The 54342-nt window shown below is 70.9% G+C and carries 57 protein-coding genes, 1 tRNA gene, 2 pseudogenes and 1 riboswitch (1 of these 61 only partly in view); of the genes and pseudogenes, 35 read left to right on the top strand and 25 right to left on the bottom strand.

Going from position 1 to position 54342, the window contains the following annotated elements:
* Nucleotides 1–1365 carry the 3' portion of a serine/threonine-protein kinase gene (locus IF88_RS0129160; protein WP_030718938.1) on the top strand. Its footprint begins 276 nt before the window's first position, so 1365 of the gene's 1641 nt are visible here — the last part of the coding sequence; its start codon lies off the left edge, out of view; its stop codon occupies nt 1363–1365.
* A 417-nt stretch (nt 1366–1782) separates the two neighbouring features.
* Here IF88_RS0129160 and IF88_RS0129155 read toward each other — a convergent pair whose 3' ends face one another.
* The 3 genes from IF88_RS0129155 to IF88_RS0129145 form a co-directional block, all read right to left on the bottom strand.
* Nucleotides 1783–2526, bottom strand: a complete 744-nt coding sequence (locus tag IF88_RS0129155) for an SDR family oxidoreductase (RefSeq protein WP_030718935.1) — start codon at nt 2524–2526, stop codon at nt 1783–1785.
* Between the two features lie 79 nt (nt 2527–2605).
* Nucleotides 2606–3205 (bottom strand): phosphoribosylanthranilate isomerase, encoded by a 600-nt coding sequence (locus IF88_RS0129150; RefSeq protein ID WP_030718927.1) that lies wholly within the window; start codon nt 3203–3205, stop codon nt 2606–2608.
* A 31-nt stretch (nt 3206–3236) separates the two neighbouring features.
* Nucleotides 3237–3797: a hypothetical protein gene (locus IF88_RS0129145; RefSeq protein ID WP_030718925.1), complete on the bottom strand. Its 561-nt coding sequence runs from the start codon at nt 3795–3797 to the stop codon at nt 3237–3239.
* A 352-nt stretch (nt 3798–4149) separates the two neighbouring features.
* On the opposite strand from IF88_RS0129145, the gene IF88_RS0129135 reads away from it, so the two are divergent.
* Nucleotides 4150–4815, top strand: coding sequence for a TetR family transcriptional regulator (locus tag IF88_RS0129135; RefSeq protein WP_324617213.1), 666 nt, complete (start codon nt 4150–4152; stop codon nt 4813–4815).
* Between the two features lie 143 nt (nt 4816–4958).
* Here IF88_RS0129135 and IF88_RS0129130 read toward each other — a convergent pair whose 3' ends face one another.
* Entirely contained in the window at nt 4959–5555 is a 597-nt protein-coding gene (locus IF88_RS0129130) for a hypothetical protein (protein WP_158754629.1), read from the bottom strand.
* Between the two features lie 216 nt (nt 5556–5771).
* Between IF88_RS0129130 and IF88_RS0129120 the strand changes: the two genes are divergently transcribed.
* The 6 genes from IF88_RS0129120 (at nt 5772) to IF88_RS0129095 (ending at nt 11362) form a co-directional block, all read left to right on the top strand.
* Nucleotides 5772–7286 (top strand): DHA2 family efflux MFS transporter permease subunit, encoded by a 1515-nt coding sequence (locus IF88_RS0129120; RefSeq protein ID WP_030718916.1) that lies wholly within the window; start codon nt 5772–5774, stop codon nt 7284–7286.
* Nucleotides 7287–7323: 37 nt separating this feature from the next.
* The gene (locus IF88_RS42420) at nt 7324–7977 is read left to right on the top strand and encodes a TcmI family type II polyketide cyclase (RefSeq protein WP_158754627.1); all 654 of its coding nucleotides are present in this window, start codon (nt 7324–7326) and stop codon (nt 7975–7977) included.
* A 581-nt stretch (nt 7978–8558) separates the two neighbouring features.
* Entirely contained in the window at nt 8559–8987 is a 429-nt protein-coding gene (locus IF88_RS0129110) for a nuclear transport factor 2 family protein (RefSeq protein WP_030718911.1), read from the top strand.
* A 32-nt stretch (nt 8988–9019) separates the two neighbouring features.
* Nucleotides 9020–9832, top strand: coding sequence for a response regulator transcription factor (locus tag IF88_RS0129105; protein ID WP_078893212.1), 813 nt, complete (start codon nt 9020–9022; stop codon nt 9830–9832).
* A gap of 103 nt (nt 9833–9935) precedes the next feature.
* Nucleotides 9936–11156: a cytochrome P450 gene (locus IF88_RS0129100; RefSeq protein WP_051837739.1), complete on the top strand. Its 1221-nt coding sequence runs from the start codon at nt 9936–9938 to the stop codon at nt 11154–11156.
* 11 nt (nt 11157–11167) lie between these two features.
* Nucleotides 11168–11362: a ferredoxin gene (locus IF88_RS0129095; protein ID WP_030718902.1), complete on the top strand. Its 195-nt coding sequence runs from the start codon at nt 11168–11170 to the stop codon at nt 11360–11362.
* Nucleotides 11363–11424: 62 nt separating this feature from the next.
* Here the strand turns inward: IF88_RS0129095 and IF88_RS42415 are convergent, their stop codons facing one another.
* Nucleotides 11425–11883 carry a nuclear transport factor 2 family protein gene (locus IF88_RS42415; RefSeq protein ID WP_078893211.1) on the bottom strand — a complete coding sequence of 153 codons (459 nt, stop codon included), beginning with the start codon at nt 11881–11883 and terminating at the stop codon, nt 11425–11427.
* A gap of 239 nt (nt 11884–12122) precedes the next feature.
* Here IF88_RS42415 and IF88_RS48370 point away from each other — a divergent pair.
* From IF88_RS48370 to IF88_RS42410, 10 genes and pseudogenes are all read left to right on the top strand, one after another.
* Nucleotides 12123–12293 (top strand): annotated as a pseudogene (locus IF88_RS48370) (TcmI family type II polyketide cyclase); the annotation flags it as partial.
* A 90-nt stretch (nt 12294–12383) separates the two neighbouring features.
* On the top strand, nt 12384–12716 hold the full coding sequence (locus tag IF88_RS48365) for a TcmI family type II polyketide cyclase (protein WP_030718896.1): 333 nt from the start codon (nt 12384–12386) through the stop codon (nt 12714–12716).
* The gene (locus IF88_RS0129080; RefSeq protein WP_030718891.1) at nt 12713–13984 is read left to right on the top strand and encodes a beta-ketoacyl-[acyl-carrier-protein] synthase family protein; all 1272 of its coding nucleotides are present in this window, start codon (nt 12713–12715) and stop codon (nt 13982–13984) included. The genes IF88_RS48365 and IF88_RS0129080 overlap by 4 nt, the downstream gene beginning before the upstream one ends.
* On the top strand, nt 13981–15174 hold the full coding sequence (locus tag IF88_RS0129075) for a ketosynthase chain-length factor (RefSeq protein WP_030718888.1): 1194 nt from the start codon (nt 13981–13983) through the stop codon (nt 15172–15174). The genes IF88_RS0129080 and IF88_RS0129075 overlap by 4 nt, the downstream gene beginning before the upstream one ends.
* A 40-nt stretch (nt 15175–15214) precedes the next feature.
* A complete protein-coding gene (locus IF88_RS0129070; RefSeq protein WP_030718886.1) occupies nt 15215–15481 on the top strand; it encodes an acyl carrier protein in 267 nt (88 codons plus the stop codon).
* A 35-nt stretch (nt 15482–15516) separates the two neighbouring features.
* Nucleotides 15517–16302 (top strand): 3-oxoacyl-ACP reductase FabG, encoded by a 786-nt coding sequence (gene fabG, locus IF88_RS0129065; RefSeq protein ID WP_030718884.1) that lies wholly within the window; start codon nt 15517–15519, stop codon nt 16300–16302.
* A gap of 33 nt (nt 16303–16335) precedes the next feature.
* Nucleotides 16336–17289, top strand: coding sequence for an aromatase/cyclase (locus IF88_RS0129060; protein WP_030718882.1), 954 nt, complete (start codon nt 16336–16338; stop codon nt 17287–17289).
* On the top strand, nt 17286–18185 hold the full coding sequence (locus tag IF88_RS0129055) for an alpha/beta fold hydrolase (protein WP_051837735.1): 900 nt from the start codon (nt 17286–17288) through the stop codon (nt 18183–18185). The genes IF88_RS0129060 and IF88_RS0129055 overlap by 4 nt, the downstream gene beginning before the upstream one ends.
* 35 nt (nt 18186–18220) lie before the next feature.
* A complete protein-coding gene (locus tag IF88_RS0129050; RefSeq protein ID WP_158754625.1) occupies nt 18221–18400 on the top strand; it encodes a hypothetical protein in 180 nt (59 codons plus the stop codon).
* The gene (locus tag IF88_RS42410) at nt 18397–19257 is read left to right on the top strand and encodes a 4'-phosphopantetheinyl transferase family protein (RefSeq protein ID WP_030718877.1); all 861 of its coding nucleotides are present in this window, start codon (nt 18397–18399) and stop codon (nt 19255–19257) included. The genes IF88_RS0129050 and IF88_RS42410 overlap by 4 nt, the downstream gene beginning before the upstream one ends.
* A 379-nt stretch (nt 19258–19636) precedes the next feature.
* On the opposite strand, the gene groL is transcribed toward IF88_RS42410, so the two are convergent.
* The 4 genes from groL to thrC all read right to left on the bottom strand — a co-directional run bounded on the left by groL (nt 19637) and on the right by thrC (nt 23809).
* Entirely contained in the window at nt 19637–21259 is a 1623-nt protein-coding gene (gene groL, locus IF88_RS0129040; protein ID WP_030718875.1) for a chaperonin GroEL, read from the bottom strand.
* 327 nt (nt 21260–21586) lie between these two features.
* A complete protein-coding gene (locus IF88_RS0129035) occupies nt 21587–21793 on the bottom strand; it encodes a cold-shock protein (RefSeq protein ID WP_030009783.1) in 207 nt (68 codons plus the stop codon).
* A gap of 425 nt (nt 21794–22218) precedes the next feature.
* Nucleotides 22219–22497 carry a MoaD/ThiS family protein gene (locus IF88_RS0129030; RefSeq protein ID WP_030718872.1) on the bottom strand — a complete coding sequence of 93 codons (279 nt, stop codon included), beginning with the start codon at nt 22495–22497 and terminating at the stop codon, nt 22219–22221.
* 37 nt (nt 22498–22534) lie between these two features.
* Nucleotides 22535–23809 (bottom strand): threonine synthase, encoded by a 1275-nt coding sequence (thrC, locus tag IF88_RS0129025; protein ID WP_037807409.1) that lies wholly within the window; start codon nt 23807–23809, stop codon nt 22535–22537.
* Nucleotides 23810–23826: 17 nt separating this feature from the next.
* A riboswitch (SAM riboswitch) is annotated at nt 23827–23985 on the bottom strand.
* A 184-nt stretch (nt 23986–24169) separates the two neighbouring features.
* On the opposite strand from thrC, the gene IF88_RS0129020 reads away from it, so the two are divergent.
* Entirely contained in the window at nt 24170–25147 is a 978-nt protein-coding gene (locus tag IF88_RS0129020; RefSeq protein ID WP_030718867.1) for a glucosyl-3-phosphoglycerate synthase, read from the top strand.
* A 49-nt stretch (nt 25148–25196) separates the two neighbouring features.
* Nucleotides 25197–26660: an alpha,alpha-trehalose-phosphate synthase (UDP-forming) gene (locus IF88_RS0129015; RefSeq protein WP_030718864.1), complete on the top strand. Its 1464-nt coding sequence runs from the start codon at nt 25197–25199 to the stop codon at nt 26658–26660.
* Between the two features lie 156 nt (nt 26661–26816).
* On the opposite strand, the gene otsB is transcribed toward IF88_RS0129015, so the two are convergent.
* From otsB to IF88_RS0129000, 3 genes are all read right to left on the bottom strand, one after another.
* Nucleotides 26817–27665 (bottom strand): trehalose-phosphatase, encoded by an 849-nt coding sequence (gene otsB, locus IF88_RS0129010; protein ID WP_030718860.1) that lies wholly within the window; start codon nt 27663–27665, stop codon nt 26817–26819.
* 147 nt (nt 27666–27812) lie between these two features.
* A complete protein-coding gene (locus IF88_RS0129005; RefSeq protein ID WP_030031449.1) occupies nt 27813–28049 on the bottom strand; it encodes a DUF3263 domain-containing protein in 237 nt (78 codons plus the stop codon).
* 47 nt (nt 28050–28096) lie between these two features.
* Nucleotides 28097–29383 (bottom strand): extracellular solute-binding protein, encoded by a 1287-nt coding sequence (locus IF88_RS0129000; protein ID WP_030718856.1) that lies wholly within the window; start codon nt 29381–29383, stop codon nt 28097–28099.
* A 191-nt stretch (nt 29384–29574) separates the two neighbouring features.
* On the opposite strand from IF88_RS0129000, the gene IF88_RS0128995 reads away from it, so the two are divergent.
* The 3 genes from IF88_RS0128995 (at nt 29575) to IF88_RS0128985 (ending at nt 32690) form a co-directional block, all read left to right on the top strand.
* Nucleotides 29575–30507, top strand: a complete 933-nt coding sequence (locus tag IF88_RS0128995) for an ROK family protein (protein ID WP_030718852.1) — start codon at nt 29575–29577, stop codon at nt 30505–30507.
* Nucleotides 30507–31670: an N-acetylglucosamine-6-phosphate deacetylase gene (gene nagA, locus IF88_RS0128990; protein ID WP_030718850.1), complete on the top strand. Its 1164-nt coding sequence runs from the start codon at nt 30507–30509 to the stop codon at nt 31668–31670. Before IF88_RS0128995 ends, nagA begins: the two co-directional genes overlap by 1 nt.
* A gap of 99 nt (nt 31671–31769) precedes the next feature.
* Entirely contained in the window at nt 31770–32690 is a 921-nt protein-coding gene (locus tag IF88_RS0128985; protein WP_030718847.1) for a 1-phosphofructokinase family hexose kinase, read from the top strand.
* A gap of 15 nt (nt 32691–32705) precedes the next feature.
* Here IF88_RS0128985 and IF88_RS0128980 read toward each other — a convergent pair whose 3' ends face one another.
* Both IF88_RS0128980 and cdgB read right to left on the bottom strand, forming a co-directional pair.
* A complete protein-coding gene (locus IF88_RS0128980) occupies nt 32706–33722 on the bottom strand; it encodes a CBM35 domain-containing protein (RefSeq protein ID WP_030718846.1) in 1017 nt (338 codons plus the stop codon).
* Between the two features lie 68 nt (nt 33723–33790).
* Nucleotides 33791–35533, bottom strand: a complete 1743-nt coding sequence (cdgB, locus tag IF88_RS0128975) for a diguanylate cyclase CdgB (protein ID WP_030718843.1) — start codon at nt 35531–35533, stop codon at nt 33791–33793.
* Between the two features lie 302 nt (nt 35534–35835).
* Between cdgB and IF88_RS0128970 the strand changes: the two genes are divergently transcribed.
* Nucleotides 35836–36408, top strand: coding sequence for a flavin reductase family protein (locus IF88_RS0128970; protein ID WP_078893208.1), 573 nt, complete (start codon nt 35836–35838; stop codon nt 36406–36408).
* 134 nt (nt 36409–36542) lie between these two features.
* Here IF88_RS0128970 and arfB read toward each other — a convergent pair whose 3' ends face one another.
* Nucleotides 36543–36968 carry an alternative ribosome rescue aminoacyl-tRNA hydrolase ArfB gene (arfB, locus tag IF88_RS0128965; protein ID WP_030718838.1) on the bottom strand — a complete coding sequence of 142 codons (426 nt, stop codon included), beginning with the start codon at nt 36966–36968 and terminating at the stop codon, nt 36543–36545.
* A 142-nt stretch (nt 36969–37110) separates the two neighbouring features.
* On the opposite strand from arfB, the gene IF88_RS0128960 reads away from it, so the two are divergent.
* Together IF88_RS0128960 and IF88_RS0128955 are read left to right on the top strand one after the other, a co-directional pair.
* The gene (locus tag IF88_RS0128960; protein ID WP_030718836.1) at nt 37111–37686 is read left to right on the top strand and encodes a TerD family protein; all 576 of its coding nucleotides are present in this window, start codon (nt 37111–37113) and stop codon (nt 37684–37686) included.
* Between the two features lie 147 nt (nt 37687–37833).
* A complete protein-coding gene (locus tag IF88_RS0128955; RefSeq protein WP_030718834.1) occupies nt 37834–38358 on the top strand; it encodes a GNAT family N-acetyltransferase in 525 nt (174 codons plus the stop codon).
* A gap of 12 nt (nt 38359–38370) precedes the next feature.
* Here IF88_RS0128955 and IF88_RS0128950 read toward each other — a convergent pair whose 3' ends face one another.
* On the bottom strand, nt 38371–39819 hold the full coding sequence (locus tag IF88_RS0128950; RefSeq protein ID WP_030718832.1) for a M1 family metallopeptidase: 1449 nt from the start codon (nt 39817–39819) through the stop codon (nt 38371–38373).
* 32 nt (nt 39820–39851) lie between these two features.
* Complete coding sequence (locus IF88_RS0128945; RefSeq protein ID WP_030718831.1) at nt 39852–40421, bottom strand: GlcG/HbpS family heme-binding protein; 570 nt, start codon at nt 40419–40421, stop codon at nt 39852–39854.
* A 444-nt stretch (nt 40422–40865) separates the two neighbouring features.
* Here IF88_RS0128945 and IF88_RS0128940 point away from each other — a divergent pair, with 444 nt between their 5' ends.
* The 3 genes from IF88_RS0128940 to IF88_RS0128930 are packed head-to-tail and all read left to right on the top strand — an operon-like array spanning nt 40866 to nt 43297.
* Nucleotides 40866–42131, top strand: a complete 1266-nt coding sequence (locus IF88_RS0128940) for a sensor histidine kinase (RefSeq protein ID WP_037807397.1) — start codon at nt 40866–40868, stop codon at nt 42129–42131.
* Nucleotides 42128–42748 (top strand): response regulator, encoded by a 621-nt coding sequence (locus IF88_RS0128935; RefSeq protein WP_030718826.1) that lies wholly within the window; start codon nt 42128–42130, stop codon nt 42746–42748. Before IF88_RS0128940 ends, IF88_RS0128935 begins: the two co-directional genes overlap by 4 nt.
* A gap of 45 nt (nt 42749–42793) precedes the next feature.
* The gene (locus tag IF88_RS0128930) at nt 42794–43297 is read left to right on the top strand and encodes a hypothetical protein (protein ID WP_030718823.1); all 504 of its coding nucleotides are present in this window, start codon (nt 42794–42796) and stop codon (nt 43295–43297) included.
* 348 nt (nt 43298–43645) lie between these two features.
* On the opposite strand, the gene IF88_RS0128925 is transcribed toward IF88_RS0128930, so the two are convergent.
* On the bottom strand, nt 43646–44320 hold the full coding sequence (locus tag IF88_RS0128925) for a pentapeptide repeat-containing protein (RefSeq protein ID WP_051837727.1): 675 nt from the start codon (nt 44318–44320) through the stop codon (nt 43646–43648).
* Nucleotides 44321–44435: 115 nt separating this feature from the next.
* On the opposite strand from IF88_RS0128925, the gene IF88_RS0128920 reads away from it, so the two are divergent.
* Nucleotides 44436–45428: a zinc-binding dehydrogenase gene (locus IF88_RS0128920; protein ID WP_030718820.1), complete on the top strand. Its 993-nt coding sequence runs from the start codon at nt 44436–44438 to the stop codon at nt 45426–45428.
* 26 nt (nt 45429–45454) lie between these two features.
* Here IF88_RS0128920 and IF88_RS46785 read toward each other — a convergent pair whose 3' ends face one another.
* The gene (locus IF88_RS46785) at nt 45455–45601 is read right to left on the bottom strand and encodes a hypothetical protein (protein WP_158754624.1); all 147 of its coding nucleotides are present in this window, start codon (nt 45599–45601) and stop codon (nt 45455–45457) included.
* 271 nt (nt 45602–45872) lie between these two features.
* On the opposite strand from IF88_RS46785, the gene IF88_RS0128910 reads away from it, so the two are divergent.
* The 4 genes from IF88_RS0128910 to IF88_RS0128895 all read left to right on the top strand — a co-directional run bounded on the left by IF88_RS0128910 (nt 45873) and on the right by IF88_RS0128895 (nt 48978).
* Nucleotides 45873–46625, top strand: a complete 753-nt coding sequence (locus IF88_RS0128910) for a DUF6879 family protein (RefSeq protein WP_030718815.1) — start codon at nt 45873–45875, stop codon at nt 46623–46625.
* A complete protein-coding gene (locus IF88_RS0128905; protein WP_030718812.1) occupies nt 46622–47464 on the top strand; it encodes a helix-turn-helix domain-containing protein in 843 nt (280 codons plus the stop codon). Before IF88_RS0128910 ends, IF88_RS0128905 begins: the two co-directional genes overlap by 4 nt.
* A gap of 189 nt (nt 47465–47653) precedes the next feature.
* Nucleotides 47654–47800, top strand: a complete 147-nt coding sequence (locus IF88_RS47415) for a hypothetical protein (protein WP_190344470.1) — start codon at nt 47654–47656, stop codon at nt 47798–47800.
* A complete protein-coding gene (locus IF88_RS0128895) occupies nt 47797–48978 on the top strand; it encodes a methyltransferase domain-containing protein (protein ID WP_234323736.1) in 1182 nt (393 codons plus the stop codon). The genes IF88_RS47415 and IF88_RS0128895 overlap by 4 nt, the downstream gene beginning before the upstream one ends.
* 142 nt (nt 48979–49120) lie before the next feature.
* Here IF88_RS0128895 and IF88_RS0128890 read toward each other — a convergent pair whose 3' ends face one another.
* Together IF88_RS0128890 and IF88_RS0128885 are read right to left on the bottom strand one after the other, a co-directional pair.
* Entirely contained in the window at nt 49121–49606 is a 486-nt protein-coding gene (locus tag IF88_RS0128890) for a GNAT family N-acetyltransferase (RefSeq protein WP_030718807.1), read from the bottom strand.
* A 43-nt stretch (nt 49607–49649) separates the two neighbouring features.
* Entirely contained in the window at nt 49650–50567 is a 918-nt protein-coding gene (locus IF88_RS0128885; RefSeq protein WP_063754856.1) for an aminoglycoside phosphotransferase family protein, read from the bottom strand.
* A 175-nt stretch (nt 50568–50742) separates the two neighbouring features.
* Here IF88_RS0128885 and IF88_RS0128880 point away from each other — a divergent pair, with 175 nt between their 5' ends.
* Nucleotides 50743–52125: an NAD(P)/FAD-dependent oxidoreductase gene (locus tag IF88_RS0128880; protein ID WP_030718805.1), complete on the top strand. Its 1383-nt coding sequence runs from the start codon at nt 50743–50745 to the stop codon at nt 52123–52125.
* Nucleotides 52126–52239: 114 nt separating this feature from the next.
* Here IF88_RS0128880 and IF88_RS0128875 read toward each other — a convergent pair.
* From IF88_RS0128875 to IF88_RS0128860, 4 genes and pseudogenes are all read right to left on the bottom strand, one after another.
* A tRNA-Thr gene (locus tag IF88_RS0128875) sits at nt 52240–52313 on the bottom strand.
* Nucleotides 52314–52387: 74 nt separating this feature from the next.
* Nucleotides 52388–53176: an ABC transporter permease gene (locus IF88_RS0128870; protein ID WP_030718804.1), complete on the bottom strand. Its 789-nt coding sequence runs from the start codon at nt 53174–53176 to the stop codon at nt 52388–52390.
* Nucleotides 53173–54132: a daunorubicin resistance protein DrrA family ABC transporter ATP-binding protein gene (locus IF88_RS0128865; protein WP_030718801.1), complete on the bottom strand. Its 960-nt coding sequence runs from the start codon at nt 54130–54132 to the stop codon at nt 53173–53175. The genes IF88_RS0128870 and IF88_RS0128865 overlap by 4 nt, the downstream gene beginning before the upstream one ends.
* A 26-nt stretch (nt 54133–54158) precedes the next feature.
* Nucleotides 54159–54342 (bottom strand): annotated as a pseudogene (locus tag IF88_RS0128860) (hypothetical protein); the annotation flags it as partial.

Raw genomic sequence — 54342 nt, 5'->3', positions numbered from 1 at the left:
CCGCCGTGGCTGGCGACCCTCTACGTACCCGGGCCCTCGCTGTCGGAAGCCGTCGCCCAGCGCGGACCGCTGCCGGTGCCCGCGGTGCTGTGGCTGATGGCGGGCGTGGCCGAGGCCCTGCAGGCCATCCACGCCGAGGGCATCGTGCACCGGGACCTCAAGCCGTCGAACGTGCTGCTGGCCTCCGACGGGCCCCGCGTCATCGACTTCGGCATATCGACGGCGTCCGACACCACCGCGCCCACGGCCACCGGCAGCACCATCGGCACCCCCCAGTACATGGCCCCCGAACAGGCGTTGGCGGGCGAGACCACCGCCGCCACCGACGTCTTCGCCCTGGGGCAGACGGCGGCGTTCGCCGCGCTGGGCGAGCCCCTGTACGGCACCGGCCCCTCCATGACCGTGCTGTTCCGGATCGTGCACTCCAGCCCCGACCTGTCGCGGCTGCCGGAAGAGCTGCAGCCGCTGCTCGCCCGGTGCCTGGCCGCCGACCCGGAGGAACGGGCCACCCCGACGGAGATCGTGGAGTGGTGCCGCAAGCAGCTGGGCGAGGACGCCGACGACACGAGCGGCGGCGGCCCGGCGATCTGGCGGGAGGTGCTGGGGCCGGAGGTGGTGGTCCCCGATCCGGCTCCGACCCCGGTGGCAGGCCCGGCCCCGTACCCTGCCTCGGCGCACGTGACGCCGATCGACTGGGGGCCGAAGCCGGTCACCCCGGAGGAACGGCGCAGGCGCGGCCGGCGCGCAGCGGTGATCATCACCACGCTGACGGTGATCGGAACGCTGATGGTGGGCAGCCTGGTCTGGCTCCTGGTGGACGCGGCGCAGAAGGTACGCCGGGACGAGGCGGCCGCGGCCGCCTCGTCCAGGTCACCCAGCCCGGCGGCGTCGGGAGCGTCCGGCTCGCCCACCGGCGGCAAGGCGGCCGCCGGACCCGCATCGGGCGCGCCCAAGTCCCCCGAGCCGTCCAAGCCGCCCACGCCGGTCCCCTACCCGGGGGTGCGCCTGGGCGAGGAGAACTCGATCGACATCAAGGAACCGGTCGAGCGCAAGGACGGCGACCGCGGCGGGGACATCCGCCTGGAGTGCGACAGACTGGACTGCGACCTGACGAGCGACACCAGCGTGATGACCACGATGTACGGCAAGGCGGGCTCCGCCAATTACGACACGTGCCGCCGCTACGGAGAGGTCGCCAAGCCACACGCGATCCCGCTCGCCGCGGTTGCCTCCGGCACGGAGATCTGCGTCAGGCGTTCCTCGGGGGAGGTCGCGATGTTCGTGGTCCAGATCGAGTCGAACACGCGGTTGGCGGGCCTGCCGAGCTGGCTCACCATGGACATGACCGTCTGGCGCACCCCCTAGCCCCCTCCCGGGGCTCCGCCCCGCACCCCGCGCCTCAAACGCCGGCGAGGCTGAATTGTGCGGCGGGTGGTGCGCCCAGGCTGGAAGGTGCGGCTCAAAGATCGGGGCTCCGCCCCGCACCCCGCTCCTCAAACGCCGGAGGGGCTGAATGCGCGGCGAGGCTGGATTGGTGCGGCGAGGCCGAGGGATCGGGGCAGCCGGGCCGGTTGGGACGGGGGTGGGTGTGTGCCGGGGTGATCCCCGCAGGGTGCCGAACACAACGAGGCTGCGCTCTCCGACCCCCCGACACGTTCGGCGCCCGAGGAGACACCCCGGCGCGCGCCCACCCCCGGCACAACCGGCCCCCTCGTGCCCCGCCCAAGCGGCGCAGCCAACCCGCAGCCGACCCCCACCCGACCCCGCCCGGCCCACGCAGTGTCAGAGGCCCGCGCCGCCCGTCGCGTCGACGACCCGGCCCGTTACCCAGCGCGCGTCGTCGGAGGCGAGGAAGCCGACGACGTCCGCGATGTCCTCGGGGCGGCCGACCCGGCCGAGCGCGGCGAGCGAGGCGGCGTGCGCCTCGGCCTCGGCGTTGCCGCGCAGCCAGCCCGCGTTGACGTCGGTGTCGACGATGCCGGGGGCGACCGAGTTCACGGTGATCCCGCGCGGGCCGAGCGCCTTCGCCAGGTTCAGGGTCAGGGTGTCGAGCGCGCCCTTGGTCGCCCCGTAGGCGAGGATCTCGGGCATCGCGATCCTCGCGGCGCCGCTGGAGATGTTGACGACCCGGCCCCCGTCGCGCAGCCGCCCGAGGGCCTCCTGCACGACGAAGAACGGTGCCCGTACGTTCACGGCGAAGACCCTGTCGAAGTCCTCCTCGGCGACCTGGCCGAGCGGAACAGGCAGTCCTATGCCGGCGTTGTTGACGATGATGTCGACCCCGTCGAGCCCCAGCGCGTCGTACGCGGCCCAGAGCGCGGCGGCGTCGCCGTGCCGCCCGAGCTCCGCGTGGAGCGCGTGGGCCCGGCCGCCGTCCTTGGTGATCCGCTCCACGGTCTCGCGGGCGGCCGCCTCGTCGTTCGCGTACGTCAGCACGACGGTCGCCCCGTCGGCGGCGAGCCGCTCGGCGATGGCCCGGCCGATGCCCCTGCTGCCGCCCGTGACCAGCGCGTTCTTGTTCCGCATGGGTCCCTCCCCGATTTAGTAACGATCACTACAGAAAGACCGTAACACGATTTCCTTAACGCTCGCTACGTAAATCCGACTAGCTCCGGGCCGCCTCGATGAAGGCGCGGATCAACTCCGGCGACTTCACCCCGCGTTCGCGCTCCACCCCGCTGGACACGTCCACGCCCCAGGCGCCGGTCACCTCGACCGCCTCGCGCACGTTGCCCGGGTTCAGCCCGCCGGCCAGCAGCCAGCGCCCCTCGGGCGCGGCGAAGTCCGCCGAGCCCCAGTTCCACGGCTTGCCGGAGCCGGGGTCGGGGGCGTCGAGCAGGAGCAGGTCCTCGCCGTACTCCCCGCAGCGCTTCACGTGCTCGGCGGTGGCCCGTAGCAGCGTCCGGCCCTCGGCGCGCAGCGCCGCGAAGTCCTCGGGCCCCTCTTCGCCGTGCAGCTGCACCCCCCTTACGCCGCTCTCCTCGGCGAAGCGGCGCACCTCCGCGACCGTCTGCCCCCGGAACACGCCGACGGTGAGCACGCCGTCCGGCACCCGCGCGGCGAGCTCCCGCGCGGTGGCGGCATCGACGGTGCGCGGGCTGCCGGGCGCGAACACGAACCCCACGGCATCGGCCCCGGCCGCCACGGCGGCGTCGAGGTCCCGCGCGGTCTTCAGCCCACAGATCTTGACGAAGAGATCAGCCATGAGCCCAGCGTATGCGGCCGGGGCGACGGCCTCAGCGGCCCAGCTGCCCGGGGCCCAGCACCGAGCCGCCGATCGCGGCCGCCAGATGGGCCGCCCCCACCTCGTCGGCGTACGCGAAGTGCACGTAGACCGTGTGCCGGCCGTCCGGATGGTCCTCGTTGACGTCGAGTTCCACCCGCTGGTTGGTCGTGTGCGGCGACGCGGACGGGATCTCGGGGACGCACGGCCAGTCCCCGTACCAGAGCATCGTGGCCGCTCCGCCGCCCAGCGCGCGCAGGAAGCCCCGTTCGACGGGGCCCGGGGCCGCGTACGCGTCGCCGGTCAGCGGCAGTTCGGCCGCCAGTTCCCGGTCGTCGCCGGGCAGTTCGGCGCCCGCGAACCAGACGTCCCGGGCCCAGTCGTACGACGGCTCGAACAGGCCCGTCGGCAGCAGTCCCGCCAGCCCCCGGGCCTCCTCCACGGTGTGCGCCTGCGCGCACAGCCACATCTGCGCGTCGAGCGGCTTCATCCGCGCGCACAGCAGTCGGGCCCGCCGGTAGGCCTCGGCGAGGTCGTCGGGCCGGAACACGGGGTAGGCCTGCGAACTTCCCATCGCCTCAGCAGCCCCGCTCCGGCTCGCCCAGCAGCCGCGCCTTGGCGTACGCCTCGGCGGGATCGCCGGTGCGGTGGACCGGGTACGCGACGGAATTGCCCATGGCCGTACCGTCACACGCCCACACCCGCCCCGGCCAGCGGTTTTACCAGGCCCCGGCAGCACCGCCCCGATACGCGCGACCAGCCCCTTCCCGTCCGCCGTCGCAGACAGACCGAGGCCCCACCCTGTAAGATCGCCCCCTGAAAGGTGACCTGATTTCGGCGCCCGGATACAATCTCAGCACTCGCATCCTTGCTAGCCTGCGGCACCTTTCTGCCGCCAGGGCGTCAATTCGCCCAATTCCGCTCACGTGGCAGGGCCAAATAGGGGCGACGGACAACGATTTAAGACGTCCCTAGTGCAAGGGGTTGCCGGAGTGGCGGGACTGCGAGAACGGAAGAAGGCGCAGACGCGAAAGCGCCTGGCGGACGCCGCATTCACCCTGTTCCGCGAGCGCGGATTCGAGAATGTGACCGTTGCGGAGATTTCCGACGCCGCGGAAGTGGCCGTGAGCACACTGTTCGCCTATTTCCCCTGCAAGGAAGCGCTGGTCTTCGACGCCGAGGACGAGTACGACCGCGCATTGACGGCCGCGGTCCGTGACCGCGACACCGGCGTCTCGATCCTGGACGCGCTCGAGGCGCACCTGGCGCCGGTGGCGCAGCCCGCGCCGGGCGGCCCGTCCGGCGAAGACTTCGTCGAACTCGTCAAATCCACACCGGCGCTGCTGGATTACGCCGGCCGGGTGCGGCACCGCTGGGAGGCCAGCCTCGCCGCCACCCTGGCGCAGGAGGCCGGGGTCCCGGAGGGCGACCTGCTCGCGACGGCCCTCGCCCGCTTCATCCTGGACGCCATCTTCCTCGTCACCTACGGGGATCACTCCCCGGCGGATCTGGCGTCCGTGTTCCAGCGACTGCGGTACGGCTGGGCGGACTTCGGTACCGCGGCCGCCCGGAAGCCCGACACCGCGGAGTAGGGCCGCCGGCGCCGCGGACCAGGACCGTGCGCTCGGTGTCCAGCGGCCCCGCGAGCCCGGCCTGACCGGCAAGACGCCCCCCTAGGGGCGATGCCACTCCCCGCGGCACCGAGCGGTCCCGTCAGGGCGTTCGAGTGCGGGGATCACATACGGGGATCACGTGCGGAGCCGGTCTCGATCCGCACCGACACCGATGCCTCGTGCGCATGGAGGACAGCGGGCAGGCCGCGCACCACGCGCCGCAGCTCCCGGCTCGCCGGCACATCGGCCGCGGGGCCACCGCCGTACTGTGCGGCGCCCGGGCAGGGCAGCTCCGTACGGCGGGCGCTTCGGTCACCCCCGTAGACAAGGGTGAGATCCCGCTCCCACTCCCCCAGGGCGCGTACGCCGGCGGCGTCCAGATGGAAGACGATCCGTCCGTGTCCGTCCCGGGGCCGCAGTTCGAGGCGGTCCGGCCGGCCGCGTACGACGGTGCATCGCCCTTCGGGCCCCAAGTCGGCGGCGGAGAGCCGGTGGACGAGGTACCCGAGGAGGGACGGGTCGGCGTCCAGATGAAGACAGCACGGTCCCGTCGCGGCCCCGCGCAGCCCGAAGGCGCCGCCGCCCAGCGACTCGACGTCCGTCGCATACTCGATCAGCGCCGCCAACACATGGCGTTCCAGGCGTAGTTGCCCCGGACAAACGGTTGCAGCGGCTCGGCATGCGGTGACCACCCGCCGCTCGAACGGCGTGAGCCTCATGGCACCAACTCCCCGTAGCGCTTCAAGGCGGTCAGCGGCTCGAGCGGTACGTCCATCGGCCCCTCCTCGGCGAGCACCCCCGTCCGGATCGGACCTGGGGTGAGGCCAACCATGCCCCGAACCGAGCCCGGAAGGCAAGTGGATCCGTATTGACATGCACTTCAAATTCAGATCTACTCTGAACTCGTAGTGACTTCGCCATTTTGAGGAGGACTCATGAAAGTGACGGCTACGCGCCGCTGGCTGGCCCTCGGTGCGCTCGCTCTCGCGATGCTGACCGTCGGGCTCGACATGACGGTGCTGAACATCGCCCTGCCGACACTCGCCCGCGACATGCACGCCGGCACCGCGGCCCTGCAGTGGTTCAGCACCGCCTACACCCTGACGCTGGCGGGGGTGATGCTGCCCGCCGGTGCGCTCGGCGACCGGTTAGGGCGGAAGAAGGTCGTGTTCGGCGCCCTGATGCTGTTCGGCGCGGCCTCGGTCTGGTGCGCGCTCGCCTCGTCGTCCGGCGAGCTGATCTCGGCCCGCGTGCTTCTCGGTGTCGCGGCGGCAGCGCTGATGTCCCTGTCGATGGGGATGATCCCGGTGCTGTTCCCCGACCCGGCGGAACGCGGCCGGGCCACCACCGTGTGGATCACGGCGGTGACACTCGGAATGCCGTTGGGCCCCATCGTCGGCGGCCTGCTGCTCAACCACTTCTGGTGGGGCTCGGTGTTCCTGGTAAACATCCCGACCGTCATCATCGGCGCGCTCGCGGTGGGCCTGTGGATGCCGGAATCCCGCAGCCGGGTCCGCCGGCCGATCGACCCGGTCAGCGTGGTGCTCTCGGGCGCCGGACTGGTCGGTCTCACCTACGGGTTGATCCGGTTCGGCGACGAAGGCTGGGGTGACGGCACGGCCTGGGGAACCTTCGCGGCGGGCCTCGCCCTGATCGCGGGCTTCGTCGCCTGGGAGCGGACCCGGGAACACGCCCTCGCGGATCTCAGCCTCTTCGGGGACCGCGGATTCAGCATGGGCACCATCTACCAGCTGATCAACGCCTTCGCGATGTTCGGCCTGTTCTTCACCATCCCGCTGTACTTCCAGTCGGTACTCGGCGTCGATTCGCTCGGCAGCGGTCTGCGCATGCTCCCGATGATCGGCGGCCTGCTGGTGGCCTCGAACTTCCTGGAGGGCCTGCGCGACAAGATCGGTCTCAAGGCGACCCTGATGATCGGCTTCGCCGTCCTCGCGGTCGGGATGGGACTTGGCTCGCTGACCGACATCGGCACCTCGTACGGGTTCGTCGCCGCCTGGATGGCCATCGTCGGCCTCGGCATCGGCCTGGTACTGCCCACCTCCATGGCCCTGGCCGTGGGCGCGCTCACCCCCGAGCGGGCGGGCGCCGGATCGGCCCTGCTGTCGGCCCTGCGCCAGGCGGCCGGCACCACCGGTGTCGCGGTGCTCGGCACGGTGCTGTCCACCCGGTACCACTCCGAACTCGGCCCGCTCAACCACAAGCCGGTCTCCGAAGGCGTCGGCTCCGGTGTAGCCGTTGCCGACTCGCTCGGCGACCAGGCGATGCTCCACGGCGTCCAGACGGCCTTCATGAGCGGCATGAGCCTGCTCCTCAGCGTCTGCGCCGGAATCGCGGTCGTCGGCCTCGTCCTCGCGGCGGTCACCACCAAGAACCGCACCACCGAAGCCGGGGCGCAGCTGCCCGAGGTGGAATCCGCGCCGATCGCGTAACCGAATATCGATACTCTCCCACCAGGAAGTGATGAACATGCGCACCATGGTCACCGTCGCGAAGATGGACCAGAATTCCATTCCCGAGGTCTCGAAGCTGTTCGCCGAATTCGACAGCACGGAAATCCCGAACATGATCGGATTGCGCCGCCGCCAGCTATTCATTCACGACGACATTCAGATCCACCTGTACGATTTCGCCGAGAAGTCCGACCAGGCCGCGCTGGAAAAGGTCAAGACCGATCCGCGAATGGGTCGACTGGCGATCGACATGAAGGTGTTCGTCACGCCGTACGAACCCGAAACATGGAACTCCCCGGCCGATTCCACGGCTTTCTGCTTCCACGACTGGGAGGGCGAGCCGTTCGAGAACCAGGGTCGGACGAATACCGCCGTCACCATCACCCGGATGGACCAGGCGATGATTCCCGCCGTCTCGAGTGCCTTCCGGGAGTTCGAATCCACCGAATCCTCCCGATCGACGGGAATCCGTCGGCGCCAGCTGTTCGCCTTCAAGGATCTGTGCATCCACATTCAGGACTACACCGGCAGCAATGGTGCGGATATCGCACAGAAGGCCGCTTCGGACATCTGGTTCGGCAAGGTGGTCCGGGACCTGCCGGAGCTCGCTCTCGAGGAGCCGGCGACGGACGGCATCGCGAGCCGCTTCTACGGCTGGGAGGCGTCATGACGCGATGAGTCGCCGGCGTCTGCGGATCGCGGCGCTGCCGGGCAGGCGTGAAGCCTCTGGTACCGGAACTGGTCTGCCAAGACCAGGTCCGCGCACCAGAGGCTTCACGCCTGTCTGTACCACTTCAAGAAGGTTCGACCCGCAATATGCATTCACGCAACGTCACCTGACGATTACCTTTGGCGATAGGTCGACGAAAACATGATGCGAGGAGAATTGCCTAGCAACTATGATTACGTTGTGACTTCGACTCGTGTACGCTCGACGCGACAGGAATCAGACACGGGATGCGCCCCTCGGCCCGGCCAGAGGGCAGGCATGGTCGCGCCGGGCGTGCAGGGCATCGGCCGCCACCGCCGCCGGCCATGGACGGCAGCCGACCGGTACGCGGTCGGAATGTCGTCGCGCCGAGGCATGCATCGATGTTCAGGAGTTCACCAAAAACCGGGGGTAACTCTTGCAGTTTCGTGCAGCTGCAGGTAATTCGGCGGGATGAAACGACTCGACCGGCCCGCGGTGACACCCATCACATGGGTCCCGTTATGGTTGCGTAACCGCTAGAGAGGCTACATGATCATCCAATGAAAACAAGCCACTTAGACGCCGAGATAAGTTCACTTCTTGACCGATACGTTCTCGGGCTCGACTACGACAAACTTGACGACGAGTGGGCGTCCAGCCTTTTCTCGGAAGATGTGCTCATCGAGTTCCCCGTCAGTCGGCACGCGGGAATCGACGGCCTCGTCGAATATCACCAGAAGGCGCTGGCGATGTGGGATCGCACCCATCATCTGAATACGCCGGCGATTGTGAGCATCGCTGCGGATCGCGCGATGCTTCGCGCCAATATGACGTCGGTGCATGTGCACCACCAGCGGGATGGCGAGACGCTGCCGCACTACGTGTCCGGTACCTACGTCACGGGCGACGCGGTGTATACCGAGCAAGGCTGGCGCCTTTCACGCCTTTCGTTCGAGCTGATATGGAAGACCGGTAACCCGCCGCACTGAGCGGGGAACTGAGAACGGGGGATAACAGCACAATGAAAGCGACTGCTCAAGAAGAGTTAACCGAAACCCACAACGGCGAGCACCGCGCGACGGTCCGATCGATCTTCGGCATCCGGCGCGGCGCCGCAGCACCACCTCCACCGCCGGCGCCACCCCGGAACGTCTCGGACACCTGGCGGATCCTCGTCGCCGAGAGCAACCAGACCGATCGCGCGACGCTTACCGAAGCCCTCGCGCGCCATGGCCACGATGTCGCTGCCGTCGACTCGGGCGGGGACGCACTGGCCTCGTTCGAGACCGCGGACCTCGTGCTACTGGACCTCGATCTCCCGGACCTGGACGGCCTCGAGGTGTGCCGCGAGATCCGGGCGGCCCGCGACATCCCGGTCATCGCCGTCACCTCGCAAGGGTCCGAGCTCGACTGCGTTCTCGCGTTGCAGGCCGGAGCGGACGACTACGTCATCAAACCCTACGGGCTCAGGGAACTGATGGCCCGTCTGAATGCGGTGATGCGGCGTTCGCGCCAGACCACGCACACCGATACGGGCGCCGATGACGCGGCCGTGCTCGAGCACGGCCCGCTCCGGATCGACAGCGACTCCCGTGAGGTCGAGGTGCACGGCGAACCGGTCCCGGTGACGCGCAAGGAGTTCGATCTGCTCGCCCTGCTGGCCAGCACGCCGGGACGGGTGATCTCGCGGGAATCCATCATGCATCAGGTCTGGGGAGAATCCTGGTCACGCCGCACAGTCGACACGCACGTCAGCAGCCTCCGGAGCAAGCTGGGCGAGCCGGACTGGATCGTTACCGTTCGTGGGGTGGGATTCAAACTCCGCAGCTTGTGATGACAATTCATGTGCGGAGAATTGACATTCGCTGAACCTGACCGTGTAGATGCCCGGGCTATCGTGAGTTTGCAGAAAGCGCAAACTCCGACCAAGGGGTCTCATGGCGAACGCCGATGTCGACGAGAACAACGAACTCGTCACTTTCCCAATTCAGCGCACATGCCCTTTCTCCATTCCGCCGGTCTACACCAAGTTCCGGGAGGAATCACCGATCAGTCAGGTGGTCCTCCCGGACGGCGGAAAGGCCTGGCTCGTCACCAAATACGACGACGTGCGGGCCGTGATGGCCAATCCCAAGCTCAGCTCGGACCGTCGCGCACCAGATTTTCCGGTCGTGGTGCCCGGGCAGAATGCGGCACTGGCCAAGCATGCCCCCTTCATGATCATTCTCGACGGCGCGGAACACGCGGCGGCGCGGCGGCCCGTCATCAGTGAATTCTCGGTGCGGCGGGTCGCCGCGATGAAACCGCGGATCCAGGAGATCGTCGACGGATTCATCGACGACATGCTGAAGATGCCGAAGCCCGTGGACCTGAATCAGGTCTTCTCCCTGCCGGTTCCGTCGCTGGTGGTCTCCGAGATCCTCGGCATGCCCTACGAGGGCCACGAGTACTTCATGGAGCTGGCCGAGATCCTGCTGCGCCGCACCACCGACGAACAGGGCCGGATCGCCGTCTCGGTCAAGCTCCGCAAGTACATGGACAAGCTGGTCGAGGAGAAGATCAAGAATCCGGGCGACGACCTGCTGAGCCGGCAGATCGAACTGCAGCGGCAGCAGGGTGGTATCGACCGGCCGCAGCTTGCCAGCCTGTGCCTGCTGGTGCTGCTGGCAGGGCACGAGACCACGGCGAACATGATCAATCTCGGTGTGTTCTCGATGCTTACGAAGCCGGAGCTCCTCGCAGAGATCAAGGCGGATCCCTCGAAGACCCCGAAGGCCGTCGACGAGCTGCTGCGGTTCTACACGATTCCGGACTTCGGCGCGCACCGGCTGGCGCTGGATGACGTCGAAATCGGCGGCTTCCTCATCCGCAAGGGCGAGGCCGTCATCGCCTCCACCTTCGCGGCGAACCGCGATCCCGCGGTGTTCGACGATCCGGAGGAGCTCGACTTCGGCAGGGACGCACGGCATCACGTGGCCTTCGGCTACGGGCCGCACCAGTGCCTGGGTCAGAACCTCGGCCGCCTGGAGCTTCAGGTCGTGTTCGACACGCTTTTCCGGAGACTGCCGGATCTGCGCCTGGCCGTGCCGGAAGAGGAACTGTCCTTCAAGAGTGACGCATTGGTCTACGGCCTCTACGAGCTGCCCGTGACCTGGTGAAAGAGGCGACCATGAAACTCGAGAAGAATCACGACCGCTGCATCGGCGCGGGTCAGTGTGTGCTGACCGAGCCGAAGATCTTCGATCAGGACGACCGGGGCCTGGTGAGCGTCCTGATCGAGCGGCCCCGGGGCGCCGACGAGGCCGCCGCCCGCAAAGCGGTCTACATCTGCCCGGCGAAGGCGCTGTCCATCGTGGAGGAGTGATCGGATACGGAGCCGCGCCGGGGCCTTCCTCATGGAGGAAGGCCCCGGCGCGGCTTCACCTGTCATCGGTCGTTGTGCATGCCCTGATCGTCGCCGGTGGTCCAGACGGGTTCGATCCCGATCCGGGACAGGAGCCATGACCCGTCGGCGGTCCGCACGGCGGTGAAGGTGTAGCGGGCGCCCAGATCGAAATGCTTGCCCACCCCGTCCCGGCTCACATGCACCGCCGTGATGTTCGCGTGAATGGTCGCGCTGTCACCCTCCGGTTCGGGCAGCACATTGGTGACGGAGTGCATGGTGGTCGCCCAGGTGAGGTCGTCACGCAGCATGCCGGCCAATGTCTCACGGCCGTCGATCCGGATATCCGGCGCCACTTCCATCGTCACGTCCGGAGCGAATACCGTCGACAGCGCCTCGTGGTCGCGGGTGTCGACCGCGTGCGCGAACCGCGCCACCAGCGCCTGCAGCGCGAAGAGGTCTTCCATACGTTTGATCGCACTGATCGTATCCATCTTGGTCATACCTGTGATGCTGCACTTCGAACTGTCTGCGACGCCTCGACTTCAAGATCTTCTGACAAAGCTCTGACGAAGGTTTTTCCTCTGCGCACATCGTTGAGCCTCCGGCATCGAAACCCTGCAGGGTCCTGAAGTTGCCCGTATTGAAACCTGTATCGGGCACCGGAAGACTCGTTCTCGTCACCAGCTGACCCTCTCAGCCGATTCGGGATTCAGTCCGCTCGAGATACGGAGAAGGAAGTATGCACAGCAGTGTCATCGTGGGCAGGATCGAACCTGGGTCCACCGAAGAGGTCGCGGGCGTCTTCGCGGGGCTGGACGGCGAGCCGTCCGGCACCCGGAATCTCCTGCGCCGCCAGCTCTTCGAGTACAAGGGCATATACATCCACCTCCAGGACCACACCCAGGAGAGCCTGACCGAGGTCGTGGAACACGGCGCCGACGACCAGCTCGCGACCCGGTTCTACGAGTGGCACGGCCATCCGGTGACCGAGGAGCACCGGATGTACAGCACCGTGATCGTGGCCCGGCTCGACCCCGCCGACATCGACACCGTCGCGAAGCTGTTCGGAGACTTCGACAACGGCACCGAGCTGCCGCACACGATGGGCACCCGGCGCCGGCAGTTGTTCGCCTGCAACGGGCTCTACTTCCACATCCAGGACTTCGAGTCCGACAACGGCGGTGAGCTGATCGAGCGGGCGAAGTCCGATCCGCGCTTCGTGCAGATCCAACAGGATCTGCTGCCTTACATCTCCGTCTTCGATCCGCAGACATGGCGCTCGCCCGCCGACGCCATGGCGTCGCGCTTCTACACCTGGCAGGTCACGGCATGAGCAAGCGTCGCGTGGTCGTCACCGGGATGGAGGTGCTGGCTCCCGGCGGCGTGGGCAGGGACAACTTCTGGTCCCTGCTGAGTGAAGGCCGTACGGCCACACGGGGGATCACCTTCTTCGACCCCAGCCAGTTCCGGTCGCGCGTGGCCGCGGAGATCGACTTCGATCCGTACGCGCACGGCCTGACCCCGCACGAGGTGCGGCGCATGGACCGGGCCGCCCAGTTCGCGGTGGTCGCGGCGCGTGGTGCCGTCGCGGACAGCGGCCTCGGGACGGATGCCCTGGACCCCTACCGCATCGGTGTCACCATCGGCAGCGCGGTGGGTTCCACGATGAGCCTCGACGAGGACTACCGCGTCGTCAGTGACGGGGGCCGACTCGATCTGGTCGATCGCGCCTACGCCGACCCCTTCTTCTACAACTACTTCGTGCCGAGCTCGTTCGCCGCCGAGGTCGCCCGTGCCGTGGGTGCGCAGGGGCCGAGCAGTGTGGTGTCGGCCGGGTGCACGTCCGGGCTCGACTCCGTCGGGTACGCCGTCGAGCTGATCAGGGAGGGCACGGTGGACGTCATGGTCGCCGGCGCCACCGACGCACCGATCTCGCCGATCACGATGGCCTGCTTCGACGCGATCAAGGCGACCACACCTCGCCATGACGAGCCGGAGCACGCCTCCCGGCCGTTCGACGCCACCCGCAACGGCTTCGTCCTCGGCGAAGGCGCGGCGGTGTTCGTCCTCGAGGAGCTGGAGAGCGCCCAACGCCGCGGTGCGCGAATTTATGCGGAAATCGCGGGATACGCGACGCGCAGCAACGCGTACCACATGACGGGGCTGCGCCCTGACGGCGCCGAGATGTCCGAGGCGATCACGGTCGCGCTCGACGAGGCCCGGATGAACCCCACCGCGATCGACTACATCAACGCGCACGGCTCGGGCACCAAGCAGAACGACCGGCACGAGACCGCCGCCTTCAAGCACAGCCTCGGCGATCACGCCTACCGCACCCCCGTGAGCTCCATCAAGTCCATGGTGGGGCACTCGCTGGGCGCGATCGGCTCCATCGAGATCGCGGCGTCGATCCTGGCGATCCAGCACAACGTCGTGCCGCCGACGGCGAACCTGCACACCCCCGACCCCCAGTGCGACCTCGACTACGTTCCTCTGACCGCACGCGACCAGTTGGTCGACGCCGTCCTCACGGTCGGCAGCGGCTTCGGGGGGTTCCAGAGCGCGATGGTGCTGGCCCAACCCGAAAGGAGTGCGTCATGACGGCATCTGTCGTGGTGACCGGACTGGGCGTCGTTGCCCCCAACGGGCTCGGCGCGAAGGACTATTGGAGTGCGACCCGGGTCGGCAAGAGCGGCATCGGCCCGCTCACCCGCTTCGACGCATCGCCGTATCCGGCGAAGCTCGCCGGGGAGATCGACGGCTTCGTGGCCGAGGATCACCTGCCCAGCCGCCTGATGCCGCAGACCGACCAGGTCACCCGGCTCTCGCTGGTCGCGGCGGACTGGGCGCTCGCCGACGCCGGTGTGAACCCCGCCGATCTGCCCGCCTTCGACATGGGTGTGATCACGGCCAGCTCGGCCGGCGGCTTCGAGTTCAGCCAGAACGAGCTCAAGAGCCTGTGGAGCAAGGGCGGCGAGTACGTGAGCGCGTACCAGTCGTTCGCCTGGTTCTACGCGGTCAACACCGGCCAGATATCCATCCGCAACGGGATGAAGGGCCCCAGCGGCGTCGTCGTCACCGACCAGGCCGGCGGTCTCGACGCGGTGGCGCAGGCCCGGCGTCAGATCCGCAAGGGCACCTCTCTCGTGGTAGCGGGCGCTGTGGACGCGCTGCTGTGCTCCTGGGGCTGGGTGGGACTGCACACCAGCGGCCGGCTGAGCACCGAGGAGGAACCCACCCGCGCCTACCTCCCCTTCGACGACCGGGCGGCCGGCCATGTGCCCGGCGAGGGCGGCGCCCTGCTCATTCTGGAATCCGCCGACTCCGCCCGCGCCCGCGGAGCCAAGGTGTACGGCGAGATCGCCGGCTACGCCGCCACGTTCGACGGACGCGAGCCGGGCCTGCGCAAGGCCGTGGAACTGGCCCTCGCCGACGCCGGCATGGTGCCCTCGGACGTGGACGTGGTCTTCGCGGACGGCGCGGCCGAGCCCGAGCTCGACCGGATCGAGGCGCAGACCCTCGTCGAGGTGTTCGGCGAGCGGGGCGTCCCGGTCACCGCGCCCAAGACGATGACCGGCCGCCTGTACGCGGGCGGGGCCGCCCTTGACCTCGCCACCGCCTTCCTCTCGATGGAGGCGGGCCTGATCCCCGCGACCGCCCACACGGAACCCGCCGACCGGTACGGCCTCGACCTGGTCGTCTCGCAGCCGCGCACCGCCGACGTTCGTACGGCGCTCGTCGTCGCCCGCGGTCATGGCGGCTTCAACTCGGCGATGCTCGTCCGTTCCTGAGCCCCTCATCCCGATCCCTTCCCCGAAAGGCAGGACCCTCATGTCTCAGGCCACTTTCACCCTCGACGACCTCAAGCGGATTCTCCTCGAAGGCTCCGGCGCCCCCGAGGGCAGCGGTCTCGACCGGGACACCCTCGACACCGAGTTCTCCGACATCGGCTACGACTCGCTCGCGCTGCTCGAGACCGCGAGCCGGATCGAGCGCGAGTACGGGATCGAGCTGGACGAGTCCGTCATGGGCGAGGCCACGACGCCTCGCGTCTTTCTCGACGCCGTCACCGCACACCTCACGGCACCGGCCGCCTGAGCACCGACCCACCAGCGAACCGAGAAGGGGAGAAAATGACACAGCAGGAGCAGCGCGTCGCCCTGGTGACCGGCGCCACCAGCGGGATCGGTCTGGCCGTGGCCCGGCTGCTGGCCAAACAGGGCCACCGGGTGTTCATCGGTTCGCGCACCGAGGACAAGGTGCTGACCACGGTCAAGCAGCTCCAGGAGGAGCAGCTCGACGTGGACGGCGCGGTCCTCGACGTGCGCTCGACGGACTCGATACGCGCCTACGTCCAGGCCGCCGTCGACCGGTTCGGCAGGATCGACATCCTCGTCAACAACGCGGGCATCAGCGGCGGCGGGGTGACCGCCGACATCGCCGACGACCTGTGGAACGACATCATCGACACCAACCTCAACAGCGTGTTCCGGCTGACCCGGGAAGTCCTCACGACGGGCGGCCTGCGCGACAAGAGCTGGGGCCGCGTCATCAACATCGCCTCCACCGCCGGCAAGCAGGGCGTGGTCCTGGGGGCGCCGTACTCCGCCTCCAAGCACGGCGTCGTCGGCTTCACCAAGGCTCTGGGCAACGAGCTGGCGCCTACCGGCATCACCGTCAACGCCGTCTGCCCCGGCTATGTCGAGACGCCCATGGCCGAGCGCGTACGGCAGAACTACTCCCGCCTTTCCGGTGCGCCGGAGAGCGCCATCCTGGAGAAGTTCCAGGCCAAGATCCCGCTGGGCCGCTACTCGACCCCCGAGGAAGTGGCCGGCCTCGTCGGCTATCTGGCCTCCGACACGGCGGCGTCCATCACATCCCAGGCCCTGAACGTCTGCGGTGGCCTCGGCAACTTCTGACCGCACCGCGCCCGTCCCGACCCGAGGAGCCCCATGCCGTCCGAACTGCGTACATCCGAGCACGAAATCAAGATCGCGGGACCGGCCGAGAACGTCTACCGCTTGCTGGCGCAGGCGGAGAACTGGCCGCAGCTGTTTCCGCCCAGCATCTACGTCGACCATGTGGAGCGCGGCGAGCGCGAAGAACGCATCCGCATCTGGGCGACGGCGGGCGACACCGTCAAGGGCTGGACCTCGCACCGCACCCTGGACCCGGACCAGCTCCGCATCGGCTTCCGGCAGGAGGTCAGCACGCATCCCGTGGCCACCATGGGCGGAACCTGGCAGCTGGAGGCTCTCCCTTCCGGAGAGACCCTGGTGCGCCTGAGCCACGACTTCCGGGCGGCCGACGACGACAGCCTGACCTGGCTCGAGGAGGTCGTGGACCGCAACTCCCGCTCCGAACTCGACTCTCTCAAGGCACTGGCCGAGTCGAGGAGCGCCGCCACTGACGAACTGACCTGCTCCTTCGAGGACACGGTGCAGATCAAGGGCGCGGCTCAGGACGTGTACGACTTCATCTACGAAGCGAACCTGTGGACCGACCGGCTGCCCCACGTGATCACGGTGCGCCTGGACGAGCCGACACCGGGGTTGCAGACCCTGGAGATGGACACGCAGTCCAAGGACGGCAGCATCCACACCACCAAGTCGCACCGCGTGGGACTGGCTCCCCACCGGATCGCTTACAAGCAGACCACGCTGCCCGCGCTGATCACTCTGCACACGGGTCACTGGACCTTCACGCCGAACGACGACGGCATCGCGGCGTCCTCGCAGCACACCTTCACGGTCAACACGGACAACATCGCCAAGGTGCTCGGAGCGGACGCGACGGTGCAGGACGCGATCGCATACGTACGCACCGCGCTCAGCACCAACAGCAAGGTGACCCTCGGCATCGCGAAGGAGTACGCGGAAGGACTCGCCGGGGAAGGCCGTTCATGACCACGGCGCCCGTTGCCCCGCCCCCAGGGCGGTCCATCGACCAACGGCACATCACGCTGGACGCGGACGGCATCATGCTGTCCGCCCGGCTCGCCCAGCCGGTGCACGTCCCGCCGAGGGCCACGGTCGTCGCCCTGCACGGGGCGGGGATGAGCGCCGGGTACTTCGACGGACCGGCACACCCGGAGACCTCGCTCCTGACGGTCGCCGCAGAACTGGGCTTCACAGTGGTGGCCATCGACCGCCCCGGATACGGCCGGTCGGCCGCCCAGCTCCCCTACGGGCAGGGGGTCGTGGCGCAGTCCCACACCCTGGCCGCGGCGCTGCGCCGGCTGGTGGGCCAGTACGAGACGGGCGCGGGCATCTTCCTGATGGGGCACTCCTTCGGGAGCAAGCCGGCGTTGCAGATCGCGGCGGACGGCACGGTCCCCGAGCTCATCGGCCTCGACCTGTCCGGCTGCGGCGCCGAATACCTGATTCCCCCCACCACACCGGCCACCCGCGCCGGAAGCTGGAAGCTCAACTGGGGCCCCTTACGCCTGTACCCCCCGGGGACGTTCCAGTCCAGCGTCGGCGTCGTCGCTCCGGCACCGGAACGTGAACTGGCTGACGCCGCTCAGTGGCCGACGGCGTTCGCAGCACTCGCGGAGCGCATACGCGTTCCGGTCCGGTTCACCTTCGCCGAGCACGAGGCGTGGTGGCGCCGCGACCACCAGGCGCTCACACGGTTGCGGAGCCGGCTGGTCTCGGCGCCCCGGGTCCTGATCGACCACCAGCCCGGCGCAGGCCACAACATCAGCCTCGGCTGGGCGGCACGGGCGTACCACCTGCGGGCTCTCGGCTTCGCGGAGGAGTGCCTGCGGCGGCAGTCACCGGAAACGGGACAACACACATGACCCGGGGACTCGTCGGTGAAGGAGACCTCCTCACCGTGAGCACGCCCCCTCCCTCTCGCGCGGAGGAGGAACACCCCCTGGTCGCGGTACTGAACATCTTCGCCCCCGGCATCAGGAACGCTCTCGGAAGTACGGAACGGGAAACGGAGGAAGACGCGCGCTTCATTCCGTACGACGCGGTGGCCCGGCGCCTGGCACGACTGGGGCTGTCATGACCGCGAGGGCAAGGCCGAGCCGGTCGCCGGAGAGCCTCTTCCTCGCCTGCGACCTGCAGGCGCCGGGGGCCGAGGCAGCGGCCCGAGCGGCACTGCGCCACCTTTCCCCCGACGACCAGGAGCGCGTGGCACGCCTGCGCCGCCCCGCCGATCGGACGCGCTCGGTGCTGGCCCGCCGACTGGCCCTCCAAGCCGCAGGCCGGCTTCTCGGCGTCCCGTGGACCGGACTCCAGCTCGGGCGTCATCGCGATGGGCGCCCGTACGTGAAGACGCAGCCGCACCTGTTCGTGAGCATGGCGCACAGTGGCCGCTACGCGGTGGCCGCCGCGGCACTCGGCGCGCGGGCAGGGGTGGACGTGGAGGAGATCTCGCGCGTGTCCGGGCTGCCGGACAGTGCCTTCCTCACTCCTGCCGAGATCTCCGCCCTGCCCTCGGCAGGGCGCGCCGCGGAGCACAGGGCGGCGCTGTGGGTGATGAAGGAAGCCGCGATGAAACTGACGGGCGAGGGCATGCGCGCGGGCATGAAGCGCGTCGGCTTCCGCCGGCAGGGAGATCCGCGGATTCCCTTTTCCGCGCACACGCCCTACACCGCCGGCGAGTTCAATGTCTGCCGTCTCCCCGGTGGGTACGTCTGCGCAATGGGAGTTTCGGCGGGTGTACCACCCGCGGCTCCGACGGTCCTTGCCGTCGGCCCTCGAACACGGACGGAAACAGAGAGGACCGACTTCTCCGTGCACCCCTTCCAAGAACACGGCACCGCGTCACCGGCCGCACACCGAGCGGAACAGGACGAGGAGGTGGAGGTGGAGGTGGAGGTGGAGGAGGCTGAATCTCACATCTGGCTCAGCGTCAACTGAGTACGGCCACAGCCACAGCCACAGCCACGGCCACGGCCACAGCCACGGCCACGGGCACGGGCACCCCATGAGACCGGTCAGGGCGAGCGAGCAGCTGCTCTGACCACACCGCCCCGACGGCTCGCGCGTTCGTCATCTGCCGTGCCCTTCTCGCCACAACGGCGGGGAAGGCACGGCATTCCTCCTGGTACAAGCGGTATGCGTGTGGTGATCCCCCGGCCACGGCTGCACGCTGCACCGGGATGGGACGCATGCGCAGGCCGTCGGGGCCCACGGATTTTCTGACGCCTCCCGGAACGCCCGAGGGCGGCACCCCCGTGGGGGTGCCGCCCTCGTTCGAGAACAGCCGATCAACCTTCGGGCCGGAGCCGGGGGTCGATCAGAAGTCCATGTCACCGCCCGGCATGCCGCCCGGGGCGCCGGCGCCGGCCTTCTCGGGCTTGTCGGCGATGACGGCCTCGGTGGTCAGGAACAGCGCGGCGATGGACGCGGCGTTCTGCAGGGCGGAGCGCGTGACCTTCGCCGGGTCGATGATGCCCTCGGCGATCATGTCGACGTACTCGCCGGTCGCGGCGTTCAGGCCGTGACCGATCGGAAGGTTGCGCACCTTCTCGACGACGACGCCACCCTCGAGACCACCGTTGACGGCGATCTGCTTCAGCGGGGCCTCCAGGGCGAGCTTCACGGCGTTGGCGCCGGTCGCCTCGTCACCCTCGAGCTCCAGCTTCTCGAAGACCGCGGAGGCCTGGAGCAGGGCCACGCCACCACCGGCGACGATGCCCTCCTCGACGGCCGCCTTCGCGTTGCGAACGGCGTCCTCGATGCGGTGCTTGCGCTCCTTGAGCTCGACCTCGGTCGCGGCGCCGGCCTTGATGACGGCCACGCCGCCGGCCAGCTTCGCGAGGCGCTCCTGGAGCTTCTCGCGGTCGTAGTCCGAGTCGGAGTTCTCGATCTCGGCGCGGATCTGGTTCACGCGACCGGCGACCTGGTCGCTGTCACCGGCACCGTCGACGATGGTGGTCTCGTCCTTGGTGATGACGACCTTGCGGGCGCGGCCGAGCAGGTCGAGACCGGCGTTCTCCAGCTTGAGGCCGACCTCCTCGGAGATGACCGTGCCGCCCGTGAGGATGGCGATGTCACCGAGCATGGCCTTGCGGCGGTCGCCGAAGCCCGGGGCCTTGACGGCGACGGACTTGAAGGTGCCGCGGATCTTGTTGACGACGAGCGTGGAGAGCGCCTCGCCCTCGACGTCCTCGGCGATGATCAGCAGCGGCTTGCCGGACTGCATGACCTTCTCCAGGAGCGGCAGCAGGTCCTTGACCGAGCCGATCTTGGAGTTGACGATCAGGATGTACGGGTCGTCGAGGGACGACTCCATGCGCTCCATGTCGGTGGCGAAGTACGCCGAGATGTAGCCCTTGTCGAAGCGCATGCCCTCGGTGAGCTCGAGCTCCAGACCGAAGGTCTGCGACTCCTCGACGGTGATGACGCCTTCCTTGCCGACCTTGTCCATGGCCTCGGCGATGAGCTCGCCGATCTGGGTGTCGGCGGCGGAGATGGAGGCCGTCGAAGCGATCTGCTCCTTGGTCTCGACGTCCTTGGCCTGGGCGAGCAGGGCGGCGGAGACGGCCTCGACGGCCTTCTCGATACCACGCTTGAGGGCCATCGGGTTGGCGCCGGCGGCGACGTTGCGCAGGCCCTCGCGGACGAGCGCCTGGGCCAGCACGGTGGCGGTGGTCGTACCGTCGCCCGCGACGTCGTCCGTCTTCTTGGCGACTTCCTTGACCAGCTCGGCGCCGATCTTCTCGAACGGGTCCTCGAGCTCGATCTCCTTGGCGATGGAGACACCATCGTTGGTGATCGTGGGGGCGCCCCACTTCTTCTCAAGGACGACGTTGCGACCCTTGGGGCCAAGGGTGACCTTGACGGCGTCGGCGAGCTGGTTCATCCCACGCTCGAGGCCGCGGCGGGCCTCCTCGTCGAACGCAATGATCTTGGCCATCTGAAGTGGTCCTCCCGGACAGCGGTGGATTGCTCCCAGGACCGCGCCCGCGCCCGCGACGGACGGCCTGCGTGCCCGGCGGTTCCTTCCCGCCGGACCCTGCGGGCCTCACCGACCCGGTCCTCGTTTCAGTAGCACTCTCACGTGGAGAGTGCTAACGCCAATGATTAGCACTCGACCCCTCCGAGTGCAAGCGGCTTCGCGCATCGCCCCGCTACTACCGGGCACACGGACGAGGGGCCCCCATCCCGTGTCCAGGATGTGGGCCCCTCGTGGTGTTCCAGGTCTTCGCTGAAGACTGTGCGTCGGTGGTCGATCGCGCCAGGACTAGCCGAGTGCGAGTTTGACCATGTCCGCCTGCGGACCCTTCTGGCCCTGCGAGATCTCGAACTCGACCCGCTGACCCTCTTCAAGGGTGCGGTACCCGTCCATCTGGATGGCGCTGTAGTGGACGAACACATCCGCACCACCGTCGACCGCGATGAAGCCGTAGCCCTTCTCCGCGTTGAACCACTTGACGGTGCCCTGAGCCATGCCTAACTCCCCTATTACTGGCCCTTGCGCAGGAACGCACTTCACGATCCCGGGTCAGAACTTGCGTCGGAACGCGTCGACCGAGGCTGAATGTATCTGCGCGGATGCTGTCTGCAACAGGTCAATCCGATGAGAATTCTGGACACCGAGAAACATTGAAATAGAGTGAAAATTTGCCATACTCCCGGGCAACTCGGGCCTGACATATCTCGCCAAAGCCCCATACCGCACTCGCATGTTGGCCCGATGTCGACCCTTGCGCGGCCCGTTCATATGCAGGGGGCAAGAACAGCGGAGGGGACTTCCCCAACCCTACCGCGCCCAATCAAGCAGAATTGCCCCCTCCGCTTTTGCGGAGGGGGCAATTTCGGTTTGCGCGTGTCACCTGGGCGGTGACCCGGAGGAACCGGGAGAGATCCGGGGAATCAGCAGCCGCCCGCGACGGCCGGGATGATCGAGACGCCGGCGCCGTCCGGCGTCTTCGCCTCCAGCCCGCCCTCGAAGCGCACGTCGTCGTCGTTGACGTAGACGTTCACGAAACGGCGCAGCTTGCCCTGGTCGTCCAGGACGCGCGCGGCGATGCCCGGGTGGCTCGCCTCCAGGGACTGGATGACCTCGGCGAGGGTCGCGCCCTCGGCGGGCACCTCGGCCTGACCGCCGGTGTAGGTGCGCAGGATGGTGGGGATGCGGACGTTGACGCTCATGGCGCTACTGCCTTTCCGGTAGAGCAGGAGGGTGTGGTCAGGCCAGGCCGGCGGCGCGGAACGCGTCCAGGCTCGGGCGGATGGTGGCGGTCTGCCCGCTCTCCGCGGCCACCGCCTCCAGGGTCTTGAGACCGTCGCCGGTGTTGAGGACGACGGTGGTCAGCGTCGGGTCGAGCTGCCCGTTCTCGATGAGCTTCTTCGTCACGCCGACGGTCACGCCGCCCGCGGTCTCGGCGAAGATGCCCTCCGTCTGCGCGAGGATCTTGATGGCCTCGACGACCTGCTCGTCGTTCACGTCCTCGACGTAACCGCCGGTGCGCCGCGCGATGTCCAGGACGTACGGGCCGTCCGCCGGGTTGCCGATCGCGAGGGACTTGGCGATGGTGTTCGGCTTCTGCGGGCGGACCACGTCGTGACCGGCCTTGAAGGCGGTCGACACCGGGGAGCAGCCCTCGGCCTGGGCGCCGAAGATCTTGTACGGCTTGTCCTCGACGAGGCCGAGCTTGATCAGCTCCTGCAGACCCTTGTCGATCTTCGTCAGCTGCGAGCCGGACGCGATCGGGATCACGAGCTGGTCGGGCAACTGCCAGCCGAGCTGCTCGCAGATCTCGTAGGCGAGGGTCTTGGAGCCCTCTCCGTAGTACGGGCGCAGGTTGACGTTGACGAAGCCCCAGCCCTCGCCCAGCGGGTCGCCGATGAGCTCGGAGCAGAAGCGGTTGACGTCGTCGTAGTTGCCCTCGATGCCGACCAGGTCGCCGCCGTACACACCGGCCATGACGACCTTGCCCTGCTCCAGGTCGTGCGGGATGAACACGCAGGAGCGGAAGCCGGCCCGGGCGGCCGCGGCGCCGACGGCGCCGGCCAGGTTGCCGGTGGAGGAGCAGGAGAGGGTGGTGAAGCCGAAGGCGCGGGCGGCCTCGACGGCGATGGCCACGACGCGGTCCTTGAAGGAGTGCGTCGGGTTGCCGGAGTCGTCCTTGACGTAGAGCTTGCCGGTGACCCCGAGCTCCTTGGCCAGGTTGGCGGCGTCCACGAGCTTGGTGAAGCCGGGGTTCAGGCTCGGCTTGGAGGCCACGTCCGCGGGGACGGGCAGCAGCGGCGCGTAACGCCAGATGTTGTTGGGGCCGGCCTCGATCGCGGCGCGCAGGGCCTCGGGGTCATCTGTCGGGAGGTCGTAGGCGACTTCCAGAGGGCCGAAGCACTCGGCGCACGCGAAGATGGGGCCGAGCTCGAAGCGGGTGCCGCACTCGCGACAGGAAAGACCATTGGCAGGTCCGAGGTCGACAGAGGTGGCGACAGTCTGTGCAGCCATGATGGCGAGGCCCTTTCTCCTCATCTTCCCCATGGCGCACTTCGCCATGAGACGGAATTGGCACCTTCCCTAGCCGGGGACCTCGCTGACGTCGCTGCTGTGCGCGATCGCGAGAACCGACTGGAGGGTTGCCGGGGCTTCAACGGGCCGTGTCCCTCTGCCCCTCTGGATGAGCGGTATGGCACCGGCACACGCGCTCTGTGGCGCGCCGGTGCGTTTGTACGCGGGGCCCCCGGCATGCGGTGGCCCTTCGCGTTGTTCAAGACTGTAACCGAAGGGCCGGGCGGTTGAGACAGCCGTCCGAACCGCGAGATGGATCTCAAAACGGCCGATAACGCCGACACGCAGGGAGTGCTGAGGGTGCTGGAAGAGGTGGAGCGCTGGCTGGCAGACCGCTCCTGGTCAGCCGCCGACCGACCGCTCGACCAGCTGCTCGACCGGAAACGGGCGGCCGGGACCACGGTCAGCGTGGTGCTGCCCGCGCTGGACGAGGAGGCGACGGTCGGCGCGATCGTCGAGGTCATCCGGCGCGATCTGATCGAGGGACTGCCGTTCCCCCTGGTGGACGAGCTGATCGTCATCGACTCGGGCTCGACCGACCGTACGGCGGAGGTCGCGGCGAAGGCCGGCGCCCGGGTGGTGCACCGCGACGAGATCCTGCCGAGGCTCCCGGCGCTGCCCGGCAAGGGCGAGGTGCTGTGGCGTTCCCTGCTGGCCACCAGCGGGGACATCGTCTGCTTCGTCGACGCCGACCTGCGGGACTTCTCCTCCACCTTCGTCTCGGGGATCGTGGGACCACTGCTGACCGAACCGGACGTGCAGTTCGTCAAGGCCATGTACGACCGCCCGCTCGGTGACGCCCCCGGTCAGGGCGGCCGGGTCACGGAACTGGTGGCCCGCCCCCTCCTCAACCTGCACTGGCCGCGGCTGGCCGGCTTCGTCCAGCCGCTGGGCGGCGAGTACGCCGTACGCCGCTCCCTGCTGGAGCGGCTGCCGTTCCCCGTCGGGTACGGCGTCGAGCTGGGCCTGCTGGTCGACGCGCTGCACACGGTCGGCCTGGACGCGCTCGCCCAGGTGGACGTCGGCGTACGCGTCCACCGCCACCAGGACGGGCAGGCGCTGGGCCGGATGGCCGCCGCGATCTACCGCACGGCCCTGCTGCGGCTGTCCCGCGGGCACTCCCCCAGCTACCGCTGGGGGCACCCCCAGGTCCGGCCGGAGCTGACGCAGTTCGAGCGGGGGCCGGAAGGGTTCGTACCGCGAACGTACGCGGTGGACACCGAGGAGCGGCCGCCGATGCTGGGCATCGAGGAGTACGCGCTGCGCCGCGTGGCGTGACGTCGGCCTGGAAAGTTTGAGCGAGTCCGGGCCGGGCTAGGTTCGCCGCATGGCTTCTCAGGTACTCGTAGCCGCGAACCGCGGCCCTCTCTCGTACACGATCGACGCCGAAGGCGGTCTCAGCGCCCGGCGCGGCGGGGGCGGACTCGTCTCCGGCCTCTCCGCGGCCCTCGCGGAGCAACCGGGGGCGCTGTGGATCTGCGCGGCGCTGTCGGAGGCGGACCGGGAGGCGGTCCGCCGGGGGGTGTCCGAGCCGGGCGTCCGGATGCTGGACATCGATCCCACGGTGTACGACGCGGCCTACAACGGCATCGCCAACTCTGTGCTGTGGTTCACGCACCACCACCTGTACGACATCCCGCGCGAGCCGGTCTTCGACGCGGAGTTCCGGCGGCGGTGGCAGGCGTACGTCGAGTACAACGAGGCCTTCGCGCGCGCCCTCGCCCAGGAGGCGGCGGAAGGGGCCCGCGTCCTGGTGCAGGACTACCACCTGGCGCTGGTCCCCGGTCAGTTGCGGGCGCTGCGGCCGGACCTGCGGATCGGGCACTTCACGCACACGCCGTGGGCGTCGTGGGAGTTCATGAGCATGATCCCGGACGACATCCAGAGCCAGCTGGTGTGGGGGATGCTCGGCGCGGACCGGCTGGGCTTCCACACGGCGAGGTGGGCGGGCAACTTCGCCGGCGGCGCGAGCAGGGACGACCTGGACGGCGTCGCGCAGGCGCACTTCCCGGCCGGGCACCCGGAGCGCGGGGTGTGGCACCGCCGGGCGGACCCGGACGGGCGCGGCTACGCGAAGCGCCGGTTCACCGAGGTGACCGCGTACCCCCTCGGGGTGGACGCGGACGAACTGCGGGCGCTGGCGCACCGGCCGGAGGTCGACGAGAAGCTGGCGCAGCTGCGGGCGGAGGTCGGCGGCCTGAAGACGATCGCCCGGGTGGACCGGACCGAGCTGTCGAAGAACATCCTGCGGGGGCTGCTGGCGTACCGGGAGCTGCTGACGGTCCACCCCGAGTGGCGGGGCCGGGTCGTCCACCTGGCCTCGGCGTACCCGTCACGGCAGGACCTGGCGGTGTACCGGGCGTACACGGAGTCGGTGCGGGAGCTGGCGGCGGAGATCAACGAGGAGTTCGGCACGGCGGACTGGCAGCCGGTGCTGGTGTCGGTGCAGGACGACTTCGCGCGGTCGCTGGCGGTGTACCGGATGGCGGACGTGGCGCTGGTGAACCCGGTGCGGGACGGGATGAACCTGGTGGCGAAGGAGATCCCGGTGGTGTCGGAGGCGGGGTGCGCACTGGTGCTGTCCACCGGGGCGGGGGCGTACGAGGAGCTCCGGGCGGACGCGCTGACGGTGAACCCGTACGACGTGTCGGCGACGGCGGAGGCGTTGCACGCGGCGCTGTCCATGCCGGACGCCGAGCGTGCGGAGCGCACGAAGCGCCTGGCCGCCGCCGCCACCGCCCTCCCCCCGGCCGCCTGGTTCGCCGCCCAACTGGCCGACCTGCTGCCGTGACCCCTGCGGGGCTGCACCGCCGTCGCCGTACTGCGCCCGCGGCCCGTCTGCTGGGGCTCCGCCCCAGACCCCGCGCCTCGATCGCCGGCGGGGCTGGAATTTCCGGCCCCGCCGGCGATCGAGGCGGGGGCCGGCCCCCGCAGCGGCACGGCGTGGTCAGGCTCCGACGGCCTTGGCCAGGGCGGCCAGGAAGGCGACGACGTCGCCCGGTCCGGCCAGGACCACGTCGGCTCGGGCGGCGAGCTCGGGGACCTCGGCCGAGCCGCTGCAGACGAGCAGGCCCGGGAGCCCCTCGGCGCGGCGTTTCTCGACGGCCGAGTACGCCGCCAGGTCACCCAGGTCGTCGCCCGCGTACAGCACCGCCTCCGCGTCCCGCTCCGCGAGGAACTCCGTGAGGGCGACGCCCTTGTCCATGCCCGGGGGGCGGAGCTCCAGGACCGCGCGGCCCGGCTCCACCATCAGCCCGTGCCGCGCGGCCAGCTCGGCCAGGGGTTCGCGCAGGGCCGCGAAGGCCGCCGCGGGGTCCGCGGCCCTCCGGGTGTGCACGGCCAGCGCCCGGCCCTTCTCCTCGATCCAGGTGCCCTGCCAGGCCCCGATCGAGTCCAGGAACCCCGGCAGCTCCGCCCGTACCGCCGCCACCCCGGGGTGCTCGGCCGGGGCGTGGACGATGCCGGTGACGGCGTCCCAGCGCTCCGCGCCGTAGTGGCCGAGGACGACGAGGTGTTCCAGTCCGGGGACCCCCGCGAAGCCTCCGTAGCGGACGGCGACGCCCGCCGGCCGGCCGGTGATCACGGCCACCGAGGCGACCTCGGGGGCGAGCGCGGAGAGGGCCGGGACGGCTCCGGGGTGGGCTCTGGCCTGGTCCGGGTCCGGGACGATGTCGGCGAGGGTGCCGTCGAAGTCCAGGGCGACCACGGACCGGCGGGGTGCGCGGAGCAGGGCTTCGAGTCCCTCGCGTCCGGCTGCGGTGACGGGCATCGGCAGGTCGTGCGGGTGGCTCCCCATACGCACGACCCTAACGGCCCAGCGCGGCGACGGCTACGGCACGGGCGGGGCCCGTCGCCCGGCCCGCCGCAGGGCGCGTCGCCGAGCCCGTCGCCCGGCCCGCCCCAGGGCGCCTCACCGAGCCCGTCGCCCGGCCTTTCGCCGGAGCTACCGCCGGGCCCGCTGGGCCTCGCGGATCCGCCGGAGCCGGTTGACCGTGCCCGGTGCGTGGGCCAGGGCCCGCGGGTCGTCCATCAGCGCGTTGAGCAGCTGGTAGTAGCGGACGGGCGTCATCCCCAGCCCTTCCCGGATGGCCCGTTCCTTGGCTCCGGGCCCGGGCCAGGTGCGTCCCTCGTACGCGAGCACCGCGGCCTCCGTGGCCGTCAGCTGCCCCTCGTCCGTCATACCGCCAGATTAACGCCGCCGTCTGACACCCCGCCCGCCGCCACCGTTCAGCGCGGGTCCGAGGCCCGCGCCGCCGTGGCGATCTCCTCCAGCACCTTCGCCGGCTGCCCGCCGGGCTGGACGGTCTTGCCGATGTTCTGCTTGATGTCCTCGCTGACGCCGGCCCAGGACTTCTTGCCGACCGGGTACAGCCGTGAGCCGGGCAGCGCCGTCAGGAAGGGCTTCAGCTGCGGCGCCGAGCCGCCGGTGGCGCCCTGCTTGGCCAGGTAGCCGCTGGTGGTGGCCGGGAGCAGGTCGTACATGTCCGTGAAGGCCGTCACGTTCTTCGGCTCGTACAGGTAGTCGAGGAACTTCCCGGACTGCGTGCGGTGGCCGTTCTTGAAGGCCATGACCCAGTCGGCGACGCCCATGGCCGGCTCTGCGGACCCGGTGGCCGTGGGCAGCGGGACCATGCCGAACTTCACGCCCTTGGCCTCGGCCTGCTTCATCAGCGACGGGTGTCCGTTGAGCATGCCGACCTCGCCCTTGGTGAAGCCGTCGAAGGCGGCCTGCCGGTCCAGCTTCCCCGGCTCGACGGGGCCGGTCAGCCCCTGCCCGACCATCTTGTCCCGCAGGAACTCCAGCGCCTTGACGTTGTCGGGGGAGTCGATCGAGTAGGACTCCTCGTTGTCGGTGTAGCCGCCGCCGCCCGCTAGCATCCACATCATCGTCTCGGCCTGCGCCTCCTCGCGGCCCAGCGGCAGCGCGAAGGGGGTGGGCACGCCCGCGCCCTTGAGCTTCTTGGCCGCCGCCTCCAGGTCCGCCCAGCTCTTCGGCTGCCAGCCGGCCTTGGCGTCCTTGCCGATCACGCCCGCGTCGGCGAGCAGCTTCTCGTTGTAGAAGAGCAGCCGGGTGCTGGAGACGAAGGGCAGGCCGTACTGGACCTGCTTGACCTTGCCCGCGTCCGCGAGGGGGGCGAGGAAGTCGGCCTCGGTCTTCACCGAGAGCAGCTCCGCCGCCGAGTACAGCTTGCCGGCGGCCGCGTAGTCGGCGTAGGCGCCGATCTGGGCGATGTCGGGGGCCTTGCCGGCCTTGACCATGTCGGCGACCTTGGCGTCGACCTCGGACCACGAGTAGACGGAGACCTCGACCTTGACGCCCGGGTTGGCCTTCTCGAAGCCCTTGGCGAGGCCCTTCCAGTACCCAGCCGAGGAGTTCTGCGGATTGTCCCCGTAGTCGGCCGCCACGACCCGCAGGGTCACGTCGTTGTCTCCGGTGACCCCGCCGAGGGCTCCGCAGCCCGTCAGCGTCACGGCAGTCAGGCACAGCGCGGCGCCGGACGCGGCCAGGCTCAGGTAACGGCCCTTCACAGTTCTCGATCCACCCCTTGTTGTACGTACGATCCACGTAAGGTCTACACCACTTTGGCGGCTCCTCCACATCGGGATCCCGACCGGGGTCCGGATTTTGTATGGCCACTCAACAATCCCCCTCAATGGACTAGACCTTTCCACGCCAAGCACGCGAGACTGTCCCTGTGAAACCCGTGAAACACGTCATCGCCCTCGATGTGGGCGGCACCGGGATGAAGGCCGCCCTCGTCTCCGACGACGGCACCCTGCTCCACGAAGCGCGCCGTGCCACCGGCCGCGAGCGGGGCCCCGACGCCGTCGTCGAGACGATCCAGGACTTCGCCGCCGAGCTGCTCGACACCGGCCGCGAACGCTTCGGGCGGCCCGCGTCGGCCGCCGGCGTCGCCGTCCCCGGCATCGTCGACGCCGACCACGGGATCGCCGTCTACGCGGCGAACCTGGGCTGGCGCGACGTACCGATGCGCGCCCTGCTCAGCGCCAGACTCGGCGGCATCCCGGTGGCCCTCGGCCACGACGTGCGCACGGGCGGACTCGCCGAGGGCCGCATCGGAGCCGGCCGCGGCGCCGACCGCTTCCTCTTCGTCCCCCTCGGCACCGGCATCGCCGGAGCCATCGGCATCGCCGGCCGCATCGAGGCCGGCGCCCACGGCTACGCGGGCGAGATCGGGCACATCGTGGTACGCCCGGGCGGCCCCGCCTGCGGCTGCGGCCAGCACGGCTGCCTGGAGACCCTCGCCTCGGCCGCCGCCGTCAGCCGCGCCTGGGCGGCCGCCTCCGGCGACCCCGGGGCCGACGCCGCGGACTGCGCCAAGGCCGTCGAAGCCGGCGACGCGCGCGCCCGCGAGGTCTGGCTGGCCGCCGTCGGCGCCCTCGCCGACGGGCTGGTCACCGCCATCACCCTGCTGGACCCGCGCACGCTGATCATCGGTGGCGGGCTGGCCGAGGCGGGGGAAACCTTGTTCACACCACTACGGACGGCGGTGGAGGAGCGCGTGACGTTCCAGCGGCTCCCCCACATCGTCCCGGCGGCCCTCGGGGACACCGCCGGATGCCTGGGCGCAGGGCTGCTCGCCTGGGACCTACTCGCCACGGAGGTACCTGCCTGATGTCCGCAAGCGCGCGCAGCACTGTTCTCTCCGGTGCCAGGGTGGTGCTGCCCACCGGAACCGTGGCGGGCGGCCGGGTCATCGTCGACGGCGACCGCATCGCCGGCAGCGCCCACGAGGGCTCGCGGACCGTGGACCTGTCCGGGCACTGGATCGTCCCCGGCTTCGTCGACATGCACAACCACGGCGGCGGCGGCGCCTCCTTCACCTCCGGCACCGCCGAGGACGTCCTCCAGGGCGTCCGCACCCACCGCGAGCACGGCACCACCACCCTCGTCGCCTCCACCGTCACCGGCGACCTGGACGAACTGGCCCGCCGCGCCGGACTGCTCGCCGAGCTCACCCGGCAGGGCGAGATCGCCGGCATCCACTTCGAGGGGCCGTTCATCAACCCCTGCCGCAAGGGCGCGCACAAGGAGGACCTGCTCCGCGACCCCGACCCGGCCGAGGTCCGCAAGCTGATCGACGCCGCGCACGGCACGGCCCGCATGTTCACCCTCGCCACCGAACTCCCGGGCGGCCTGGACTCCGTACGGCTGCTCGCCGAGCACGGGGTGATCGCCGCGATCGGGCACACGGACGCCACGTACGAGCAGACGCGCGCCGCCATCGACGCGGGCGCGACCGTGGCCACCCACCTCTTCAACGCGATGCCGCCCCTCGCGCACCGCGAGCCCGGCCCGATCGCCGCGCTGCTGGAGGACGAGCGGATCACCGTCGAGCTCATCAACGACGGCACCCACCTTCACCCGGCGGCCCTCGAACTGGCCTTCCACCACGCGGGCGCGCACCGCGTGGCGCTGATCACCGACGCGATGGACGCCGCCGGCTTCGGCGACGGGACCTACCACCTCGGCCCGCTGGAGGTCGAGGTCAAGGAGGGCGTGGCCCGGCTCGTGGAGGGCGGCTCCATCGCCGGCTCCACCCTGACCCTGGACACGGCCTTCAAGCGCTCGGTGACCCTCGACAAGCTGCCGGTGGAGTCCGTGGTCCAGGCGATCTCCGCCAACCCGGCCAAGCTCCTCGGCCTGTACGACGAGATCGGCTCGCTGGAGCCCGGCAAGTACGCGGACCTCGTCGTCCTGGACGCCGCCTTCGACGTCAGGGGCGTCATGCGGCGCGGCGAATGGGTCGTCAGCCCCCTCGCCGCGGCGGCGATCTGACGGCCAAGCGGCTGTAACGACGAAGGCGGTCGGCCCGAGGACTGGGCCGACCGCCTCGGGTTTGGCATGATCCCGGCAGCAACAGACCCGGGGGTGCCCATGATCCTGACCGTGACGCTCAACACCGCACTCGACGTCACGTACCGCGTGCCGAGGCTGCTTCCGCACGCCTCGCACCGGGTCGCGGCCGTCACCGAACGCCCCGGCGGCAAGGGCATCAACGTCGCCCGCGTCCTGGCCGCGCTCGGCCACGAGGTGACGGCGACGGGCTTCGCGGGCGGGCCGGTCGGCTCGGTCGTCCGCGAACTGCTCGCCCGCTCCCCGCAGGTGGTGGACGCCCTGGTGCCCTGCGCGGACGGCAGCCGCCGCACCCTGGCCGTGGTCGACGACTCCTCCGGCGACACCACCCAGTTCAACGAACCGGGGCCGCTGATCACGCCCGCCGAATGGTCCCGGTTCCTCGCGCAGTACGGGGACCTGGTCCGCGGCGCCCGCGCCGTGGCCCTGTGCGGCAGCCTCCCGCCGGGCGTGCCCGTCGGCGCGTACGCGGTCCTCGTCCGGGCGGCCCGCGCGGCCGGGGTCCCCGTCCTCCTCGACACCAGCGGCGAGGCCCTGCGCCGCGGGGTCGCCGCCCGGCCCGAGATCATCAAGCCGAACGCGGCCGAGCTGGCCGAGCTCACCGGGTCCCGCGACCCGCTGCCCGCCACCCGCGACGCCCGCCGCCGGGGCGCCCACGCCGTGGTCACCTCGCTGGGCCCGGACGGCCTGCTGGCCGCCACCGCCGAAGGCACCTGGCAGGCCGCCCCGCCGCGCGCGCTGGCCGGCAACCCCACCGGAGCGGGCGACTCCGCGGTCGCCGGCCTGCTGTCGGCCCTGGTGGAGGGGGCGGACTGGGAGGAACGGCTCACCCGCGCGGTCGCCCTCTCGGCGGCCACCGTCCTCGCCCCGGTGGCGGGAGAGTTCGACCCCCGCACCTACGAGGAGGTACGGGGGTCGGTGAAGGTCACGACCGCCGGCTGAGGCCGGGGGCGTGTCCTAGAAGTTCTCCAGCCACAGCTGGTCGATGTTGACGTTGCAGCTGTTGCCGGCCTCGCACGACAGCTTGATCGTGTTGGTGCCCTTGTCGAGGTTGACCTGGCCCCAGGTCGTCTGCCAGCCCTTCTCCCAGTCGCCCTTGGGCGACTTGGCGAAGTTGCGCATGCTGATCGGCGCCTCGTTCGGCTTGCCGTTGACGGTCAGGGTGCCGTTGGCGTCCTCGCCCGGGATGCCGAAGCGCACGTAGAACTTGTACTTCCCGGCCTTGGGGACGTCCAGGGTCCACGTCACGGCCGCGCCGGGCCGGTTGAACCCGCCGACGTACTGTCCGCCCGAGCTCTTCGCCCCCGGAATCGTGGTCTCCAGGGCCGCACCGCCCGTGATGGACATGCCCGCGCCGGCCGCCTCGCCCTTGGGCAGCGGGGCCTGGGAGGGCGCGGGAGAGCCGCTCGGGGGCGCGGCCGAGGGGTTCTGCGGGGCCGCCGACTGCTGGCCGCCGTTCGCCTGGTCCTGGTCCTTCTTGTCCTTGTCCTTGTCACCGAAGGCCAGGGCCGCGCCGATGCCGATCACGACCGCGCCGACCACCGCGACGGCGGCGATCAGCAGACCGCGGCGGCTGGAGCCGCCGCCGGAGCCGTGGCCGCCGGAGTGCGAGATCGCCTGGGTCTGGTGCTGCGGGGCCTGCGGCTGCTGCGGAACCCCGTAGCCGCCCGCCTGGAGGGCCTCCGGAGCCTGGTACTGGGCCTGGTAGGGCGGCTGCTGCGCGGGAACCTGACCGCGCTGACCGCCGTTGCGGCGCTCGCCGACCGTCCGCACCTGGTGGTGGGAGGTGCGGGGAACTCCGGGCTGCGCACCGGAATGACCGCCCGCCGCGGGCCCCGGGTAGCCGTATGCGCCGCCCTGACCTGGCGGTGTGGCTCCGGCCGCCTGGCCGTCCTCGTAGAGGTAGCCGAACGGATCGTCGTCCTCGGGCTTGTTCGCCCCACCGTGCGGGCCGTTGTTCGCGGGCGTCGTCATCGCAGGTCACTCCTTTCGACCCCCGGGAGCCTACCCCGAACAGGTGCACCCACGGGCGACGGACCGCTTCAGCCGGCCCTGCGGTGCGCCTTGGAGCGGGACCGCTTCTCGATGTACATCCGCTGGTCGGCGGAGCGCAGCACCTCGTCCGCCGACATCCCGCAGCTCGCCCAGCCGATGCCGAAACTGGCTCCCACACGGACCGCACGGCCGTCGACCCGGATCGGCGGGATGATCGCGTTGCGCAGCCGGACGGCGAGATCGGCGGCGTCCGCCGCACCCAGGCCGTCGGCAAGGACGACGAATTCGTCACCACCCAGCCGAGCGACGGTGTCACCGTCCCTGACGCACGTCGTGAGCCGCCGGGCGACCTCGATCAGAACCGCGTCGCCCGTGTGGTGCCCGAACCTGTCGTTGATCGACTTGAAGCCGTCGAGGTCGCAGAAGAGCACCGCGAGCCCCTTCGTCCCGTCGTCGATGTCGGTCGCGGGCGCCACCGTGTGCACGTGGTGGTCGTACGGACCGTCCTCCGGCGTCGCGGCCGGCGCCCCGGGGAACTCGTAGGGGTCGGACCCGGTGTACCGGTCGGGTCCGTCGGCCTGAAAGCCGTGCTCACCGGCACCACCCGCCTCCGTGCGCACCTCGTAGCCGTCGTGCACCGGGCGCCCGTCGTGTCCGTCACGCCCCTCGAAGGCCGCGTCCAGGGCCTCGATCGCGGTGGCGCGCACGGACTGTGGCCTGCGGCACAGCCGTGCGCCGAGCCGGGACCGCAGCTCGGCGCTGTTGGGCAGGCCGGTCAGCGAGTCGTGGCTGGCGCGGTGGGCGAGCTGGAGCTCGTGGCGTTTGCGCTCCTCGATGTCCTCGACGTGCGTCAGCAGGAACCGCGGCCCGTCGGCGGCGTCGGCGACGACGGAGTTGCGCAGCGAGACCCATACATACGTGCCGTCGCGCCGGCCCAGGCGCAGCTCGGCGCGCCCGCCCTCGGCGGAGGTCCGCAGCAGGGTGCCGATGTCCTCGGGGTGGACCAGGTCGGAGAAGGAGTAGCGGCGCAGCACGGAGGCCGGCCGGCCGAGCAGCCGGCACAGCGCGTCGTTGGTCCGCAGCAGCCGGCCGTGCTGGTCCCCGCCCATCTCGGCGATGGCCATGCCGCTGGGCGCGTACTCGAAGGCCTGCCGGAAGGACTCCTCGCTGGCGCGCAGCGCCTGCTGTTCACGCTCCAGCCGGACCAGGGCCCGCTGCATGTTCGCCCGGAGCCTCGCGTTGCTGATCGCAATCGCGGCCTGGAAGGCGTACATCTGGAGCGCTTCGCGCCCCCACGCGCCGGGGCGGCGGCCGTTGCGCGGTCTGTCCACCGAAATGACACCCAGAAGTTCCCCCCCGGACGCGTACATGGGGGCATAGAGCCGGTCCTCGGGGTGCCACTCGTCCTCGAAGCGCGGATCGGGGCCGTCCGTGTGCCACTGGGGGACGTCGTCCTCCATGAGGATCCAGCCCTCGGTGTGCGGGATGAACCGGAGCCCGTCCCAGTTCTCACCCATCGTCAGGCGGCGTTCCCAGGAGGCGCGGGAGCCGACGCGGCCGGTGATGAGCGCCTCGGCGGCGGGGTCTCCGGCGAAGGCGGCGACGACCAGATCGCCGTCAGGGCGTACGAGGTTGACACAGGCGAGTTCGTAACCGAGGCCCACGACGATGCCGTCCACGACGGTCTGCAGAGTGTCCGCCAGGCTCCTGGCCGTGTTGAGCTCGGCCACCACCCGGTGCAGCTGCCGCAGGGTCGCAAGACGGACGTACGGCTCCGACTCGGTCTCCATTGCTCGCTCTCCCCGAGACCTCGACAGCAACTCCAGGTTTGTCATCGGCGTTTCGTTGCGGTGTCCCGTCCACTGAATCACAGTGAGCTGTGCGGCAGGTACACAGGGTCAACAAATCTTGCCCTCTGTGACTCAAGTCACATGAGATGAATAACGGTGCGTGGAGAGGCTCGTGCCGACTGGGAGCGCTCCCCCGCCTTCCCGAGAGCAAACGATACGCCGGGGCCTAGGCCAAGGGGCGGGGGCGCGACTCGGACCAGGGCCCGATGTGTGGCGCGGGAGCGTGAGATTAGCGTTTCAGTGTGCTGAAGACGACCCCCGTGCCCCGCCCGTCCCATGGAAGCCCGCATGCTGAGGGAGTGAGCAATGACGAGTTCCGAGCCGCGATGGCCCGGCTGGCGGCGGGCGTGTGCCTGATCACCGCACACGAGACCCCCCTGACGGCGGACGGCCCGCGCGGCGAGGACGTCGGCATGACGGCGACCGCCTTCATGTCCGTGTCCCTGGACCCGCCGCTGGTCCTGGTGAGCGTGCGCGAGGACTCCCGGATGGACGACCTGCTCGCGGAACAGCCCCTCTGGGCGGTCTCGGTCCTCGCCGACCACCAGCTCCAGGTCGCGGGCCGCTTCGCGATGAAGGGCCGCATCAGCGACCGGCTGCTCTTCGCGGACCTGCCGTACGTACGCGGCGAGGCCTCCGGCGCCCCGCTGCTGACCGGCGCCCTGGCCACCCTGGAGTGCCGCACCGAGAACCGCGTCGAGGCGGGCGACCACACCCTGGTCATCGGCCGCGTCCTGACGGCGGCCCTCCCGTCCCCGGACCAACAGCCCCTGACGTACTTCCGCGGCCGCTACAGGCACCTGAACGGCCAGTAGCCGCAATCCGGCCCGGCCGCACCACCCGGCCCGGCCGCCGTTCGAGGCGGGGGGTCCCCCGGACGGAGTCTGGGGGAGGGTCCGGGGCGGAGCCCCGATCTTTCGGCCTGAGCCGCGGGCGGGCAGGCCGGCGGCTACCAGTCGCGCCCGGTCCGCCCGCGCTTGGTCTCGGCCCGCGCCTTCTTCTCCCGCAGCCGCCGCTCGTTGATCCCCCGCGGGATCTTCGTCGCCCGACGCTGCCTCGGCGGCGGGGCCGTCGCCTCCGCCAGCAGCGAAGCCATCCGGACCAGCGCCATCTCCCGGTTGCGGAACTGCGAGCGGTGCTCGGAGGCACGTACGGTCACCACCCCGCCCACCAGGCGGGACGCCAGCCGCTCCAGCGCCCGCTCCTTCCACACGTCCGGCAGCGCCTTCGTCGCCGCCAGGTCGAACATCAGCTCCACCCGCGAGTCGGAGGTGTTCACGTGCTGCCCGCCGGGCCCGGAGGAACGCGAGAAGCGCCAGGCGAGCTCGCCCTCGGGGAGCACGACCGAACCGCGGATGACATAAGGACCAGGCATGCCCCCTATGATCCGTGCCCGCCCCCGCCCCCGTCACTCAGATTTCACGGCGGGAACCCGACAGGCCTCTCGTCGCGTTATAGGGGGCAGCGGTAGTTTGACCGCCTGTACGTGCATGTTGGATGAGGAAAGGGACATTCCCATGGCTGTCAGCCTGTCCAAGGGCGGCAACGTCTCGCTCACGAAGGAGGCCCCCGGCCTCGCTGCCGTCACGGTCGGCCTCGGCTGGGACGTCCGTACGACGACCGGTGTCGACTTCGACCTCGACGCCTCGGCCATCGCGGTCAACCCGACCGGCAAGGTCGTCTCCGACGGCCACTTCGTCTTCTTCAACAACAAGTCCACCCCGGACCAGACCATCGTCCACACCGGTGACAACCGCACCGGCGAGGGCGCGGGCGACGACGAGGCCATCAACGTCAACCTCGCGGGCCTGCCGGCCGACGTGGACAAGATCGTCTTCCCGGTCTCCATCTACGACGCCGAGGCCCGCAGCCAGAACTTCGGCCAGGTCCGCAACGCGTACATCCGCGTCGTGAACCAGGCCGGCGGCGCCGAGATCGCCCGCTACGACCTCTCCGAGGACGCGGCGACCGAGACCGCCATGGTCTTCGGCGAGCTCTACCGCAACGGCGCGGAGTGGAAGTTCCGCGCGGTCGGCCAGGGCTACGCCTCCGGCCTCACCGGCATCGCGCAGGACTTCGGCGTCAACGTCTGAGCCCAGCCCGGCACGGCTCGGCACAGCCCGGCACGGCTCGGCACAGCCCGGCACGACCCGGTCCGGCGCTGAGCGCCGACGGGACACCAGCGCAGGTGAAGCCCCCTCCCGGCCGTCCGGGGAGGGGGCTTCGCTACCGTTCGACAGGTGATCCTCCAACCGCTCGTCCCCGTCGACGGCGCCCTCCCCGGCCCGGTCCTCACCGAGGTCGCCGCCCTCTACTCGACGAACCACGCGTTCTTCGAACTCAGCGGCGACTTCCCCGACCCGGACCGCATCACCGTCGAACAGGTCGCGGCCGCCCTCGCCGACGAACTCGCCCACGACGGCGCCGAGGTCCTCCTGGCCCGTTCCGCCGGCCGCCTCGTCGGCCTGGCCGCCACCCTGGCCCACCACCCCGACCCGGCCTCCGCCGGCACGGACCCGTGGATCGGCCTGCTGCTCATCGACGCCACCGCGCACCGCGAGGGATACGGCCGTGCCGTCGCCACCCTGGTCGAGGACCGCTTCCGCGCCGCCGGGCGCACCGGCGTGCAGATCGCCGTACTGGACAACAACCCCAAGGCCCTCGCCTTCTGGCAGTCCCAGGGGTACGCCGAACTGCGCCGGGCCGAGGACCGCGAGCTTGGCCGCGACTGCACCGTGCTGCGCAAGCCGCTCGAAGCCCCGTAGCCGACGGGCCGGTTACCTGGGCCGGCCCTCGCCGTACAGCCAGACGTCCCAGACCTTCTTCAGGTCGTGCCCCGTCTTCTCTTCCGCGTAGGCCGTGAAGTCGGCCGTACTCGCGTTCCCGTGACGGTGGTCCGCCGCCCAGCCGCGCACCAGGGCGAAGAACTTCTCGTCGCCCACCTCCTGGCGGATCCGGTGCAGGACCATCGCACCGCGGTAGTACACGGGCTCGTCCGAGATGTGATCGGGCCCGGGCGGGGAGGCCGGCGGGAAGGCGTCCCAGTCGGAGGCGGCCTCCTCGTCGACGGACGTGTCACCGGCCAGGAACGCCTCGAAGTGCCGCTGGGCGGTGGGCCCGCCGTGCTCCTCGGCCCACAGCCACTCGGCGTAGGTCGCGAAGCCCTCGTTGAGCCACATGTCCTTCCAGGACTTCGGCGACACCGAGTTGCCGAACCACTGGTGGGCGAGCTCGTGCAGGACGAGCTCCTCGCTCTCGGGCGGACCGGAGAAGACGGGCTTCGTCTGGGTCTCCAGCGCGTACCCGAGGGTGCCGGCCGGCAGCACGACCGCGCCCGCCGTGCCGAAGGGGTACGGGCCGAACCGGCCGCTGCCCCATTCCACCATCTCCGGCAGCCGCGCGAGCGGACCTCTGCTCGCGGCCGCCTCGCCGGGCGCCACCGCGGTGTAGAGCCGGGTCCCCGACGGCGTCCGCCCCGTCGTCACCTTGTACGGGCCGACGACGGCGGTGGCCAGGTAGCTCGCCATCGGCTCCGGGCTGTGCCACGCGAACTCGGTCCGCCCGTCCGTACCTTCGGTGCGGGAGCGCAGCTCCCCGTTGGACACGGCCTCGTAGCCGCGCGGGACGGTGAGCGTGATGTCGTAGGTGGCCTTGTCACTGGGGTGGTGGTTGCCCGGGAACCAGGTCATCGACCCGACCGGCTCACCGACGCCGACCGCACCGGCCCGCGTCGCCGCGCCGGCGGGCGCGCCCCCGACGTCCTCGGTGGTGATCCACCCCTCCTTGGCGCCGTCCGCGTCCGTGAGGGTCTTCGGCTTGCCGCCGTACTCGACCTCCGTACGGAAGACCTCGCCCTTCTTCAGGTCCTCGGCCGGGCGCACGGTCAGCTCGTTGCCGGTCCGGTTGTACCGGGCCCCGACGCCCTGCACGGTCACGCCCTCGACCTTCAGACCACTGAGATCGAGGTTGAAGGAGCTGAGCCCCTGCTCGGCGCGGGCGGTGATCACGGCCGTACCGTGCAGCTCCCCGTCGGCGGGGTCGTAGTCCAAGTCCAGCGCGTAGTGGTCGACCTGGTAGCCGCCGTTGCCGGCCTTGGGGAAGTACGGGTCGCGCAGGCCCGACGCGCCCGGCCGCCCCTGCACCGTGCCTCCCGTACACGCCGTGGTGAGGGCGAGGAGGGAGGCGACGGCAGGGACGGCGAGGCGGAGGAGTGCGCGGTGTTCCACGCACTCGATCCTAGGCGGGCTGTCCGTGCGGGCTACTTGCCCAGGGCGTCGACACCGGCCTTGGCGAACTTCTCGTCCAGGTCGCCGCTCGGGGCGCCGGCCACACCGATGCCCGCGACGGGCGCGCCGTTCGCCTGCACCGGGGTGCCGCCGCCGAGGAAGAGGGTGCCGGGGATGTCCTTCAGGTTCGGGGCCTGGGCGAGGCGGCCCACGAGCACCGAGGTCGGGGCGTTCCAGGACACGGCGGTGAAGGCCTTGCGCTGCGCCGACTCGTAGGACTGCGGGCCGGCCCCGTCGCCGCGCAGGGTGACGATGGTGTTGCCGTTGCGGTCCACCACCGCGACCGTCACCTTCTGGTTCTCGGCCTGCGCGGCCTGCAGCGCGGCCTGGGCGGCGCGGGTGGCGGCGTCGACGGTGAGGTGCGTCGTCGTGGTGAAGTTCTTGTCGCTCGGCCCGTCCTTCTTGCCGGCGACGGCGACGGCGGCGGCGGCCGGGGCGGCGTCGTCGGCAGGGGTGGCGCTGGCGCTCACGGCTCCGAAGGCACCGGCGCCCAGGGCGGCGGCGAGGGCGGTACCGGTGAGAACGCGGGTGCGGGTGTTCATCTCTGCTCCTGAGAACGGTGACACGGGGACGGGTGACGGGGTGACGGCATCGGTTCGGTCCGGGCCGGTCGGACCAGCTCCTTCACTGCTCCAAGCCTGTCCCCGAACTCCCCGCCACCCCGTCCCCGTACCGGCTCCCCCCGCCCACCGCACCGGTTGACCCGAGGGTCAACCGATCGGTCGATGCGGCCCGCCTCCGGCGCGGTATTTCCTGTTCTTCCCCCTCGCCACACAACTCCAGCCCCGCCGCACCACTCCAGCCCCATCGCACCACTCCAGCCCCGCCGCACCACTCCAGCCCCGCCGGCGTTTGAGGCGCGGGGTCCGGGGCGGAGCCCCGCTCTCTCAGCCCCGCCGGCGATTGAGGCGCGGGGGCTCGGGGGCAGCGTCCCCGGCAACGCCGCCGCACCGCCCACACCCCGCCCCACGGCCGACAATGGACCCATGCCCCGACCCGAGGAGCAACCAGTGCCCCCCGCCCCGCCGCGCGACGACACCCGCACGCTGGCGACCGTCGCGCACACCGCCTTCTTCCTCCTCCTTGGCGCCTCCCTGGTCCGCTTCCTCCTGCGCCACCCCGGCGACCCCCGCACCCCGTGGATCGTCGTTCTCAGCATCACCCTGGCCCTGCTCTACGTCCTCGGCCCCGCCCTCGGCACCGGCACCGGCACCGGCACCGGCCCCGCCCTCCGCACAGGCACAGGCACCGCCCCCCGCACAGGCGCCGCCCAGGCACTCGCCCCCACCGCCCGCCGGCTCCTCTGGCTCGGCCTGGTCGTCACCACCTGGGTGGTCCTGGTCGTCCTCGCGCCGAGCTTCGCCTGGTGCGCCGTACCGCTCTTCTTCACCGCCCTGCGCACCCTCCCGCCCCGCGCCGCCGTCGTCCTGGTCGCCCTCCTCACCGGCTTCGTGGTGATCGCCCAGCTGAAGCTGTCCAAGTCCTTCGACCCCAACCTGCTCCTGGCCCCGCCCGCGGTCGCCGCCCTCGCCACCGCTGTCTTCGTCCATATGGAACGCCAGGCCCAGGCCCAGCGGGCACTGATCGACGACCTGATCCGCACCCGCCGGGAACTGGCCGCCACCGAGCGCCGCGAAGGCACCCTCGCCGAACGGCAGCGGCTGTCCATGGAGATCCACGACGCCCTCGCCCAGAACCTGTCCAGCCAGCAGATGCTGCTCCAGGCCGCCGACCGCACCTGGGACACCGACCCGGCCACCGCCCGCGCGCACGTCCGTACCGCCACCGGCATCGCCGCGCACGGACTCGCCGAGGCCCGCCGGCTCGTCCACGACCTGGCCCCGTCCGAGCTCGCCGACGGCGCCGGCCTCGCCGAGGCGCTGCGCGCCCTGGACGCCGGCCCGGACATCGAGGTCCGCTTCCACCTCGAAGGCACCCCCGCCCCGCTCCCGGACCGCGTCCAGTCCGCCCTGCTGCGCATAGCCCAGGGCGCGCTGGCCAACGTCCGCGAGCACTCCGGCGCCCGTACGGCCGCACTCACGCTCAGCTTCCTCGGGGACCAAGTGGTCCTGGACATCGCCGACGACGGCCACGGATTCGCCGAGCCCCGGACCGACGCCGCCGAGCGCGGCCACGGCCTCCCCGCGATGCGGGCCCGCGTCCGCCAGCTCGGCGGCACCCTCACGATCGAATCCGCGCCGGGCGAGGGCACCGTCCTCTCCGCGGCCATCCCCCTGGAGCCGGCCCCATGACGACGATCCTGCTCTGCGACGACCACGTGGTGGTCCGCGCCGGCCTCCTCGCCCTCCTCGGCAGCGAGCCGGACATCGAGGTACTCGGCGAGGCGGGCAGCGGCGAGGAGGCCGTCGCCCTGGCCGCGAAGCTCCGCCCCGACGTGGTCCTCATGGACCTCCAGCTCGGCGAGGGCATCGACGGGGTGGAGGCCACCCGCCGCATCACCGCCGCCCCCAACCCCCCGCACGTCCTCGTCCTCACCACGTACGACACGGACGCCGACATCACCCGGGCGATCGGCGCGGGCGCCACCGGCTACCTCCTCAAGGCCGAACGCCCGGAGGAACTCTTCGCCGCCATCCACTCGGCCGCCCAGGGCCGCACCACCCTCTCCGCGCCCGTCGCCAGCCGTGTCATGGCCCACATGCGCGGCACCCGCCCCACCCTGACCGACCGCGAACTGGACATCCTCGGCCAGCTGGCCCGCGGCCTCGGCAACCGCGACATCGCCCGCGCCCTGTTCATCAGCGAAGCCACGGTCAAGACCCACCTGGGCCGCATCTACGACAAACTCGGCGTCGACACCCGCGCGGGCGCGGTCTCGGTGGCCAAGGAACAGCGCCTGCTGCCCTGACATCGGAGGTGAGCGGCCCCGGCCGCACGTGACACCATCGGGTACGTGCTCGACATCGGCTACTCCCTCTCCCGGCGCTTCCCCGACCCCCCGCAGACCGACTACCGCTCGGCGGACGTCCACTCCCTGCGCCACGACCTGTTCTGCGGGGACGTCTACCTCGCGGACACCAACGCGGACCGGGAAGTGTCCACAGCCTGGGGATGGGTGCCCGTACTGGACTTCGCCTGGGCGCTGTGCGACATCGTCGAACAGCTCGACCAGGACCCCCGCGGCAACCGCTCGGCCAACCGCCAGCACGCCGAACTCGACTTCACCGAGTCCACGGACCGGATGCTCTTCGAGCGCCGCTTCGGCTGGGTCGACGTGGAGGCCGACTGGATGCCGGCCGAGGAAGCCCCGCTGACCTTCAGCCACCGGCTGCTGCGCCGCGAGGCCCGCGACTTCCTGCACGACCTGGTCGCTGACCTCATCGACATGCACGACGGCCTCGCCGACAACCCCGTCATCTGGACCCTCCAGGCCAAGTTCCCCCGCGTCCCGGCCTGACCCGCTCCACCCTGCCCCACTCCGCCCCGGCGGGCCCCCTCCAGCCCCGGCCGGCGTTTGAGGCGCGGGGGCACGGGGCAGCGCCCCAGGCGCTTTCAGCCCCCGCCGGCGTTTGAGGCGCGGGGCCACGGGGGCAGCGCCCCAGGCCCTTTCAGCCCCGCCCCGTTTGAGGCGCGGGGGCACGGGGGCAGGCGCCCCAGGCCCTTTCGGCCCCGCCGGCATTTGAGGCGCGGGGTCCGGGGCTGCGCCCCAGGCCCTTTCAGCCCCGCCGGCGTTTGAGGCGCGGGGGCACGGGGGCAGCGCCCCCGCAGCGGCGCCGCGCCCGGCATCCAACCGATCCGGCCGGGGTCACCCCAGCACCCGCACCCCCAGCTGGGAAGCAAGCGCCGGAGCCAGGTCGAACAGCTGCGCCGGGCTGATCACGGCCCCGGCCAAGGCGTCCACGCCCCGCGCGATCCCCAGCTCCGTGGCCTCCCGCAGGTCCACGTCCTGCAGCCGGACGCCACTGAAGTCCACCCCGCGCAGCGCGCAGTCCCGGAACTCCACCCGCTCCAGCACCGCCCCCGCGAAGTCCGGCTCCACCAGCACGCACCCCTCGAAGACCACGTCCTTGAGCCGCGCCTTCCGCAGGTTGAGGTAGTCGATCTTCCCCCCGCGGACCACCACCCGCTCCAGGACCGCCCCGTGCATCTGCACCCCGCCGAGCCGGGCGTCCACCAGCTCCACGTCCCGCAACGAGGCCCCGGACAGGTCCGTACCCACCCCCCGGACCCCCTCCAGCACCGAGTCCAGGAACCGCGCCTTCGCCAGCCCCGCCTCGTCCAGCGCGCAGCGCCGCACCGCGCAGTCCATGAACCGGGCCCCGATCCCCTCCTGCCCCGCCAGATCCAGGTCCGCGAACTCCACCCCGTCGTAGTCCCCGTCCGGCTCCAGCCCACCCCCCTCCCACGCCACCAGCTCCGGCAGCCGCAACTCCGGCCGTCGCGCCGCCTTCACCGTCTGCTCCTGCCCTGTGCGCACCATCCCCCCATCGTGACCGACCCCACTGACAACCCCTTGACCTCAACCACGCTTCAGGCACGAACGTAGGCCCATGACCACCGTGCCCACCACACCCACCACGCCCACCGAACCCACCATGAACGCGATCCGCCTCCACGCCTTCGGCCCCGCCGAGAACCTCACGTACGAAGCCGTCCCGGCGCCCGTCCCCACCCGCGGCCAGGTCCGCATCGCCGTCGCCGCCGCAGGCGTCCACCTCCTCGACACCGCCCTGCGCGAGGGCGTACGCGGCCCCGCGCCGGCCCTGCCCGAACTCCCCACCATCCCGGGCCGCGAGGTCGCCGGCACCGTCGACGCCCTCGGCCCCGGCACGGACCCCGCCTGGCTCGGCCGCACCGTCGTCGTCCACCTCGGCTTCGCCCCCGGCGGCTACGCCGAATACGCCGTCGCCGATGCCGAGCGCCTGCACCCCGTACCGCCCGGCCTCGACCCCGCCGAGGCCGTCGCCATGGTCGGCACCGGCCGCACCGCCCTGGGGATCCTCCAGTTCGCCGACCTCGGCCCGGGCTCAGTCGCCCTGGTCCCCGCCGCCGCGGGCGGCATCGGCACCCTGCTCGTCCAGTACGCCGTGAACGCCGGCGCCACCGTGATCGCCCTCGCCGGCGGCCCCGCCAAGACCGCCCGCGCCGCCGCCAACGGCGCTCACCTCGCCCTCGATTACAGCGACCCCGCCTGGCCCGACGCCGTACGCGCCCGGTACCCCGCCGGTGCCACCGTCCTCTTCGACTCCGTCGGCGGCGAAACCGCCCGCACGGCCCTCACCCTGCTCGCCCCCGGCGCCCGCCACCTCGTCTTCGGCTGGTCCGGCGGCCCTCTCGACCTCACGGCCGCCGAACGCGCCGACCTCACCGCCCGGGGCATCACCACTCGCGGCGTCCTCGGCCCGGCCATGCTCCAGCAGGTCGGCGCCCCCGACCCGCTGCGCGTCCTGGAAACCCGCGCCCTCACCGAAGCCGCCGCCGGCCGCCTGCGCCCGGCCCTGACCCGCTACCCCCTGGCCAAGGCCGCCGCCGCCCACCACGCCCTCGCCACCCGCGCCACCACGGGCAAGGTAGTCCTGGAACCCTGACCGGCACCCGCCACGGCGGGGCGCGATCAGCGGGTCGTCCACCACGCGGTGAATCCCGAGCATCCGACAGCGATCAACGTGCTCATCAGCCGCACGGGTGCCTTCTGGATCACGAGGTGAAAACCTCCCGCACGGAGTTCCAGAAACGGTTTCTGCGTCTTGGTCTCGGACACGGCACGCTCCTGGGAGGTCAACCAGCCAATGGGACGGTTCCTTGCCGATCTGCTGCGCAACGCCTCAACTCAACTGCACACCAAGCTAGTTATGACTAGTCGAAGATAGCCCAACCGGGCTATATGCAAAAGATCGGAGACGCCGTAGAAAGCCGCCAACGACTACGTCTCCCCACCCGGTCCCGAGAATCATTGCGAATCACGCAGGACAGGGATGCCGTACCCGTCCCATCCTGGTCGGGACTTGTCCGCTGGTGGGAGGGGAACGGCAATGGCACGGCGACTCCGGTACATCGGCACCAACTCCGGCAACGACGGATGCCCGACCCTGTACGAAGACCTGGACACGGGGGAGGTCCTGGTCCAGGGTGACGCCGTGACCGACCCCCGCGACGTGGCACAGCTCCGGAACGTCAAGGACGGGGAGGGGTTCGTGGTCGTCCCGCGCGTGCTCTTGGCCGACTTCGCTCCCAGGGACGTGCAGAGGACGCCCGTGCTGATCGGCTTCGAGGAGTTCGCCGGGATGTTCCGGACCTTCGCGCACACGGCTTGGCGTCTGGAGACCCGGCGTCGCTACCAGTCGGACGAGGAGACCGAGACGTACCAGCGGTTCATTCGGGGCGTGGACGCCGGCTGGGACCTGGACGATCCCTGGTGCGTGTCCCGGCGTGAACAGTCCGCCCTGGGCAAGCGCTTCGAGCGGGTAAGGCTCGCCGACAACCCGCCCACCCCCGGTCAGCGCTACCTGCTCGACAACGCCCGCCGCAACAGCGCGGTCGGCGAGGACATCCGCAACCTGTGGCGCTCCGAAGCCGAAGCGCTGCAACTCCCCGCCGAGGACTTCTGGCTCTTCGACTCCCGGGTGATCGCCCGGCTCCACTTCGATGACGACGACGTGATGACTGGCGTCGAGCTGGTCACGGATCCCGTGGAAGTGGCCCGTGCCTGCCAGGCGCGGGACGCCGCGTGGCACCACGCCGTGCCGTACGAGGCCTTCGCGGACCAGGTGCCGTCCGCCGAGTGAGCACCGACTTCCAACAGGCAAGGGTGGCCCTCGGTGTGCGGCTGCGCGAGCTGCGCGCCGATCGGCGTCTCACCGGCCGCCAGTTGGCGGTCCTGCTCGGCTGGCCCCAGTCCAAGATCAGCAAGCTGGAGACCGGCCGCCAGACCGCGACGGCGGACGATCTGCTGGCGTGGGCGGGCGGCACCGGCCATCCGGAAGCGGCGGAGGAGCTGATCACCCGGCTTCGGAGCCTGGAGTCCCGGTCCCGGGCGTGGCGCAGACAGCTCGCCGCGGGTCACAAGCCGGTCCAGGACACGCTGACGGCGGAGTACGAACGCGCGCGGACGTTCCACGCCTGGCAGGGCTCCACGGTCGTGGGCATGCTCCAGACCGCCGAGTACGCCCGCCACGTCTTCACCCGCTACGCCGACCTGCACCAGTCCGTCCGGGACACCGAGGAAGCCGTACGGGCCCGCGTGAAGCGCCAGGAGATGCTGTACGAGCCGGGGCGCACGTTCCACATCGTCATGTGGGAGGCCGCGCTCCACGCTCTCGTGTGCCCTCCTCCGGTACTGGCCGCCCAGCTCGACCGTCTGGCGGGCGTCCTCGGGCTGGACACCGTCTCCCTGGGCATCGTCCCGTTCGGCGCCTCCCTGAAGATCCCGCCGGCCAACGGGTTCTGGCTGTACGACGACCGCCTGGTGATCGCGGAGGACTGGCACGCGGAACTCTGGCTGGACGACGCGGACAGCGTGGGCGTGTACCGGAAGGTGTGGCAGGCGCTCTCCGGTTCCGCGGTCTACGGTGCGGACGCCCACCGCCTGATCGCCCGCGCCCGGCGTGCTCTCGACACCGCCTGAGAATCCGCCGGAAGATCACGGACCAGCCCGAGAATCCCGGCGAATCAGCCCCCACAGGGCCGGCGCCCGGCCCTAGCGTCCCTCTCGTGGACAGCTCGCGCGCCACCCGGCTCAGCGGAGTCGGCCAGTCCACCGTTCAACCGGCGCAGCTCATGGCACCACTCATCCAGCACGAGAAGGAGCACGTTCATGGGCGGACAGCACGGCGGAGGCACCGGCTCGGGCCAGGGCGGTAGCCAGCAGGACGACGGCCAGTCGGGCGCCGGGCACGGGGGTGGCGGCTCGGAGGGCCAGGACTCCGGTCACAGCGACACGAAGGGCAGCGGCACCAAGTGACCGAACACTCCGCGACGGAGGCCGGCCCACAGGGGTTGGCCTCCCGGCTCATGGACACCGGGGCTCTGGCCCCCGACTGGCTCCCCGCCTACCAGGCAGTGCCCAGGGAGTCGTTCGTTCCGGATGTGATCTGGCCCGGCGTCGGCCCGGCCGACGGCGGACCGGTGGCGAGCATCGACCGACGGACCGACCCGGAGGGATGGTTCCGCGCCGTCTACTCGGACACCTCCCTGACCACCCAGTGGGACGACGGGAACCACCCGGGGCCCGGCCGGGGCAAGGTCCCCACGTGCAGCAACTCCCAACCCTCCATGGTGTTCTCCATGCTGGCGGCTCTTGAGGTCCAGCCGGACTCCAAGGTCCTGGAGGTGGGGACCGGTACGGGCTGGAACGCGGCTCTGCTGTCCGAACGGGTCGGCGCACAGAACGTGGTCACGGTCGAGTTCGACCCGGAGAGCGCAGCCACCGCCCGCGCCCGGATGGACTCCGCGGGCTACGACCCGGTGGCTGTCGTCGGGGACGGCTCCCATGGCTGGGCGGCATGCGCTCCGTATGACCGGGTGGTGGTCACGGCCTCCCTCCGGGAGATCCCGGCGGAGATCATCCGGCAGACGCGACCCGGCGGGATCATCGTCTCCCCGTACGCCACGGAGTACGGCGGGGAGGCCGTGGTCCGGCTGACCGTCGAGGAGGACGGAAGCGCGTCCGGCCCGTTCGTCGGCTCCTCGGCGTTCATGCGACTGCGGCAGCATCGCGCCTACCGGACGCACGTGAAGGAGTACCTGGGCGGGAAGCCCTGGCCCGCCGGCGGCCGCCGGACGGCCACTTCCCTGTCCCCGGAGGACGTGGCCGGGTGGCTCCCCATGTTCGCCATCGGGCTCCAGACCCAGGGGATGTTCCCCTACCCGGAGCGGTACGACGACGGCAGCTACACGCTCTGGCTCCGGGACACCGAGGTCGGTTCCTGGGCGTCGGTGGACTTCGTGCCCGGCGCGGAGGAGTTCGAGGTGTACCAGTCCGGGCCCCGGGAGCTTTGGGGTGAACTCAGGGCCGCGTACGCCTGGTGGCAGGACCAGGGGCGGCCGGGGTTCGCACGGTTCGGCCTCACCGTGAGCGCCGACGGCACTGCCTGGGCCTGGCTCGACTCCCCGGAGCACCCGGTCCCCACCGTCGGGTAGCCGGACGGCCGGGCCCCGCGGAAGCGTGCCGTGACGCTACGCGCGCCTGGCCTTCAGCGCCGTGGAGGAGCGGGCCTGTCGAGGTCATGCGCCCGGTCTGTGCGCCTCCGCACGGGCGCCGGCGGCAGCGGCGCCGGCGGGCTCACCGGGCCACGGCCGCCGAGCCCAGCTCCGTCAGGGGGCCGTCCGTCAGGCGGTACACCGACCATTCCTCCTGCGGCCGCGCGCCCAAGGCCTCGTAGAAGGCGATCGTCGGGGCGTTCCACCTCAGGACCGACCACTCCAGCCGCTCGTACCCGCGCTCCACGCACGTCCGCGCCAGCTCCGCCAGCAGTGCCTTGCCGTGGCCGCCGCCGCGCGCGCCCGGCCGCACGTACAGGTCCTCCAGGTAGATCCCGTGCACCCCGCGCCAGGTGGAGAAGGACAGGAACCAGACCGAGAAGCCGACGGCCTCGCCGTCGTCCGTCTCCGCGATGTGCGCGAACACCGCGGGGCGGTCCCCGAACAGCGCCTCCCGCAGCTGCTGCTCGGTCGCCCGCGCCTCGTGCGGCACCTTCTCGTACTCGGCGAGCTCGCGGACCATCGCGTGGATGACGGGCACATCGGTGACTTCGGCGTTACGGATCATGCAGGCAGCCTAGGGGCCCGTCCTGTCGACCGGCGCCCGCACATCACCGCCCCCGCAAGCGCCCCCGCAGCGCCTCGGCGACCGCCAACTGCTCCTCGTCCAGGCGCACTTCCCCGTCCTCCAGGTCCCACAGGCAGTTCTGCAGCACCCGCCCCAGCGTCCACGCCCGGGCCCGCTCCCGGTCCCGGTCCAGCCCGGCCGCCTCCGTCAGCAGGTCGAACCGCCACCGCACCTCCTGCGCACGGAAGTTGTTGACGATCGCCGGCAGCAGGTCGAAGCCCGGATCCCCCGCCAGCGGCTTCGGGTCGATGGCCAGCCACGGTTCCCGGCCGCCCGCCAGGACGTTGTCGTAGTGCAGGTCCCAGTGCAGCAGCCGGTCCCCCGGCTCCCCGGCGACCTCCGCCACCGCCGCCGCGCAGTCCCGCAGCACCCGCCGCTCCCGCGCCTCCGCGAGCAGCCCGACCGCCCGCGGTACGTCCTCCAGCATCCGCGCCGCGATCTCGCCCAGCCCGCGCAGCCCGGCCGGCGCGGGCACCGCCGTCAGCCGCGCCAGCAGTTCCCCGACGACCCCCACCGCCCGCCGTGCGTCCCGCCGCGCGAGCTCCGACAGGTGCCGCCGCTCGTCCAGCCGCTCCAGCAGCAGCGCGCCCGTCTCCGCGTCGTGTTCCAGGAGCCGTACGCAGCCCCGCCCGGCCCACGCGCGCAGCGCGACCGGCTCCCCCGCGCTCTCCTCGTCCAGCGCCACCATCTTCAGTACGGCCGCACTCCCGTCGGCCCGCTCCACCGGCAGCACCAACGCCGTCACCCCGTGCATGGCCGGCCCGGTGCACCGCAGCTCCCACCGCTCCAGGAACCGTGCCGCCCGCCCCGGCAGCGCCGCGATGAACTCCCGCCCCGCGTCGCCGTTGAACCTGAGCTGCGCCTCGACCAGGCCGTCCGGAATCTCCCCGAAGTCCACCATGGTCCGACGGTAGCCCCGGCAAGCCACCCCACTCACCCGAAAACATGACAAAACCTCCCCCACCCTACGGCCCCCGTCACCCCTCCCACATCGGCCATCCGGCCTGGAAACCCGCCCCAACGCACGACAACCAGCCCCTGGACGCCCCACCGGAACCGGGTGTACCAACTCCCCCATGACGATCAACGGCGGTATTTCCTTCTGGTACGCGACCGACCCCGGCAGCGCGGCCACCCCACCCCGCGCCCCCCTCACCGCCGACACCACCGCCGACGTCGTCATCGTCGGCGGCGGCTACACCGGCCTGTGGACCGCCTACTACCTCAAGCAGGCCGCCCCCGACCTCCACATCACCGTCCTGGAACAGAAGTTCTGCGGCTACGGCGCCTCCGGCCGCAACGGCGGCTGGCTCTACAACGGCATCGCCGGCCGCGACCGCTACGCCGCACTCCACGGCCACGAGGGCGCCCGCCGCCTCCAGAACGCCATGAACGAGACGGTCACCGAGGTCATCGACGTCACCGCCAAGGAAGGCATCGACGCCGACGTCCACCGCGGCGGCGTCCTCGAAGTCGCCCGCACCCCCGCCCAGCTCGGCCGGCTCAAGGCCTTCCACGCCGCCGAACTCTCCTTCGGCGAGAGCGACCGCGAACTGTTCGACGCCACCGAGACCCGCCGCCGCATCGACATCGCCGACGCCGTCGGCTCCAGCTGGAGCCCGCACGGCGCCCGCATCCACCCCCTCAAGCTGGTCAAGGGCCTCGCCGCCGCCTGCGAACGCCTCGGCGTCGTCATCCACGAGTCGACCCCCGTCACCGAGATCGCCCCCCGCCGCGCCGTCACCCCGTACGGCACCGTCCGCGCCCCGTACGTCCTGCGCTGCACCGAGGGCTTCACCGCCGCCCTCAAGGGCCAGAAGCGCTCGTGGCTCCCGATGAACTCCTCGATGATCGTCACCGCCCCGCTCCCCGCCGCGACCTGGGACCAACTCGGGTGGTCGGACTTCCCGGTCCTCGGCGACATGGCCCACGCGTACATGTACGCCCAGCGCACCGCCGACGACCGCATCGCGATCGGCGGCCGCGGGGTGCCGTACCGCTTCGGCTCGCGCACCGACAACGACGGCCGGACGCAGCCCGCCACGATCGAGGCCCTGAGCGCCCTCCTCTTCTCCTTCTTCCCGCAGCTCACGGGTACGGAGATCACGCACGCCTGGTCCGGCGTCCTCGGCGTCCCCCGCGACTGGTGCGCCACCGTCACCCTGGACCGCACCACGGGCCTGGGCTGGGCCGGCGGGTACGTCGGCTCGGGCGTCGCCACCGCCAACCTCGCCGCCCGCACCCTGCGCGACCTCGTCCTCGGCGAGTCCACCGACCTCACCGCCCTCCCCTGGGTGGGCCACAAGGTCCGCCGCTGGGAGCCGGAGCCCTTCCGCTGGCTCGGCGTCCAGGCCCTCTACGCCGCCTACCGCGAGGCCGACCGCCGCGAGACGGCCACGCACCGGCCCACGACAACCCCGCTGGCCCGCCTGGCGGACCGCATCTCCGGCCGCCACTGACGCGCGCCGCCGCCACTGACGCGCGCCGCTGCCACTGTGACGCCCGGACGGCCCGCCGCGACCCGGGCATGCCGAAGGCCCCGGACCAAGCAGGTCCGGGGCCTTCGGGAACGGAGCCCCCTGTCGGGTTCGAACCGACGACCCCCGCTTTACAAGAGCGGTGCTCTGGCCAGCTGAGCTAAGGAGGCAAGCCGCCATCACTCTACACAGACCGCTCTTGCCCGGGCCATCAGATTGAAAGCTGCGGACGTCACCCGACCGGTTACTTCGGGTCGCGGTTGAACTTGGCGGCCGACCAGAAGTAGCCGAGCACCGCGAGCCCCAGGCACCAGAGCACCGCGAGCCATCCGTTGTGCCCGATCCCGCTGCCGAGGAGCAGGCCGCGCAGGGTCTCGATAACGGGCGTGAAGGGCTGGTACTCGGCGATCGGCCGGAACCAGCCCGGCATCGCGTCCACCGGGACGAAGGCGCTGGAGAGGAGCGGCAGCAGGATCAACGGCATCGCGTTGTTGCTGGCGGCCTCGGCGTTCGGGCTGATCAGGCCCATGCCGACGGCGATCCAGGTGAGCGCCGTGGCGAAGAGCACGAGCAGGCCGAGCGCCGCCAGCCACTCCAGTGCGGTCGCGTCGGTGGAGCGGAACCCGATCGCCACGGCGACGGCTCCGACGAGGACCACGCTCATCACGCACTGGAGCACGCTGCCGACGACGTGCCCGATGAGCACCGACCCGCGGTGGATCGCCATCGTCCGGAAGCGGTCGATGATCCCCTCGGTCATGTCGTTGGAGACGGACACCGCGGTCCCGACGACGGTGCCGCCGACGGTCATCAGCAGGATGCCGGGGACGACGTACGCGATGTACGCGGACCGGTCCGCGCCGCCGCCGATGCCGGCGCTCATCACGTCGCCGAAGATGTAGACGAAGAGGAGCAGCAGCATGATCGGCGTCAGCAGCAGGTTGAGCGTGAGCGACGGATAGCGCCGGGCGTGGAGCAGGTTGCGGCGCAGCATCGTCGTCGAGTCGCGGACGGCGAGGGAGAAGGAGCTCATCGGACAGCCTCCTTGGGCTGGTTGGGGAGGGTGCTCGCGCCGCCGGTGAGGGCGAAGAAGACGTCGTCGAGGTCGGGGGTGTGGACGGTCAGCTCGTCGGCTTCGATGCCGGCGGAGTCCAGGCGGTCGAGTACGGAGCGCAGTTCGCGCTGGCTGCCGTCGCTCGGGATCTGGAGGGACAGGGCCTCGTCGTCCCGGGTCACCTCTTCCAGGGCGAGGGCGGCGGAGCGGTAGGCGGCCGGGTCGGCGAAGCGGAGCCGTACGTGTCCGCCGGGGACGAGCCGCTTCAGTTCCTCGGCGGTGCCCTGGGCGACGATCCGGCCGTCGTTGAGGACGGCGATGCGGTCGGCGAGTTCGTCGGCCTCCTCCAGGTACTGGGTGGTGAGGAAGACGGTGACGCCGCCGGTGACGAGCTCGCGGATGATCTGCCACATGGTGTGCCGGGAGCGCGGGTCGAGGCCGGTGGTCGGCTCGTCGAGGAAGATGATCCGCGGGCTGCCGACCAGCGTCATCGCGATGTCCAGACGGCGCCTCATGCCGCCGGAGTAGGTGGAGGCGGGCTTCTTCGCCGCCGCGACGAGGTCGAAGCGTTCCAGCAGCTCGGCGGTGACCCGCCGCCCCTCGCGCCTGGACAGGTGGTGCAGGTCCGCCATCAGGAGCATGTTCTCCTCGCCGGTGATCAGCCCGTCCACGGCGGAGAACTGCCCGGTGACACCGATCGCGGCACGCACCGCCTGCGGGGCGGCGGCCAGGTCGTGGCCGCCGACGTACAGGTCGCCGGCGTCGGCGCTGACGAGGGTGGAGAGGATCTTGACGGCGGTGGTCTTGCCCGCGCCGTTCGGACCGAGCAGGGAGAAGACCGTTCCTTCGGGGACGGTCAGGTCGACTCCGTCGAGCACGACCTTGTCGCCGTACGACTTGCGCAGCCCGTTCGCCGCGATGGCCAGGTTGGTCATGATGGGTGCTCCTCAGGGGCTGCGGGTCAGATGCTGCGGGCGGTGATGTCGCCGTAGGCGGTGGTGGCGTGGATGGTGAGGCCGGCGGCGGCGCCGTCGGTGTTGTTGAGCGCGTTGTGGATGCGGCCGTAGCCGGTGCCGGCGTCGAGGGAGGCGCAGACTCCGCGGGCGGCGCCGACGGTGACGTCGCCGGCCTGGGTGCGCAGCTCG

The sequence above is a fragment of the Streptomyces sp. NRRL F-2580 genome (assembly GCF_000720115.1).
Lineage (GTDB): Bacteria > Actinomycetota > Actinomycetes > Streptomycetales > Streptomycetaceae > Streptomyces.
Note: the sequence above shows the minus strand (reverse complement) of the source record. Positions and strands in the feature narration are given on the sequence as shown.

What these genes read in the sequence shown, in the direction of transcription:
- IF88_RS0129155 (WP_030718935.1), bottom strand. Translation starts at nt 2,526, where the DNA reads ATGCGGAACAAGAACGCGCTGGTCACGGGCGGCAGCAGGGGCATCGGC.
- IF88_RS0129150 (WP_030718927.1), bottom strand. Translation starts at nt 3,205, where the DNA reads ATGGCTGATCTCTTCGTCAAGATCTGTGGGCTGAAGACCGCGCGGGAC.
- IF88_RS0129145 (WP_030718925.1), bottom strand. Translation starts at nt 3,797, where the DNA reads ATGGGAAGTTCGCAGGCCTACCCCGTGTTCCGGCCCGACGACCTCGCC.
- IF88_RS0129130 (WP_158754629.1), bottom strand. Translation starts at nt 5,555, where the DNA reads ATGAGGCTCACGCCGTTCGAGCGGCGGGTGGTCACCGCATGCCGAGCC.
- IF88_RS0129120 (WP_030718916.1), top strand. Translation starts at nt 5,772, where the DNA reads ATGAAAGTGACGGCTACGCGCCGCTGGCTGGCCCTCGGTGCGCTCGCT.
- IF88_RS42420 (WP_158754627.1), top strand. Translation starts at nt 7,324, where the DNA reads ATGCGCACCATGGTCACCGTCGCGAAGATGGACCAGAATTCCATTCCC.
- IF88_RS0129110 (WP_030718911.1), top strand. Translation starts at nt 8,559, where the DNA reads ATGAAAACAAGCCACTTAGACGCCGAGATAAGTTCACTTCTTGACCGA.
- IF88_RS0129105 (WP_078893212.1), top strand. Translation starts at nt 9,020, where the DNA reads ATGAAAGCGACTGCTCAAGAAGAGTTAACCGAAACCCACAACGGCGAG.
- IF88_RS0129100 (WP_051837739.1), top strand. Translation starts at nt 9,936, where the DNA reads ATGGCGAACGCCGATGTCGACGAGAACAACGAACTCGTCACTTTCCCA.
- IF88_RS0129095 (WP_030718902.1), top strand. Translation starts at nt 11,168, where the DNA reads ATGAAACTCGAGAAGAATCACGACCGCTGCATCGGCGCGGGTCAGTGT.
- IF88_RS42415 (WP_078893211.1), bottom strand. Translation starts at nt 11,883, where the DNA reads ATGACCAAGATGGATACGATCAGTGCGATCAAACGTATGGAAGACCTC.
- IF88_RS48365 (WP_030718896.1), top strand. Translation starts at nt 12,384, where the DNA reads ATGTACAGCACCGTGATCGTGGCCCGGCTCGACCCCGCCGACATCGAC.
- IF88_RS0129080 (WP_030718891.1), top strand. Translation starts at nt 12,713, where the DNA reads ATGAGCAAGCGTCGCGTGGTCGTCACCGGGATGGAGGTGCTGGCTCCC.
- IF88_RS0129075 (WP_030718888.1), top strand. Translation starts at nt 13,981, where the DNA reads ATGACGGCATCTGTCGTGGTGACCGGACTGGGCGTCGTTGCCCCCAAC.
- IF88_RS0129070 (WP_030718886.1), top strand. Translation starts at nt 15,215, where the DNA reads ATGTCTCAGGCCACTTTCACCCTCGACGACCTCAAGCGGATTCTCCTC.
- fabG (WP_030718884.1), top strand. Translation starts at nt 15,517, where the DNA reads ATGACACAGCAGGAGCAGCGCGTCGCCCTGGTGACCGGCGCCACCAGC.
- IF88_RS0129060 (WP_030718882.1), top strand. Translation starts at nt 16,336, where the DNA reads ATGCCGTCCGAACTGCGTACATCCGAGCACGAAATCAAGATCGCGGGA.
- IF88_RS0129055 (WP_051837735.1), top strand. Translation starts at nt 17,286, where the DNA reads ATGACCACGGCGCCCGTTGCCCCGCCCCCAGGGCGGTCCATCGACCAA.
- IF88_RS42410 (WP_030718877.1), top strand. Translation starts at nt 18,397, where the DNA reads ATGACCGCGAGGGCAAGGCCGAGCCGGTCGCCGGAGAGCCTCTTCCTC.
- groL (WP_030718875.1), bottom strand. Translation starts at nt 21,259, where the DNA reads ATGGCCAAGATCATTGCGTTCGACGAGGAGGCCCGCCGCGGCCTCGAG.
- IF88_RS0129035 (WP_030009783.1), bottom strand. Translation starts at nt 21,793, where the DNA reads ATGGCTCAGGGCACCGTCAAGTGGTTCAACGCGGAGAAGGGCTACGGC.
- IF88_RS0129030 (WP_030718872.1), bottom strand. Translation starts at nt 22,497, where the DNA reads ATGAGCGTCAACGTCCGCATCCCCACCATCCTGCGCACCTACACCGGC.
- thrC (WP_037807409.1), bottom strand. Translation starts at nt 23,809, where the DNA reads ATGGCTGCACAGACTGTCGCCACCTCTGTCGACCTCGGACCTGCCAAT.
- IF88_RS0129015 (WP_030718864.1), top strand. Translation starts at nt 25,197, where the DNA reads ATGGCTTCTCAGGTACTCGTAGCCGCGAACCGCGGCCCTCTCTCGTAC.
- otsB (WP_030718860.1), bottom strand. Translation starts at nt 27,665, where the DNA reads ATGGGGAGCCACCCGCACGACCTGCCGATGCCCGTCACCGCAGCCGGA.
- IF88_RS0129005 (WP_030031449.1), bottom strand. Translation starts at nt 28,049, where the DNA reads ATGACGGACGAGGGGCAGCTGACGGCCACGGAGGCCGCGGTGCTCGCG.
- nagA (WP_030718850.1), top strand. Translation starts at nt 30,507, where the DNA reads ATGTCCGCAAGCGCGCGCAGCACTGTTCTCTCCGGTGCCAGGGTGGTG.
- IF88_RS0128985 (WP_030718847.1), top strand. Translation starts at nt 31,770, where the DNA reads ATGATCCTGACCGTGACGCTCAACACCGCACTCGACGTCACGTACCGC.
- IF88_RS0128980 (WP_030718846.1), bottom strand. Translation starts at nt 33,722, where the DNA reads ATGACGACGCCCGCGAACAACGGCCCGCACGGTGGGGCGAACAAGCCC.
- cdgB (WP_030718843.1), bottom strand. Translation starts at nt 35,533, where the DNA reads ATGGAGACCGAGTCGGAGCCGTACGTCCGTCTTGCGACCCTGCGGCAG.
- arfB (WP_030718838.1), bottom strand. Translation starts at nt 36,968, where the DNA reads ATGCCTGGTCCTTATGTCATCCGCGGTTCGGTCGTGCTCCCCGAGGGC.
- IF88_RS0128960 (WP_030718836.1), top strand. Translation starts at nt 37,111, where the DNA reads ATGGCTGTCAGCCTGTCCAAGGGCGGCAACGTCTCGCTCACGAAGGAG.
- IF88_RS0128945 (WP_030718831.1), bottom strand. Translation starts at nt 40,421, where the DNA reads ATGAACACCCGCACCCGCGTTCTCACCGGTACCGCCCTCGCCGCCGCC.
- IF88_RS0128940 (WP_037807397.1), top strand. Translation starts at nt 40,866, where the DNA reads ATGCCCCGACCCGAGGAGCAACCAGTGCCCCCCGCCCCGCCGCGCGAC.
- IF88_RS0128935 (WP_030718826.1), top strand. Translation starts at nt 42,128, where the DNA reads ATGACGACGATCCTGCTCTGCGACGACCACGTGGTGGTCCGCGCCGGC.
- IF88_RS0128925 (WP_051837727.1), bottom strand. Translation starts at nt 44,320, where the DNA reads ATGGTGCGCACAGGGCAGGAGCAGACGGTGAAGGCGGCGCGACGGCCG.
- IF88_RS0128920 (WP_030718820.1), top strand. Translation starts at nt 44,436, where the DNA reads ATGAACGCGATCCGCCTCCACGCCTTCGGCCCCGCCGAGAACCTCACG.
- IF88_RS0128910 (WP_030718815.1), top strand. Translation starts at nt 45,873, where the DNA reads ATGGCACGGCGACTCCGGTACATCGGCACCAACTCCGGCAACGACGGA.
- IF88_RS47415 (WP_190344470.1), top strand. Translation starts at nt 47,654, where the DNA reads ATGGGCGGACAGCACGGCGGAGGCACCGGCTCGGGCCAGGGCGGTAGC.
- IF88_RS0128890 (WP_030718807.1), bottom strand. Translation starts at nt 49,606, where the DNA reads ATGATCCGTAACGCCGAAGTCACCGATGTGCCCGTCATCCACGCGATG.
- IF88_RS0128885 (WP_063754856.1), bottom strand. Translation starts at nt 50,567, where the DNA reads ATGGTGGACTTCGGGGAGATTCCGGACGGCCTGGTCGAGGCGCAGCTC.
- IF88_RS0128880 (WP_030718805.1), top strand. Translation starts at nt 50,743, where the DNA reads ATGACGATCAACGGCGGTATTTCCTTCTGGTACGCGACCGACCCCGGC.
- IF88_RS0128870 (WP_030718804.1), bottom strand. Translation starts at nt 53,176, where the DNA reads ATGAGCTCCTTCTCCCTCGCCGTCCGCGACTCGACGACGATGCTGCGC.
- IF88_RS0128865 (WP_030718801.1), bottom strand. Translation starts at nt 54,132, where the DNA reads ATGACCAACCTGGCCATCGCGGCGAACGGGCTGCGCAAGTCGTACGGC.